At 42.4% G+C, this 57,671-nt stretch carries 55 protein-coding genes (1 of these 55 running past the window's edge); 31 read left to right on the forward strand and 24 right to left on the reverse strand.

Annotated elements, in window-relative coordinates; genetic code table 11:
* Positions 1-8 precede the first annotated feature (8 nt).
* Positions 9-1,628, forward strand: coding sequence for an APC family permease (locus tag NSQ11_RS01420; RefSeq protein WP_072367554.1), 1,620 nt, complete (start codon positions 9-11; stop codon positions 1,626-1,628).
* Between the two features lie 34 nt (positions 1,629-1,662).
* Here NSQ11_RS01420 and NSQ11_RS01425 read toward each other — a convergent pair whose 3' ends face one another.
* Positions 1,663-1,863, reverse strand: coding sequence for a hypothetical protein (locus tag NSQ11_RS01425; RefSeq protein ID WP_035390601.1), 201 nt, complete (start codon positions 1,861-1,863; stop codon positions 1,663-1,665).
* Between the two features lie 185 nt (positions 1,864-2,048).
* Here NSQ11_RS01425 and NSQ11_RS01430 point away from each other — a divergent pair, with 185 nt between their 5' ends.
* From NSQ11_RS01430 to NSQ11_RS01440, 3 genes are all read left to right on the forward strand, one after another.
* Positions 2,049-2,885 (forward strand): PRD domain-containing protein, encoded by an 837-nt coding sequence (locus NSQ11_RS01430; protein ID WP_008343858.1) that lies wholly within the window; start codon positions 2,049-2,051, stop codon positions 2,883-2,885.
* Positions 2,886-3,121: 236 nt separating this feature from the next.
* Positions 3,122-4,981, forward strand: coding sequence for a beta-glucoside-specific PTS transporter subunit IIABC (locus NSQ11_RS01435; protein ID WP_008343857.1), 1,860 nt, complete (start codon positions 3,122-3,124; stop codon positions 4,979-4,981).
* A gap of 19 nt (positions 4,982-5,000) precedes the next feature.
* Positions 5,001-6,422 carry a glycoside hydrolase family 1 protein gene (locus tag NSQ11_RS01440; protein ID WP_008343856.1) on the forward strand — a complete coding sequence of 474 codons (1,422 nt, stop codon included), beginning with the start codon at positions 5,001-5,003 and terminating at the stop codon, positions 6,420-6,422.
* 21 nt (positions 6,423-6,443) lie between these two features.
* Here NSQ11_RS01440 and NSQ11_RS01445 read toward each other — a convergent pair whose 3' ends face one another.
* A complete protein-coding gene (locus tag NSQ11_RS01445) occupies positions 6,444-6,761 on the reverse strand; it encodes a hypothetical protein (RefSeq protein WP_098681017.1) in 318 nt (105 codons plus the stop codon).
* Between the two features lie 293 nt (positions 6,762-7,054).
* Here NSQ11_RS01445 and arr point away from each other — a divergent pair, with 293 nt between their 5' ends.
* Positions 7,055-7,471: an NAD(+)--rifampin ADP-ribosyltransferase gene (arr, locus tag NSQ11_RS01450; protein ID WP_017366526.1), complete on the forward strand. Its 417-nt coding sequence runs from the start codon at positions 7,055-7,057 to the stop codon at positions 7,469-7,471.
* 61 nt (positions 7,472-7,532) lie between these two features.
* Here the strand turns inward: arr and NSQ11_RS01455 are convergent, their stop codons facing one another.
* Genes NSQ11_RS01455 through NSQ11_RS01480 form a run of 6 tightly spaced genes read right to left on the reverse strand, consistent with a single transcriptional unit; the run spans position 7,533 to position 15,022 of the window.
* Complete coding sequence (locus tag NSQ11_RS01455) at positions 7,533-9,452, reverse strand: BglG family transcription antiterminator (RefSeq protein ID WP_144740549.1); 1,920 nt, start codon at positions 9,450-9,452, stop codon at positions 7,533-7,535.
* Positions 9,449-10,333 carry an ROK family protein gene (locus tag NSQ11_RS01460; protein WP_074041735.1) on the reverse strand — a complete coding sequence of 295 codons (885 nt, stop codon included), beginning with the start codon at positions 10,331-10,333 and terminating at the stop codon, positions 9,449-9,451. Before NSQ11_RS01460 ends, NSQ11_RS01455 begins: the two co-directional genes overlap by 4 nt.
* 57 nt (positions 10,334-10,390) lie before the next feature.
* A complete protein-coding gene (mngB, locus tag NSQ11_RS01465) occupies positions 10,391-13,054 on the reverse strand; it encodes a mannosylglycerate hydrolase (RefSeq protein WP_342501214.1) in 2,664 nt (887 codons plus the stop codon).
* A 28-nt stretch (positions 13,055-13,082) separates the two neighbouring features.
* Positions 13,083-14,201: a PTS fructose transporter subunit IIC gene (locus tag NSQ11_RS01470; protein WP_017358746.1), complete on the reverse strand. Its 1,119-nt coding sequence runs from the start codon at positions 14,199-14,201 to the stop codon at positions 13,083-13,085.
* Between the two features lie 36 nt (positions 14,202-14,237).
* Complete coding sequence (locus NSQ11_RS01475; protein ID WP_007498438.1) at positions 14,238-14,567, reverse strand: fructose PTS transporter subunit IIB; 330 nt, start codon at positions 14,565-14,567, stop codon at positions 14,238-14,240.
* Positions 14,564-15,022, reverse strand: a complete 459-nt coding sequence (locus NSQ11_RS01480; RefSeq protein ID WP_342501215.1) for a PTS sugar transporter subunit IIA — start codon at positions 15,020-15,022, stop codon at positions 14,564-14,566. Before NSQ11_RS01480 ends, NSQ11_RS01475 begins: the two co-directional genes overlap by 4 nt.
* A 242-nt stretch (positions 15,023-15,264) precedes the next feature.
* On the opposite strand from NSQ11_RS01480, the gene NSQ11_RS01485 reads away from it, so the two are divergent.
* A complete protein-coding gene (locus NSQ11_RS01485) occupies positions 15,265-17,931 on the forward strand; it encodes a S8 family serine peptidase (protein WP_342501216.1) in 2,667 nt (888 codons plus the stop codon).
* A gap of 109 nt (positions 17,932-18,040) precedes the next feature.
* Positions 18,041-18,523: a hypothetical protein gene (locus tag NSQ11_RS01490; protein WP_007498435.1), complete on the forward strand. Its 483-nt coding sequence runs from the start codon at positions 18,041-18,043 to the stop codon at positions 18,521-18,523.
* 346 nt (positions 18,524-18,869) lie between these two features.
* Here the strand turns inward: NSQ11_RS01490 and NSQ11_RS01495 are convergent, their stop codons facing one another.
* The 3 genes from NSQ11_RS01495 to mmuM form a co-directional block, all read right to left on the reverse strand.
* Complete coding sequence (locus tag NSQ11_RS01495) at positions 18,870-19,490, reverse strand: hypothetical protein (protein WP_268390049.1); 621 nt, start codon at positions 19,488-19,490, stop codon at positions 18,870-18,872.
* 112 nt (positions 19,491-19,602) lie between these two features.
* The gene (gene mmuP, locus NSQ11_RS01500) at positions 19,603-21,006 is read right to left on the reverse strand and encodes an S-methylmethionine permease (RefSeq protein ID WP_008342173.1); all 1,404 of its coding nucleotides are present in this window, start codon (positions 21,004-21,006) and stop codon (positions 19,603-19,605) included.
* 46 nt (positions 21,007-21,052) lie between these two features.
* On the reverse strand, positions 21,053-21,991 hold the full coding sequence (gene mmuM / locus NSQ11_RS01505; protein WP_052320716.1) for a homocysteine S-methyltransferase: 939 nt from the start codon (positions 21,989-21,991) through the stop codon (positions 21,053-21,055).
* A 336-nt stretch (positions 21,992-22,327) separates the two neighbouring features.
* Here mmuM and NSQ11_RS01510 point away from each other — a divergent pair, with 336 nt between their 5' ends.
* From NSQ11_RS01510 to NSQ11_RS01525, 4 genes are all read left to right on the forward strand, one after another.
* Positions 22,328-23,158, forward strand: coding sequence for a YitT family protein (locus tag NSQ11_RS01510; RefSeq protein ID WP_025206673.1), 831 nt, complete (start codon positions 22,328-22,330; stop codon positions 23,156-23,158).
* Between the two features lie 107 nt (positions 23,159-23,265).
* Positions 23,266-23,583, forward strand: coding sequence for a PadR family transcriptional regulator (locus tag NSQ11_RS01515; protein ID WP_017360399.1), 318 nt, complete (start codon positions 23,266-23,268; stop codon positions 23,581-23,583).
* Complete coding sequence (locus NSQ11_RS01520; RefSeq protein ID WP_017360400.1) at positions 23,576-24,163, forward strand: DUF1700 domain-containing protein; 588 nt, start codon at positions 23,576-23,578, stop codon at positions 24,161-24,163. Before NSQ11_RS01515 ends, NSQ11_RS01520 begins: the two co-directional genes overlap by 8 nt.
* On the forward strand, positions 24,160-24,330 hold the full coding sequence (locus NSQ11_RS01525) for a hypothetical protein (RefSeq protein WP_017360401.1): 171 nt from the start codon (positions 24,160-24,162) through the stop codon (positions 24,328-24,330). The genes NSQ11_RS01520 and NSQ11_RS01525 overlap by 4 nt, the downstream gene beginning before the upstream one ends.
* Positions 24,331-24,539: 209 nt before the next feature.
* Here NSQ11_RS01525 and NSQ11_RS01530 read toward each other — a convergent pair whose 3' ends face one another.
* Entirely contained in the window at positions 24,540-25,757 is a 1,218-nt protein-coding gene (locus NSQ11_RS01530) for a multidrug effflux MFS transporter (RefSeq protein WP_017358619.1), read from the reverse strand.
* Between the two features lie 211 nt (positions 25,758-25,968).
* On the opposite strand from NSQ11_RS01530, the gene NSQ11_RS01535 reads away from it, so the two are divergent.
* The gene (locus NSQ11_RS01535) at positions 25,969-26,505 is read left to right on the forward strand and encodes a GNAT family N-acetyltransferase (protein ID WP_008342165.1); all 537 of its coding nucleotides are present in this window, start codon (positions 25,969-25,971) and stop codon (positions 26,503-26,505) included.
* Positions 26,506-26,562: 57 nt separating this feature from the next.
* Here NSQ11_RS01535 and NSQ11_RS01540 read toward each other — a convergent pair whose 3' ends face one another.
* Positions 26,563-26,769: a hypothetical protein gene (locus NSQ11_RS01540; protein ID WP_008342164.1), complete on the reverse strand. Its 207-nt coding sequence runs from the start codon at positions 26,767-26,769 to the stop codon at positions 26,563-26,565.
* Positions 26,770-26,883: 114 nt separating this feature from the next.
* On the opposite strand from NSQ11_RS01540, the gene NSQ11_RS01545 reads away from it, so the two are divergent.
* The gene (locus NSQ11_RS01545) at positions 26,884-27,420 is read left to right on the forward strand and encodes a DUF402 domain-containing protein (RefSeq protein WP_017358618.1); all 537 of its coding nucleotides are present in this window, start codon (positions 26,884-26,886) and stop codon (positions 27,418-27,420) included.
* A 37-nt stretch (positions 27,421-27,457) separates the two neighbouring features.
* Here the strand turns inward: NSQ11_RS01545 and NSQ11_RS01550 are convergent, their stop codons facing one another.
* Positions 27,458-29,071, reverse strand: coding sequence for a S8 family serine peptidase (locus tag NSQ11_RS01550; RefSeq protein WP_225310496.1), 1,614 nt, complete (start codon positions 29,069-29,071; stop codon positions 27,458-27,460).
* A 188-nt stretch (positions 29,072-29,259) separates the two neighbouring features.
* Here NSQ11_RS01550 and NSQ11_RS01555 point away from each other — a divergent pair, with 188 nt between their 5' ends.
* The 4 genes from NSQ11_RS01555 (at position 29,260) to NSQ11_RS01570 (ending at position 33,749) form a co-directional block, all read left to right on the forward strand.
* Positions 29,260-30,744, forward strand: a complete 1,485-nt coding sequence (locus tag NSQ11_RS01555) for an amidase (protein WP_099496278.1) — start codon at positions 29,260-29,262, stop codon at positions 30,742-30,744.
* Between the two features lie 43 nt (positions 30,745-30,787).
* Positions 30,788-31,351: a TetR/AcrR family transcriptional regulator gene (locus tag NSQ11_RS01560; RefSeq protein WP_039963234.1), complete on the forward strand. Its 564-nt coding sequence runs from the start codon at positions 30,788-30,790 to the stop codon at positions 31,349-31,351.
* 80 nt (positions 31,352-31,431) lie between these two features.
* On the forward strand, positions 31,432-32,454 hold the full coding sequence (locus NSQ11_RS01565; RefSeq protein ID WP_052320696.1) for a quercetin 2,3-dioxygenase: 1,023 nt from the start codon (positions 31,432-31,434) through the stop codon (positions 32,452-32,454).
* A 161-nt stretch (positions 32,455-32,615) separates the two neighbouring features.
* Entirely contained in the window at positions 32,616-33,749 is a 1,134-nt protein-coding gene (locus NSQ11_RS01570; RefSeq protein ID WP_035390568.1) for a zinc-dependent alcohol dehydrogenase, read from the forward strand.
* Positions 33,750-33,770: 21 nt separating this feature from the next.
* Here the strand turns inward: NSQ11_RS01570 and NSQ11_RS01575 are convergent, their stop codons facing one another.
* Positions 33,771-34,208, reverse strand: coding sequence for a MarR family transcriptional regulator (locus tag NSQ11_RS01575; RefSeq protein WP_007498406.1), 438 nt, complete (start codon positions 34,206-34,208; stop codon positions 33,771-33,773).
* A 262-nt stretch (positions 34,209-34,470) separates the two neighbouring features.
* Here NSQ11_RS01575 and NSQ11_RS01580 point away from each other — a divergent pair, with 262 nt between their 5' ends.
* The 4 genes from NSQ11_RS01580 (at position 34,471) to NSQ11_RS01595 (ending at position 38,869) form a co-directional block, all read left to right on the forward strand.
* Positions 34,471-35,979, forward strand: a complete 1,509-nt coding sequence (locus NSQ11_RS01580; protein ID WP_342501217.1) for an AMP-binding protein — start codon at positions 34,471-34,473, stop codon at positions 35,977-35,979.
* 67 nt (positions 35,980-36,046) lie between these two features.
* A complete protein-coding gene (locus NSQ11_RS01585; protein ID WP_017358611.1) occupies positions 36,047-37,429 on the forward strand; it encodes an amino acid permease in 1,383 nt (460 codons plus the stop codon).
* 100 nt (positions 37,430-37,529) lie between these two features.
* The gene (locus tag NSQ11_RS01590) at positions 37,530-37,895 is read left to right on the forward strand and encodes a VOC family protein (protein ID WP_008342155.1); all 366 of its coding nucleotides are present in this window, start codon (positions 37,530-37,532) and stop codon (positions 37,893-37,895) included.
* A gap of 113 nt (positions 37,896-38,008) precedes the next feature.
* Positions 38,009-38,869 (forward strand): alpha/beta hydrolase, encoded by an 861-nt coding sequence (locus NSQ11_RS01595; RefSeq protein ID WP_335357976.1) that lies wholly within the window; start codon positions 38,009-38,011, stop codon positions 38,867-38,869.
* A gap of 39 nt (positions 38,870-38,908) precedes the next feature.
* Here NSQ11_RS01595 and NSQ11_RS01600 read toward each other — a convergent pair whose 3' ends face one another.
* Complete coding sequence (locus tag NSQ11_RS01600; protein WP_046342539.1) at positions 38,909-40,336, reverse strand: alanine/glycine:cation symporter family protein; 1,428 nt, start codon at positions 40,334-40,336, stop codon at positions 38,909-38,911.
* 33 nt (positions 40,337-40,369) lie between these two features.
* Entirely contained in the window at positions 40,370-41,350 is a 981-nt protein-coding gene (locus NSQ11_RS01605; protein WP_008342152.1) for a glutaminase, read from the reverse strand.
* A gap of 517 nt (positions 41,351-41,867) precedes the next feature.
* On the opposite strand from NSQ11_RS01605, the gene NSQ11_RS01610 reads away from it, so the two are divergent.
* From NSQ11_RS01610 to NSQ11_RS01620, 3 genes are all read left to right on the forward strand, one after another.
* The gene (locus NSQ11_RS01610; RefSeq protein WP_272511965.1) at positions 41,868-43,154 is read left to right on the forward strand and encodes a sensor histidine kinase; all 1,287 of its coding nucleotides are present in this window, start codon (positions 41,868-41,870) and stop codon (positions 43,152-43,154) included.
* A gap of 4 nt (positions 43,155-43,158) precedes the next feature.
* Positions 43,159-44,097 carry a response regulator gene (locus NSQ11_RS01615; RefSeq protein ID WP_017358606.1) on the forward strand — a complete coding sequence of 313 codons (939 nt, stop codon included), beginning with the start codon at positions 43,159-43,161 and terminating at the stop codon, positions 44,095-44,097.
* 193 nt (positions 44,098-44,290) lie between these two features.
* Positions 44,291-45,382: an SEC-C metal-binding domain-containing protein gene (locus NSQ11_RS01620; protein WP_017358605.1), complete on the forward strand. Its 1,092-nt coding sequence runs from the start codon at positions 44,291-44,293 to the stop codon at positions 45,380-45,382.
* Positions 45,383-45,430: 48 nt separating this feature from the next.
* Here NSQ11_RS01620 and NSQ11_RS01625 read toward each other — a convergent pair whose 3' ends face one another.
* The 4 genes from NSQ11_RS01625 to NSQ11_RS01640 form a co-directional block, all read right to left on the reverse strand.
* Complete coding sequence (locus NSQ11_RS01625; RefSeq protein ID WP_008342147.1) at positions 45,431-46,471, reverse strand: DUF4352 domain-containing protein; 1,041 nt, start codon at positions 46,469-46,471, stop codon at positions 45,431-45,433.
* A 313-nt stretch (positions 46,472-46,784) separates the two neighbouring features.
* A complete protein-coding gene (locus tag NSQ11_RS01630; RefSeq protein WP_052320695.1) occupies positions 46,785-47,441 on the reverse strand; it encodes a response regulator transcription factor in 657 nt (218 codons plus the stop codon).
* Complete coding sequence (locus NSQ11_RS01635) at positions 47,438-48,649, reverse strand: sensor histidine kinase (protein WP_052320694.1); 1,212 nt, start codon at positions 48,647-48,649, stop codon at positions 47,438-47,440. The genes NSQ11_RS01630 and NSQ11_RS01635 overlap by 4 nt, the downstream gene beginning before the upstream one ends.
* A 22-nt stretch (positions 48,650-48,671) precedes the next feature.
* The gene (locus NSQ11_RS01640) at positions 48,672-49,199 is read right to left on the reverse strand and encodes a DUF1453 domain-containing protein (protein ID WP_224562902.1); all 528 of its coding nucleotides are present in this window, start codon (positions 49,197-49,199) and stop codon (positions 48,672-48,674) included.
* Between the two features lie 93 nt (positions 49,200-49,292).
* On the opposite strand from NSQ11_RS01640, the gene NSQ11_RS01645 reads away from it, so the two are divergent.
* Positions 49,293-50,222: an aldo/keto reductase gene (locus NSQ11_RS01645; protein WP_052320692.1), complete on the forward strand. Its 930-nt coding sequence runs from the start codon at positions 49,293-49,295 to the stop codon at positions 50,220-50,222.
* Between the two features lie 35 nt (positions 50,223-50,257).
* On the opposite strand, the gene NSQ11_RS01650 is transcribed toward NSQ11_RS01645, so the two are convergent.
* Both NSQ11_RS01650 and NSQ11_RS01655 read right to left on the reverse strand, forming a co-directional pair.
* Positions 50,258-51,223, reverse strand: a complete 966-nt coding sequence (locus NSQ11_RS01650) for a GHKL domain-containing protein (RefSeq protein WP_052320691.1) — start codon at positions 51,221-51,223, stop codon at positions 50,258-50,260.
* A gap of 11 nt (positions 51,224-51,234) precedes the next feature.
* Positions 51,235-51,936 (reverse strand): LytTR family DNA-binding domain-containing protein, encoded by a 702-nt coding sequence (locus NSQ11_RS01655; RefSeq protein WP_007498366.1) that lies wholly within the window; start codon positions 51,934-51,936, stop codon positions 51,235-51,237.
* A gap of 160 nt (positions 51,937-52,096) precedes the next feature.
* Between NSQ11_RS01655 and NSQ11_RS01660 the strand changes: the two genes are divergently transcribed.
* The 4 genes from NSQ11_RS01660 (at position 52,097) to NSQ11_RS01675 (ending at position 54,778) form a co-directional block, all read left to right on the forward strand.
* Positions 52,097-52,837 carry an ATP-binding cassette domain-containing protein gene (locus NSQ11_RS01660; RefSeq protein ID WP_007498365.1) on the forward strand — a complete coding sequence of 247 codons (741 nt, stop codon included), beginning with the start codon at positions 52,097-52,099 and terminating at the stop codon, positions 52,835-52,837.
* The gene (locus NSQ11_RS01665) at positions 52,837-54,018 is read left to right on the forward strand and encodes an ABC transporter permease (RefSeq protein WP_050826896.1); all 1,182 of its coding nucleotides are present in this window, start codon (positions 52,837-52,839) and stop codon (positions 54,016-54,018) included. The genes NSQ11_RS01660 and NSQ11_RS01665 overlap by 1 nt, the downstream gene beginning before the upstream one ends.
* A 172-nt stretch (positions 54,019-54,190) precedes the next feature.
* Entirely contained in the window at positions 54,191-54,502 is a 312-nt protein-coding gene (locus NSQ11_RS01670) for a hypothetical protein (RefSeq protein ID WP_017366552.1), read from the forward strand.
* Positions 54,503-54,544: 42 nt separating this feature from the next.
* On the forward strand, positions 54,545-54,778 hold the full coding sequence (locus NSQ11_RS01675) for a hypothetical protein (RefSeq protein WP_227820658.1): 234 nt from the start codon (positions 54,545-54,547) through the stop codon (positions 54,776-54,778).
* Positions 54,779-54,807: 29 nt separating this feature from the next.
* Here the strand turns inward: NSQ11_RS01675 and NSQ11_RS01680 are convergent, their stop codons facing one another.
* The gene (locus tag NSQ11_RS01680; RefSeq protein ID WP_007498351.1) at positions 54,808-55,869 is read right to left on the reverse strand and encodes a DUF4352 domain-containing protein; all 1,062 of its coding nucleotides are present in this window, start codon (positions 55,867-55,869) and stop codon (positions 54,808-54,810) included.
* A 539-nt stretch (positions 55,870-56,408) separates the two neighbouring features.
* Between NSQ11_RS01680 and NSQ11_RS01685 the strand changes: the two genes are divergently transcribed.
* Positions 56,409-56,837: a cell wall hydrolase gene (locus NSQ11_RS01685; protein WP_008342138.1), complete on the forward strand. Its 429-nt coding sequence runs from the start codon at positions 56,409-56,411 to the stop codon at positions 56,835-56,837.
* Between the two features lie 112 nt (positions 56,838-56,949).
* Positions 56,950-57,671 carry the 5' portion of a glucose 1-dehydrogenase gene (locus tag NSQ11_RS01690; RefSeq protein WP_017366553.1) on the forward strand. 61 nt of this gene lie beyond the right edge of the window, so only the first 722 of its 783 coding nucleotides appear in the window; the start codon lies at positions 56,950-56,952; its stop codon lies off the right edge, out of view.

The raw sequence follows: 57,671 nt of genomic DNA on the forward strand, positions 1-57,671 counted from the left end.
TTATGAACATGAATCATTTGCATCGTAGGATGGGAACTTTCGCTTTAATGATGGTAGGTCTTGGCTCAATCATTGGTTCAGGATGGCTATTTGGTGCGTGGCGGGCTGCTCAAATCGCCGGCCCTGCTGCTATTTTGTCATGGTTGATCGGGATGGTTGTTATTTTATTTATCGCATTGTCTTATAGTGAACTCGGGTCGATGTTTCCAGAGGCAGGCGGAATGGTCAAATATACGCAATATTCACATGGCTCTTTTATTGGATTTATCGCCGCTTGGGCAAACTGGATCGCCATTGTCTCAGTGATTCCTGTTGAGGCAGTTGCCTCCGTTCAATACATGAGCTCATGGCCTTGGGAGTGGGCAAAGTGGACAAGCCATTTGGTCACAAAAGGGGTTTTGACGACTGAGGGGCTCATGGTGGCAAGTGTGCTGCTGGTGATTTATTTTCTGCTCAATTATTGGACAGTTGGGTTGTTTTCAAAGGCGAATACATTCATTACGATTTTTAAAATCGTCATTCCAGGATTAACAATTGGTGCGCTCTTATTCGTAGGTTTTCATAGTGAGAATTTTACTTCTGGAACAAGTATTGCGCCGAACGGCTGGGCGAGTGTGCTCACAGCTGTGGCAACATCGGGGATTGTGTTTGCTTTTAATGGCTTCCAAAGCCCGATTAACATGGCAGGAGAAGCGAAAAATCCAGGGCGTTCGATTCCAATTGCCATTGTTGGATCGATTTTGATTGCAACGGTCATTTATGTGCTGCTGCAAATCGCTTTTATTGGCGCTGTCGATCCATCAATGATTGTGAATGGCTGGGGGCATTTGAATTTCAACTCGCCATTTGCTGACCTTGCCATTGCGCTAGGAATCAACTGGCTTGTCCTTATTTTATATGCAGATGCGTTCGTTTCTCCTTCTGGCACAGGGATTACGTATACGGCGACGACGTCTCGTATGATTTATGGGATGGAAAAAAACAAGTACATGCCGAGTGTACTTGGTCGTCTGCACCCAATTTATGGTGTGCCTCGTCCAGCGATGTTTTTTAACTTAGGCGTATCGTTTATCTTTCTGTTTTTGTTTAGAGGATGGGGGGTTCTCGCTGAAATTATCTCTGTGGCGACCCTGATTTCCTATTTGACAGGACCTGTGACAGTGATGACGCTGAGAAAGACGGGCGCAGATTTATATCGTCCATTGCGAATTAAAGGACTCAGCATCATTGCCCCGCTTGGTTTTGTCTTTGCATCCTTGACACTGTACTGGGCGAGATGGCCGCTGACGGGTCAGGTGCTGTTCATTATTCTCATCGGTCTGCCAATCTATTTTTACTATCAAGCAAAAGCGAAGTGGAAGGGCTTTGGCCGTCACTTTAAAGCAGGTGCTTGGATGGTTGTGTATTTGCTTGTGATGATGACGATTTCCTGTCTCGGTAGTGATAAATTTGGCGGGTATAACGTCATTCATTATGGCTGGGATATGGCGCTCATTGCAGTTGTGGCGTTGTTATTTTATATGTGGGCACTCAAAAGTGGTTTTGAAACAGAGTTTTTAGAAGATGCGAAAAAAATTAATGATGAACTGCGTGCTTCTCAGAAAGAAGCCGCCTCATCTAAGGAATAACGGAAGGGCTGCCTGAATACTGAGGGCAGCCTTTTTATTTGGATAGATGATGCATGACATGTTGCTTTAGCCAAGTGGTAACGCCGTGTAGAACGGTGGCTGTCACAAGACAGATAAGCGCATATCTCCATAGCTGATCTAAGCCTTGTCCACTAAGCCAAAAAACAATACCTAGAATAAAGAGAGTCAGAATGAACATGAATAAAAAAGATGCTGACCAGAAAAAAGCCTTCACCGAAGGTCACCTCCTCGGGGTATTGTATGCAGGCCGAGGGAGGATCAGACCAGCAAGAAAGAAGTGAAAATATCGTGAAATCTATTTCAAAAGTCAGATAAAAACGCCAAGTGATTTGACAGTTGTGTTAAGATGAGAGCATATTTTGAGTGTAGATGGCTGGTTATAGACGGAGGTGTTTGGAGATGCAGATTCAAAAGGTTCTAAACAATAATGTCATTAGTGTGATAGATGAACAAGGAAAAGAAATCGTCGTCATGGGCAGAGGCATCGCTTTTCAAAGACGTCCCGGAGACCCGGTGGACGAGGCGTTAATTGATAAAGTGTTCCGCCTAGAGGATCATTCCGTACATGAACGGATGAAAATGCTGCTTCAAGAGGTTCCGTATGATGTCGTCAAGGTGACCGAGGAAATGATCCAATACGCACATACAAAGCTGAACCGAAGATTAAACGAAAGTCTGCATGTATCGCTGGCAGACCATATTCATTACGCCATCGAACGATTAAAGAAAAACCACTTGATTGAGAATTCGCTGATTTGGGAGATTAAACGTTTATACAAAGATGAGTTTCTCGTGGCGAAGGAATGCCTTGAGATGATTGAAGATCGTCTTCATATTGAACTGCCTGAAGATGAAGCGGGCTTTATTGCCATGCATATTATTAATGCAGAGCTCAATGAAGACATGAATACAACGGTCAATATCACGAAAGAAGTGAATGCCATACTGACCATTGTGAAATATCATCTGAACATGGAATTTGATGAAGACTCGCTCAACTTTTATCGTTTTCTCACACATTTACGTTTTTTCGTACAGCGTCTCATCAACGAAACGTTACTCGTCAGTGAAGATCAAGATTTATATCAGCTGATTAAAGTGAAATATCCGAAGGCGTACGAATGCGCAAAGAAAATCGCGGAATATGTGTATCAAACGTATCATCGCGACCTGACATCAGAGGAGATGCTCTATCTATCAATTCATTTGAATCGACTCATCAAACGAGAAAAATAAAGATAGAATTTTAAAAGAAAGCGTTGACATCACAAAAAGTGAGTGGTACTATTTGCTCATAAACATAAAAGAATACGGTTTCACAATGATCGTCTTAGAGGATTGTGACTGTTCGGCAGGCAAAACCTAAACGTTCACTGAAAAAGCGCAATAGCAAGTTGCGACTATTTTTGGTGCCCGTTTAGGTTTTTATTTTGCCTAAAAACGTATTTTTTTGAAAAAAAGGGGGTTTTTGTATGAGTCATCGTCAATTAGCAGAAGACATTATCAAACATATCGGTACAGAGAAAAATGTTCATTCATTGGTTCACTGTGCCACAAGACTTCGCTTCACACTAAATGACAGATCAAAAGCAGATAAAGCAGCCATTGAAAAATTAAATGGTGTGGTGACTGTCATGGAAAGCGGCGGCCAGTTTCAGGTGGTCATTGGCAACACCGTACCAGAGGTATATCGAGAGATTGGGGAGTTTACGAATCTATTAGAGGATTCCACTTCTTCATCTGCTAGATCAAGTGAAGAAAGTACAAGTCTTTTTGGAAAATTCGTCGACATTGTTTCTGGAATTTTCACACCGCTTCTAGGTGTCATGGCGGGTGCCGGTATTTTAAAAGGACTTCTAGGCATCTGTATCAATGCAAAATGGTTATCTCCTGAAGATACGTCGTATCAAATTTTATTTGCCGCATCAGACAGCTTGTTCTACTTCCTGCCGCTGCTGCTCGCATTCACTTCTGCTAGGAAGTTTAAAGCGAATCCATTTGTCGCTGTGACGATTGCAGGTGCACTGATCTACCCGACTATTCAAGAGCTCACAAAAGGCGGCGGAGATGTGTCGTTCTTCGGCATTCCGGTTGTCTTAATGTCTTATACATCAACGGTTATCCCGATTATTTTGGCAGTGTTTGTGATGGGATATATCGAACGTTTCTTTAACAAAGTCATTCATGAAAGTGTGAAAAACTTTATTACACCACTGATTTTACTGGTCACGGTCGTTCCACTGACACTGATCGTATTTGGACCATTTGGTGTGTATGCAGGGAATGGAATTGCAGCCGTCCTGCTGAAAGTATTCTCCTTTAGCCCTACACTTGCCGGTGCTTTAATTGCGATGGCATGGCAGGTTCTTGTCATCTTCGGTATCCATTGGGGGCTTGTGCCAGTCATTTTAAATAATATTGCGGTCCATGGAAAAGATCATATCAAGCCGGCGACTGCGCCAGCTGTATTTTCACAAGCCGGTGCTTCCATCGGTGTTATGCTGAAAACAAAGAACAAAAAGCTGAAATCATTAGCTGGATCGACAGCGGTTTCTGCTGTATTTGGAATTACAGAACCTGCTGTATACGGCGTCACACTTCGTTTGAAAAAACCATTTATTGCAGCGGTGATCTCTGCCGGTGTCGGTGGTGCCATTATCGGTTATTCACAAAGTATTGCGATTGCATCAGGTCTTCCGAGTTTACTGACACTTCCGATCTTCTATGGTCAAGGGTTTACAGGATTCTTAATCGGAATTTCCGTTTCATTTGTCCTTTCAATCGTCTTAACCTATTTGATTGGATTCAAAGATCCTGTGGATGAAGAAGATGCTCCTGCAGCTAGTTCTGCACCAGCATCTGAAAATGAACATGGTGTCAAAGCAGCTCATGTGAAAAGTCCTTTATCTGGCGAAGTCATCAAGCTAGAAGAGGTGCAAGATAAAGCCTTCTCATCTGGCGCATTAGGTAAGGGCGCAGCCATTATTCCATCAGAAGGCAAGCTGTTTGCACCAGTAACTGGAGTCGTGACAACGGTATTCCCAACAGGACATGCATACGGTCTCACCTCTGAAAGCGGAGCAGAAGTACTCATTCATATTGGACTGGATACTGTACAACTTGGGGGCCGTCATTTTACGCCGAAGGTTGAGCAGGGCCAAACGATTACAGAAGGTGAACTGCTTGCGGAGTTTGATATTGAGGCCATTCAAGCAGCAGGTCTTTCTGTCACAACACCTGTGATTATTACCAATTCCGGTGAATTTAGCGATATCATTGAGACAGAAGAAAAACAAGTGACACCAGGACAATCATTTTTACACTTAGTTTAAGAAAAGGGAGGACATAATCATGAGATATTCAACACTAGCACCATTTCCAAAAGACTTTTTCTGGGGCGGATCGACTTCCGCCTATCAAGTAGAAGGTGCGTGGAACGAGGATGGCAAGGGACCTTCAGTCATTGATATGAGAGAAAGCTATCCTGAAGGAACAACTGATTTTAAGGTAGCCAGCGATCACTATCATCGATATAAAGAGGACGTGAAGATGTTTGCAGAAATGGGCTTGAAGGCTTATCGTTTCTCTATTGCATGGACACGTATCATTCCAGATGGAGATGGGGAGATCAATCAAAAGGGAATTGACTTCTACCATTCTCTCATTGATGAATTACGCCGCTATGACATTGAACCAATTGTGACGATGTATCACTTTGATTTACCTCATGCGCTTCAAGTGAAAGGCGGCTGGTCAAATCGTTCGACAGTCGATGCGTTTGAACGTTATGCGGAGGTTTTGTTCCAGGAGTATGGCGAGAAGGTAAAATATTGGCTGACCATTAATGAACAAAACATGATGATCTTACATGGATCAGCATTAGGTACACTGGATCCAAATTTAGAAAATCCGAAAAAAGAACTATATCAGCAGAACCACCATATGCTTGTGGCACAGGCGAAAGCCATGACGCTTTGTCATCGTTTGCTGCCTGAGGCGAAAATCGGACCAGCGCCAAACATCGCCCTTATTTACCCGGCATCTCCAAAACCTGAGGATGTCATTGCTGCGGCTAATTACAATGCAATCCGCAACTGGCTATATCTTGATATGGCGGTATTCGGTCGTTATAACAACCTTGCATGGGCATACATGAAGGAAAAAGACATTCTTCCTGTGATTGAAGAGGGAGATATGGATATTTTGAAAAGTGCAAAACCAGACTTCATTGCCTTTAACTACTACACATCTCAAACGGTTGAAGCGAGTAAAGGAGATGGCAATGATGAATTTGCCCGTGGCGGAGATCAGCATTTAAAATCCGGTGAAGATGGCGTCTACAAAGGCGGCAACAACCCGTTTTTAAGTAAAAATGCATTTGGCTGGGAGATTGACCCTACCGGTTTCCGATCAACGATGCGTGAGATTTACGATCGCTATCAGTTGCCTCTTATTATTACGGAAAACGGGTTAGGCGCTTTTGACAAGTTAGAAGCGGATGGATCGATTCAGGATGATTATCGAATTGATTATTTAGAAAAACATATTGAACAAATCAAATGGGCGATCACTGACGGTGTAGAGGTATTCGGGTACTGCCCGTGGTCAGCCATCGACTTAATCAGTACACACCAAGGCTGCTCAAAACGCTACGGTTTTATCTACGTCAATCGTGATGAATTTGACCTGAAAGACCTGAAGAGAATTCGGAAAAAGAGCTCTTATTGGTATGAAACATTGATCGAGCAAAATGGAGAGAACATCGGGAAGTAACAATATCACACTAAAAAACCCCTAATTTTTAGGGGTTTTTTTCTCTTCATGACTTGTAACTATATCAACTGGATGTATCAGGTTTTCATCATCATTATCCTCATCAGTGTAAGGCATAATAAGTGAATCCAACTCTTCTTTATCATCAACTAAAGCAACGTAAGTTGTATAATCCTCTAAATCTGATGGAAACAATTCAGCTTGACCAACATTACTTTTCAATGCTTGGTCAATAGCATTCTTTAATTCTATTAAACCCTCACGATTACCAATAATATAAGAATCCATATGCCAACTTTTTTGAGCATATATATGACAAATCTTATCTCTATCTTTCATTCTCTCATTACACCCTTCCTGAAGAATTTAATTGATTATGTGCTAACACGCCAACCACATAAAACGTCAAACGTCTCTTTGGCTTTTATGCGTCTAACAGCTTTTTATCTCTTTCAAGAAGACTGCTTTGTATGTATGCTTGCTGTTTTTTCAACTTGCTGGATTTTACAAATCACACCTTACTCTCTACTATCATTATACCCCGAATTTAATCTCATTTATAGACTGTTTTCCGCCCGCATCAGCCCGTATACTGTTATACGCAAGTCAAAAACGATAAGGGATGTGGCTGTATGAATGACAAGAAAGATGTTTTAGATCCTGGGCCATTTTTTCATGGGACGAAAGCAGAATTGAAGATTGGGGACCTGCTTGAACCGTTGCATTTGTCCAATTATCAGGATAAACAATCGAACCACATCTATTTTACTGGAACATTAAACGCAGCCAAATGGGGAGCTGAATTAGCCCGGTCTGATTCCAAAGAGAGAATTTATGTTGTGGAACCGACAGGCGAGTTTGAAGATGATCCGAATTTGACGGATCAAAGGTTTCCAGGGAACCCGACCCGTTCTTACCGGTCGACATCTCCCTTGAAAATAGTCGCAGAATTAGGTGCGTGGGAAAGACATTCCGATGAAGAAATCAATCATATGCTGACGTCGTTAAAAAAGTTAAGGGAAGAAGGAAAAAATGTCATATACGATTGATTCGTATGTGAGGAATAGATGAATAAAAGGCCGCCCGATTTCACTTGGGCGGCCTTTAGTGCTATTGAAACAGGACATGCATCAGCTCATCAAATGTCCTTGCATGTTTCAAGGAGTGAAGGCGGTCAGGACTGTCTAATAAATCGACAGCTTGTTCAAAAAATTGATTCATGCAAGCAGCGTCATCTTTCTGAATGGCTAACAAGAAAATAAGAGATACTTGATCGCCCTGCCAATCAATTGGCTGTTTCAATCGTGCAATTGCCACGCAGGAGGTGCCTTCATTTGTGATGAGCGGGTGAGGCATTGCAATCCCCTTACCAAGGTAGGTCGATGACATTTGCTCCCGCTCCAGCACGGAGGAACGAAAAGAAGATGAAACAAGCTGATGCGCCTCCAGCCGGCTGCAAAGCGTATCTAATACCTCTTCTTTGCTTGAAAGGTTCACATCCAACAAGGTCAATCGTTCTTGGAAAAAAGCCATCAGCTCCTGCGAAGGGGAACCATGTCCGTTTAACAGGTGAATGACCTCACTCACACGCTGGACATCATGGTGTTCAAAAAAAGCATTCACTTGAATGATTGGTTTCCCCTTTGGTGCGAGAGGTACGGTTGTAATAATCACATCACATGGCAAAGTCGTGCTAAAAGCGTAATCCTGATAAGAATAAAGCTCAACAATCTCAAGCTCATGTTGAAAGGCCGCCTTCAATTTAATTTCAAGCAGCCGTGCCGTTCCTAGTCCAGACCCGCATACAATAATGGCCCTCTTTTTTTGCGAGGTGTCAAGATGACTTCTTTCAAATGAAGCAGCAATATGTAAGGCAACATATGCCGCCTCATCTTCATTTGGCGTCCGCACCAGCTGTAAGACATTGAGTCCGCTGACAGCCAAATCAAACGGATAAGGATAAGAAGTTTTGATCTCATGCAAAAGCGGATTTTGTAAAGACACGCCGTATTGAATTCGATTTAATAATGGCTTCATATGCAGCATCAAATCTTGACGCAGGATATCGTCATCTACAAAACGATGACCGCTTGTTTTTTCAATGTGCTGGAGAAATTGTGTCACCGCCTGACGCACTTCTTCTGTCGTTTGGTGCTCATCGATTTCTTTCCACGTTTGATTCGCTAAGAGATGCATCACCAAGTAATCTGTTTCATCCTCTGATAAGGTGACGTGAAACGTGTCACTTATTTGATGAGTGATCTTTTGAGCGATTCTTGTTAACACTGGCGGTCTTTGTGTGTGAGTGGTACTGGCGGGTATCCGCTGTTTTTTTTGCGTTTGCTGAATGGCAATCGCTAAGTGAATCACTAAATTCTTTAGGGCAATATCTTTAATGAGCAGTGATTCTTGATATAGATTTGTCAGCACAATGGATCGAATGGTTTCAAGTGAAATGTCAGGGAAATGAAGCTGTTCCCGCTCAGTTATATGAGATAGGGCGGGTTCTTCTTCAAGCAGTAAGTCTGCGTAGCACGTCCTTTTTTGCAATTCGTCTCCGTCTACTTTTAAGCCAAATCCAGGCTTTGAGACAAGGGTCATACCGTAACGGGCTAACAGCTCCCGTCCTTTTTTTAAATCACTGCTGACCGTCATACGGCTGATGAACAATTCTTCTGCTAATTGATCAATTTTTAAGTAGTCTGATTGAAGCAATAGTTTTCTCATCATAAATCGTATGCGCTCTTCTGGCATGACGGGTACGAGAGAGCGGGCAGGAAGCTTTTGCTGATGAAGCCAAAGCAGGAAAGCGTCTTGGTCACTTGTTAAGAGCGTATACCCTTTCCCGCGGATGGTCTTGATCATAGCTCCAGCTTGTGTTAACAGCTCGTTTGCTTCTTTGATTAAATTGCGGATGGAGCGGTCAGATAAGCGAAAAGAGGCAGTGAGCTCCTCAAGCTTCACGAACCCTTTCGTTTCAAATAGCCGCTGAATGAGCTGGTAGGTTCGAGTATCTGCCGTCATCATCATTGCGCCGCTCCTTGTTCCTTTAAGGCATCAGCTCCAAGGGCGATGGCTCCCATTAAACCAGATAATCCGTCAAAGGAAGGCTTTGTGACGATTTCATTTAATGGCTTTGGTAATTGTAAGTAACCATGAAGCCGCTTGTCTGTTTCTTCAAGGATGAGCGGTAGCAAGGCCGGCTGTTTCATGACACCTCCACCAAAAATAATGCGTTCTGGTGAAAGGGTGAGTAATAAATTTGCGGTCATTTGCCCGAGATAATAAGCTTGAAGTGACCAGGCAGGGTGCTCCTCTGGCAGCATTTGTGCCAATGTATGATAGCGGCCTTCTATGGCAGGTCCAGATGCTAGTCCCTCTAAACAATCATGGTGGATAGGGCAGCAGCCCCCATAGGTGTCATGAGGGTGGCGCTGAACGGTGATATGTCCCATTTCTGGATGAAGCAGTCCGTGAATGAGGCGGTTTTCAATATAGGCACCGCCGCCGATTCCCGTCCCAACCGTGATGTAGACCAAGGAATTTGGTCTGTCTGTGTCAGTTGAAAAACGAGCTTCACCGAGCGCCGCACAGTTCACATCCGTATCAAGCTTCATAGGGAGACCGAGTGCTTGTTTTAAGGTTGAGAGTAATGGAAATTGGCGCCAAGCTGTTTTGGGTGTTTCGAGAATCGTTCCATAGCTGGGGCTGTGCTCTTTTACATCGACAGGCCCGAATGCGCCTATGCCAATCGCATCGACTGGATGCTCTGTAAAGTATTCGATCACTTGCCGGCATGTTTCTTCTGGATTCCCTGTTGCAAAGGAAGTCATATGTTCAATCGTTCCGTCTGTTGTTCCGTAGCCGCAGACAAATTTTGTACCGCCTGCTTCGATGCCTCCAATTCGCATGATCAATGCCCTCCATTAAAGAGAGGCGGAATCCAAATGGATCCCGCCCCTACATGTTCATTTTTTCTTTACAATGTAGGTTTGTACCTGACAAGGTGTGAGCGGTTCAATGTGTAATGATCCATGTTGTGCTTTCAGTATATGTCCTTCAGGTGTTTCGCCTAAATTCGCTGTTTCTCCATGTTGTAGAGATGAACTATTGATTGAAGCGGCTGTTTGACGTGTTAAATATGGATTGAAGAGACGAATGACAATGCCTGTTCCATGCTCTTCTTTTTTCAAAGCGCTTAGAACGGCCCCGTCTGTTTCAATGTCAAGCAGGCTATAAGTAGATTGTAAGTCTTCTTTTTCATCTCGGAAAGAGAAAATTAAACGACCGTTTAAAAAGTCTGCCCGCTCGTAGCACTGAACCGGGGTGGTGTAACGTTTAGCAAGCTGAGCCAAGTGTCCTTCACTCACCGCTTCTTGGCTATAGTGCATGCCAAAGGAGAATGATAGCGATCCTTGAAGCTGGGCGTCAGGTGTTTCGACGATTTTTTCTCCAGAAGCCCGGCCGGGACGGTAAAGAAGGTTTTCTTTCCCCATTTTTCCGAAACAGCGGAAGAGTGTGTAAGCAATGGTTGTGTAGCCCGCGCCTGTGATTTGGTATTCTCTGACGCAGTCCGTTAAAAGAGAGACACCATATGCTTCATCGCGAAGTGCAACAAATGATTGCATGGGTTCAATGGTAATCGGTTTTTCTTCCCAATGTTCATTGTTCCACCATTCTAGCTCTTGCGTCAGCTCCGTTGGACGTTCGATGGTGCCAAACTGTTGATCGCTGAGTGATACGTTTGATGCAATACCTGTATCAAAGAGTACCCGCAGACGGTGGTCTAGCGCATGGTTGTCAACATTTACATGAAAACGGATGACCGCTTCATCTTTATTTAAAGCCACCTTCGCTGTGATCTGGAGGGAAGTCGTCACCTTTTGCTCCGAACGTTCCTCTAAATCATATGGGACAGTCAATTGAAGCTTGATGGTGAGCTCTTCCTGTAAACTGCTTTTAGATACGGTGATGTCTGCTGATGAGATATCTTTAGACGATACATAAAGATCCTCACGCGGTGGTGAATAGTTATAAGAATCCCCATCATCTCCGTTGTCTTCAAAGATCATTTGCTCAGAGAACGTTCGTCCAGTCTGTTTATCCGTAATTTCTAATGACCCATTGTCATTTGCTGCAATGCGGTAAAACGTATTTTCAATGACACGACCTTCTGTTTTTTCCAAAATGGATTCACTAGATTCATCGAACACCATGCTGACTTGTGTATAACCAACGGATGGCAAATCGACTGCTTCAATGAGTAAAACAGCTTTCCAGACTTGCTTTGGCATGTACACCTCTTTGCTTGGGTTAAGTGAAATCTGCTGTGCTAAGACATAATCTGTCACATCGGTTTTACTTTTGACTGTGTAGTGAAGAGTTCGTCCATCAGCGTCTTTTAGTGTAAATGGACGTTCTGTGATAAAGGTTTCGACTTCAATGACTTCAGAGCGCTTTGAAGGCAGTGTATTAAATAAAGTGAACGTGATTTCTTGCTCCGTTTGCAGCCGGATGGCGATGAGACGCATGTGTAAGTCCACAAGATTCTCAGCAATTTCCTTTGCCTGCTTGTAGCGGAAGAAGACATCTTGATTCGTCGTATCACTGTTACAGCCGCCAATGCTATCATGCGCTGCATTTTCAAACATGAGGTACCAAATATCACGCACCGTGTCATGCGGATAGTCATGTCCGAGTGAATAGCTGATTGTAAGGATCGGCTCCATCACATTGACAAGATAGTTTTCAATTTGATTGTTTAAGATTTTCAAATCTGCTCTTGTTGAAAAAATGGACTTATGAATTCGCATATGCTTGGCATGAATGAGCTCTCCTTCTAATGTCTCAAAAGAAGTTCGCTCTTTTTTCACTGCTGCAATGTAGTCTTCTAAACTGCTGATTTGATAGTTATGCTCATCTATTTCATTGGCTTTTTCTAATAAGTCAGGCAGGTTTTTACGAATAGGCGCTTGGTCAAAGCCATTTGGGAAATAGACATTCTTTGTCGTAGCTTTTGCTTGCAGCGCCCCGATTTTTTCAGAAAGAAAGGCTTGCAGGTCTTCATCCTTCTCAGGAATATTTCCTCCGTAGTAGTAGCCAAATGGCAGATTCACTGCAAACACTTCACTGCCATCCGCCCCGCGCCAATTAAATTCTGTGTGATTCGTCATATGATCAGAAACGCCGCGCCAAAAGGCTGTATCGACAATTCCAAAGCCTTGATAAATTTGAGGCATTTGTGCAGATTGACCGAAGGAATCAGGGACATAACCGACCTTCATGACATGTCCAAACTGCTGACAGCGCTCAATCCCATATTGCAGATTCCGTACAATCGATTCCCCAGAAATCACGAGCTGATCCGTTTGTGTATACCACGGACCGATGATGAGGCGTTTTGCTGTGACGAGCTGTTTGATTCGATTTTCATCCTCGGGGCGCCATTTTAAGTAATCATCTAGCAAGGATGCTTGCGCATCGAGCATGAAGTAATGGAATCGTTCATCTGTTTCGAGGGTGTCCAATATGTCCATTACGCTTTTCATTAAGTAGATACGGGAGCGGGAGGTGGTAAAATACCATTCCCGGTCCCAGTGAGTATGTGGAATCACATGTACATTGACAGTCATTGTGTAACGACACCTTTCTTTGTTCAAATTATCCTTCTAGCACAAGGTCAAAATCATCTTCTTCTTTCTGCTTCTGATCATGTTCTGGCTTTTGGGGTTCTTTTTTCTCAGAGAAGTTCACAAGTAGGTTGGCACCAATTCCAATAACAAGTGCGCCAGTTAGCGCGCCGATTAAATATGCCCACCAGTTTCCTACTGAGAAGAATCCGTAGAGTCCGCCAATTGGCGGCATGATGTCATGGACACCTAATAAGGCAGCAACCCCGCTTCCAGCAGCACAAGCGACGACATTCAGCGGAATCAATTTCAAAGGATTGACGAGTGTAAAGGGAATGGCTCCTTCTGTAATCCCGATAATCCCCATCACAAGACCGCCTCGTCCGGCTTCTCTAAACGTAGGAGAGAAGTTGCGTTTTCGAATCAATGTCGCAAGCCCGTATCCAAGCGGAGGAATGACAATCGCGATATTGACGAGAATGGCAGGAAGATAGACACCTGATAGGAAGAGCGCGTTACCAGCCATCCAAGCTGATTTATTCACTGGGCCGCCAAGATCAAAGCCAATCATGGCACCTAGAATGAGAGCAAGTGCGAGTGTACTTGTTCCATCTGCAACCATGCCTTTGATCCATTCAATTAATGCGGTGTTCAAAGCCCCTAATGGACCGCCCAGCAGAACGGACATGAGAAGTCCGGTTAAGCCAACAGTAATGAGCGGTAAGATGAGCAGAGGGACGAGTCCAGCTGCAGAGCCTTGAATTTGAATTTTTCTTTTCACAAAGAGAGCGACATACCCGGCAAAGAAACCTGCAATGACGGCGCCGATAAAACCAGCATTTGTTGAGCTGGCAAGAGCTCCGCCGATAAAGCCGGCCGCAAGACCTGATTTATCCGCAATCGAATAGGCAATAAAGCCAGCGAGCAGTACGTTCATTAAGCCAATGCCTGTCCAGCCAACCTGTTCCATCAAATAGGCACCATGTAAAATCCCGCCTGCATCTTTATAGGCGTTTAAATCTGACACACCAAAACCTAACCCGACTAGTTTGGCTAAACCAACGATAAGTGAAGCTCCGATGATCACCGGAAGAATATAAGAAATACCGGTCATGAGGTGGCCTTCAATGACTTTTAATTTTGCTTTCATTCTGCTTTGCTCCTTTCTATATGGCATTGCTCTTGTTTATTGGGATTCAGATTTTTTCTTTTCAACCAGCGCAACGGCTTTTGTGATGATTTGCTCGGCATTTTTTAGGGCGCGTCCGATTTCGACACGAACAGTAGGAATACCTGAGAAGCGTTCAGCGTCGTTAATGTGCTGATTGGAGGCGATAATGCAAAGGTCTGCCTGCTTGGCTTCCTCTGCTGTAATGCCATTCACTTGTCCCATAATTCCTTGTTGTTCGATTTTAATCTCGTGTCCAAGCTGTTTACCCGCATTCTCTAATGCTTTTGCTGCCATTGGTGTATGAGCTAACCCTGCTGGGCATGAAGTGACACCGACAATTTTCATTGTGTAATCCCCTCTTTCAATTGTTGTTCAATGACTTCGTAATAATAGTCTGCTGTTCGACCGGGTTGAATCTTTTCGATGAAAGCAGGCTCCATTAAACTTGTGGCAATGCCAGACAGTAATTTGAGGTGTGTGACATTGGCCTCTTCTAGTGGAACGAGCAGTGTAAATAAATAGCTTGTTGGCAAATCGTCGAAGCTTCCCCAATCAATGGGTTGTTCAAGTTCTAAAAAGAGAAGTGAAGCCGTTTGAACAGCAGAGCTTTTTGTATGAGGAATCGCAAAACCTTGCTGAAGTCCTGTTGAGACTTCGTCTTCGCGTTTCAACAAATCTGTTAATAACCCTGACTGATCGTTTGTAATGTGAAGGTCTTCAGCTTTCTCGGAAATGTATTGTAAAATCTCATTCTTTGATCGACCGTTTACTTGTGTAAAAACATGATCTTTTTGGAACAAGCTGATCCCTTCTCTCTTGTTTGTTAAGCGCTTACAATTTGATTGTAATGTACTTTTCGATATGGTTAAATAGCATCATTTTCCGTTTGAAATGGCAAAAAGTTTATGAAGCGAACAGACTAGTCATCTGAATATCTCAAATCCTAGCTTAAAACGAGTTTAATTATGTCAAAAATAGATTCTACTAAAAAGGATTCTGTGATATTCTTCCAAGGTATTGTAAAAGATAAGGGGGTCTTTTCATGTTTAAAAAGCAGGTCAAATCCTGTGTGGTTGTACTCATGGCCATCATTCTATGTATGGCTGCATTACCTGGGTACGAAGCATCAGCAGTTAGTAAAGGCACAAGTGTCAATGAAGCCATTGGGTTAAAAAATGGTGAAGTTATCTCAGGTACATTACAGAATGAAAAAGAAGAGTCATGGTACCAAATCACGCCATCTGCAGAAGATGTGGCAAAACATACACATATGCAAATTTCTGTCAAAAGCAAACAAGTGTTATCTGTATCGGTCTACCCAAGTAAGGATAGAGCGATAAAGGATGACACTTATTCGAGATATCGTGTGGACACAGCAAGTGGAGAGACAGAAATCAACTTCCCGCATGCATGGTCAGGTCCTTACTATGTCAAAGTGCTGTATTTAGGTTCAGAGGAAGACAGTCGTGATGAGGAAGAGGATGCAGCATATACAATCGGGTATAAAGGTGCGAATCTTCCGCCATCTGAACCGATTTTTCCTGAAGAAGAAGAACCAACGATCATCATTATTGAGAAAAAGCATGGACGTGAAATTCTACAATCCATTCGTACGATCGAAGACAAACGATTCAATGAAACAGCCGATGGTCAGAAGCTTACACGTCTGCTACAAAAAACAAAGCCGTTTCTCAAATCTAAACTCATCAACAATCAAAAAAAGCAGCAAACGGTGTACAATCATTTGCTGACATTAAAATCATTGCTAAATGACGTAGAGAAAAATGGTGCATTCAGCGGTCATATCGTCACAGAGAAAGAGCAACAGGCAATCCGTTCCCTTTTTGATATGCTCAAAGAGGCGAGTCCAGCCTATTTAAAAAAGGAATTAGAAACAGTGGAGCAAAAAGTAGGAATCGATCAGCTTGAAGGAAAATCGATCGGTTATGTCCTCGAGAAACAAAAGCTTGTTCCAGAAGAAAAGGTCAACACAAACAAAATCATCTTTAAATTAAAGGATGGACAAACACTTCAATCCGCAAAAAAGAAGATGAAAAACTACGGAATTCAAGAAAATCGTGTGACATCTCAATCAGTAAATCCTTTATTTAAAGGAATGTATGTTTATGATGTACCGGCAGGGAAAGAATCAGCTGGCAAAACGCTTAAAGCAGGCAAAGCTGTGATCAAAAGCACGGCGAGAAAGCTTTCTAGTATGCCGAATGTTGAATTTGCAGAGCCTGTACAAACGTATCGTGCCCTCAGCAATGATGCGCAGTATGGTTATCAGTGGCCGCTGAAAAACAGTGCGCAGAACAGTGGGAAAAAAGGTGCTGATGTGAAGTTTGAACAAATGAATACATTGATTGGCACAAGCAAAATGAAGCAAACGTTAATCGCTGTTGTGGATACAGGTGTCGACAGCCGTTTGTCCGATTTAAGCGGGACGGTTCGCACAGACTTAGGTGCCAATCTCATTGGCCGTAATAAAGATGCAATTGATGACAATGGCCATGGTACCCATGTGGCAGGTATCATTGCAGCAAAAGCCGATAATCATTACTCCATGGCAGGGCTGAATCAACATACAGGTATCATCCCGGTCAAAGTACTGGATGCGTATGGAAATGGAGATACAGAGCATATTGCTCTTGGTATTAAACATGCAGTGGACAAAGGTGCAAAGGTCATCAACATGAGCCTTGGCGGCTACTACAGCAAGGTCATTGAATATGCGATGAACTATGCTGCACAAAAAAATGTATTAGTGGTAGTGGCGAGCGGAAACGATGGCATTCCAGAAATGGGTTATCCTGCGACTTCCAAGTACGCCATGGCAGTTGGTGCAAGCAATCGCATGGATATTGCCGCTGAATTCTCAAGCTATGGGAAAGGATTAAGCGTGTCTGCACCAGGGTCTGATATCCCAAGCTTAATGCCTGATGGGAATGTTTCATACCTAAGCGGGACATCAATGGCTACACCGTATGTTGCAGCAGCAGCAGGATTACTGCTTTCTAAAAATCCAACCCTGAAACCAAATCAAGTGAGAAATATTTTACAAAATACAGCGGATGATATTTCATTTAAAGCTGTTGATGGAACAGATGACGTTTTCTATGATGAAAATGACGAGCCTGTTGTCGATCCGAAAATTCCGGGTATCGATTGGATGACAGGACATGGCAGACTCAATGCTTTTGCCGCGTTAAGTGCTGTTGAATTAAACGCATCAGTTAACAAAGTAGAAGATCAGCATCAAAAGGTGACAGGAAAGGCGAAAGCCGGCGCTGCCATTTCTGTGTATAGAGGCAAAACCCTGCTTGGAAAAGGCACGGCAAGCAAAAAGGGAACCTTTAGTGTGAAGATCAAGCATCAAAACAAAAATAAAGTGCTTCACATCAAGATATCAAAAGGAAAGGCTGCGACTTCGCTCAAAACGGTCGTGAAAAAGGGCAAAGCACCAGCTAAGCCAAAGGTGAATCGAGTAACAGTGAAAAGTAAAACGGTCAAAGGAACTGCGGGTGCAGGCTTGACAATCAAGGTGAAGAACAAATCAAAGAAAGTCATTCAAACGGTCAAAACCAATAGCAAAGGCGCATTTACGGCTAAAATCAAGCCGCAAAAAGCCAAAACTGTCTTGTATGTGACGGCTTCAGATGTGAGAAAAAGAGAAAGTAAAGCAGTGAAAGTTGTTGTGAAAAAATAGTCTTGTAGCTTCCCTTTTTTGAATAAAAAGGGAAGTTTTTTGTTTTTACTGGAAAAATGACAATAACTGTCGATAGTAATATAGTAGGAAAAAAAAGGAGGATTTATCGATGAAAAAAATCATGTTTGCTTTCTTTCTATCATTGCTTCTCGTTTTCCCAAGCTTTGCACATGCAGAGGAAACAGGAGCAGTACCAGCATCCGTACAAGTAACAGGCGTCACAGCAGCAGACGGTGGTATGGTCAATTACGGTTCTGGTAGTAAATATCGTGTAGGTTCATATTATCCAGCTACTTTTAAAGGAACATTAAAGGACACAAGTGGTCAACTCATGGCGAATCAGCCAATTCAGCTTTATTTTGAAGCAGCAATCAAATCATATGCTCAAACAGCGACAGGTACAACAGACGAGAATGGACAATTTTCACTAACGATTCAAGTTCCTGCAGGTGCAGGCTACCGTACATACAATAATGCAGGCTGGTCTACACATTACTACGATATCGTTCCAGTGACTTTCACTTCAAACGACATCACGCTATCTTCAAATGTGACAAGTGTGTACCATTTGGCATATACATCACGTTACTAATCTGCTAGAAGAGGCGACTTGGCGCAAGCCCTGTCGTTTTCATAGAAAAAAAGGATGTCAGCTAGTGACATCCTTTTCTTTTTGTTAGCAAACCTGCTGGGCGGCAACCGAAAGAGTCGATAAACAAACACTCATGAGCCGTTTCTCCCAGATTCGATCGAGCATTGAGCTTTACATCTTGAGCTTTGATGGATAAGAACTTTGAATACTTGAGCTTTCAGCTTTGAACGTTCAGCTTTGAGCTTTTATCATGGATCATCCTAAGATGATCATCAGATGAGGAGGGAATGACCTTTCCCTCGGAGGTGTTTAGTCCTATCGATTTTCGGCTCACTAACAAAATCGACTAGTCGATCTGTATTTTGGTCAAGGTATTGCTTTCTGACAAGGAGAAATCCACTTCCATTTGGAAATCTTCAATCTCTTTCGAAAGCTGTTCAATCTTCACTCGGAGACGAAGAGGGTCAATGATCGCCGCCTCATTTTCAGCTAGGAATGACTTGACGATCTCTTGGTTGGCAGCGGCTTGTGTTTTTCCGTCTTTCCCAAATAGTGTTTCTAAATGTTGATCCAGTCTCTTTTTCACATCTTCATTGATTTGTTCTGACCGGTCAACCAGCTCTGTGTAGACCTTTTTTAATTTTCGTAAAAAACGAATATCGTAATCTATGGATGTCTTGCGTTCAATAGCTTCTGCTACGGTCATGCTAACACCCGCCACCTCAATCGTTGTCGTAGCATTCGACACAACGATGGCTGATTTAATGGCATTTCGGCGTTTGATTAATGCTTGAATCGATTGGTCATCTGCTTTTGCCTTTTTTTCTACTTCTTCTTGATTTTGAAATCCGTTCTGTATATGTTTCCCGATGATCAAACCACCGAGTACGGCTTCATCAATCGTTCGGTTGATTCTTTTATCTAACATTTTCAGTTCACTTAATGCTCTTGTAATGGTCATTTCCATATTAAAAACAGCTCCCTTGATTCATCCTGAAAATCATAGATTCCTATCATATACCAAAATGTCTTTGTTTTGCTAGTGATATCCTTTTTTGGGACAAACAAAAACCCTGGTGCTATACACCAGGGTTTTCTCGTTTTTTTTGAATCCATGTTGTCACGTAATAGGCAGCATAGCAGAGTGCGATAAAAGGGATACCGCAGATAAGAGCAATACGCTGATTTGGATCAAAAGCAATGCCGATCACAGATGCAAGGCATAGGAGGAAGGCAGCAATTGGAACCACCGGATAGAGCGGGGTTCGGAAAGATAAATCATGAAGCTGTCCGCCATCCTGTAAGAATTTTTTGCGAAACATGAACTGTGAAGCTGCAATTCCCATCCATACAACAACAACGGCGAGTCCAGAGATTGAAACAAGAACCAGATACACCGTTTCAGGTGCGATGACACTCGATAGCAAAGAGAGAATGCCCCCAATCATACTCAAAATGAGTGCATTCAAAGGAATTCCCTTTGACGTCAATTTTGCCAGCTTTTTAGGTAATGTTCGTTCTTCAGAAAGGGACCATAGCATGCGAGATGAGGCATATAGCCCTGAGTTTGCAGCAGATAAAATCGCTGTCAGAATGACAAAATTCATGAAATCTGCCGCATAAGGAATACCGATGCGGTCAAATACCACAACGAAAGGACTTTTGATCACCCCGGCTTCTTCTACTGGAATTAAGCCGGCTAAGACCACGATCGTTCCGACGAAAAACAGGACAAGACGTAGCACAGTCGTGCGAATCGCGCGGGGAATGGTCTCATCTGGATTGACACTTTCCCCCGCAGCAATCCCAATCAGCTCAGTACCCGAAAAAGCAAAATTAACAGCCAGCATGGTCATTAATATCGGTAAAAAGCCGTTTGGGAAGAGACCCCCATCTCCAGTGAAGTTAGAGAAGAACGGAGCGGCCTCACCGCCTTTTAGTGGAATCAATCCAAACATCGCCGCTCCGCCAAGAATAATAAAGAGAATAATAGCCATGACTTTAATGCTAGAAAACCAAAATTCCGATTCTGCAAAAAACTTAACTGTAAAAGCATTGAGTAAAAAGATGAGAAGCGCAAAAACACCGCTCCACATCCAAACCGATGTGTCCGGGAACCAGCGCTGCATTAAAAGACCTGCCGCTGTAAATTCTGAACCAAGTGCCACGGTCCATGTCAACCAATAAAGCCAAGCCACTGTATAGCCAGTGCCGGGCCCAATGTATTTTGTTGCATATGTGTGAAAAGCGCCTGTAACCGGCATTGCGACAGACAGTTCACCTAAACAGAGCATCACGAGGTACACAATTAATGCCCCAACCAGATAAGCCAAAATCGTTCCCGCAGGTCCGGCCTGATTGATCGTATATCCTGAGCTTAAAAAGAGTCCTGTGCCAATCACGCCACCTAAAGAAAGCATGAACAGGTGACGGCTTGTCATTTTTCGTTGATATTGTTGTGACTGATCTTTTGCTTGTTCCATGTCTTCCCGCCCTTTTGCTTAGAAGTATGTGTGTTGAGTCATGATGCTACGATGTTGCCTGTTTTAAGATATCGGTAATATCCTCTGGTGTCGTCCGGCAGCAGCCGCCGATGATTTGTGCGCCGTCTTTATACCATTGCTGCGCACATTCACCAAATGTATGGTGAGACGTATCGCCGCTCCAAACCTTTTCTTCAGGGTCATATAATTCCCCTGAGTTCGGATACACGACAATCGGTTTGCTTGTCCCTTTTTTCATCTCCTGAATGAGAGAAGACATATATTGCGGCGGTGTACAGTTTACGCCAACAGCAGCGATCTGCTCATATGGTTCGAGTGCTTGTACACAGTCTCTCAGCAGATCCCCTTCACTAATATGCTTACCATCCTTTGCGCTAAACGTGATCCACGCATACACACCGCTGAACTCATCCTGCAGCAGTTTAGCGATAGCGATTGCTTCAATGAGACAAGGGATGGTTTCACAAGCGAGAATATCTGCACCAGCCTCTACCAATGCTTGAATTCTTGGTCTGTGAAAATCAATGAGCGCCTGCTCTGTGAGTCCGTAATTTCCCTTATATTCTGAACCGTCAGACAAATAAGCGCCGAAGGGCCCCACAGATCCAGCGACAAATGGTTTTGCCCGCTCTTTATGTTGTGTCTCATCCTGCCAAAACTGCTCGCATGCTTCTTTTGCTAACGTGACAGATCGTTTCATTAATTCGATGGCTTCTTCTTTTGTATAGCCTTTTTCAGCAAAGCCATCAATTGTCGTTTGGTAGCTGGCTGTTGTTGCACAGTCAGCACCTGCTTGGAAGTAGTCCAAGTGTACTTGCTGAATCAATTCTGGCTGTTCAATGAGGATTTTGGCTGACCATAAACTGTCGTTTAAATCACAGCCCTTTCGTTCAAGCTCTGTTGCAAGTGCACCATCTAAAATCAAAGGTGTGTGAGCCTGTAAACGGCTTTGAATAGGATTCATATAAATCAAACAGCCTCCTTTGTCGATCGGAAATAATGGATATGATATGAGGCAGTAGTTTAAATGACTAAAGTGTTTTTGTCAAGGAGAGGAATAAGCATCACATGACGGGAAAACCCTGATAACATGCGGGTTTGAGTGCATAAACATACAGTTGAAATAATAGAAAACCAAGTCATTGACAGCCTCTAAAAAGAGATATATATTATGGAAAGGTTCATTTCAGAAAGCTTCATCAAAAGGCGCCGTCTTTTGATTTTTATTTTGTCCAACGACTGTCTTCTTTCGTGCAGAAAGAGGGTTTTTTATATGCTTAAAAAAGGAGGAAAGAAGAAATTGAAAAAATGTGTAAAAGATATTGCAATGATTCTCGTTGGTTCTTTTTTATTTGCTGCAGCTGTGAACATGTTTGTCATTCCACTTGAGTTTGGTGAAGGTGGCGTAACGGGGCTGTCCATCATTTTCTACTATATGTTTGAGATTGCGCCATGGCTGACAAACCTTGTGTTGAATGCGATTTTATTACTTGTGGGGTATAAATACTTGGACAAGAAGACCACGATCTACACAGTGGTAGCTGTCGCAAGTAACTCTCTATTTTTACATTTGACCACTACATGGGTGGTGAATGTCCATGAATTGATCATTGGTTCTATTTTCGCAGGGATCATCATTGGTATTGGCATTGGTCTTGTTTTAAGAGCGGGCGGTACAACAGCGGGATCTGCCATTCTTGGCCGAATTGCGAATAAGTATCTAGACTGGAACGTGAGCTACGCCATCTTGTTCTTTGATCTGATCGTTGTTTTTGCTTCTTACTTTATTATTGGTGCGGAAAAATTAATGTTTACGATTGTGATGCTGTATGTGGCGACTAAGGTGATGGATTTCGTCATAGAAGGGCTTAACACGAAAAAAGCAGTGACGATTATTTCTTCATGCAAAGATGATATTGCCGAAGAAATCAATCATACCTTGGATCGAGGCGTGACCATTTTAAACGGTCGCGGTCATTATTCGAAGGAATCGAAGGAAATTCTCTATGCGGTCATTCAAAAACAGGAGCTAATGCGTTTAAAGAAAATCATTAAGAAAATTGATCGAGACGCATTCGTTGTTGTCCATGACGTGCGTGATGTGTTTGGAGAAGGATTTGTGAATATATAAAAGTGAAAGGCCCTGTGGGGGTCTTTTTTTTATGCTTTTACAAAATAAATACCTCTTGTCACATCATACTATGTATTGTATAGTATAAATAGTTAGGAGTTGTAAACATGAATGCACAACTAAAAAAAGGATTACTGGAATTCTGTGTACTGGCGGTATTAAAGAAAAGCGATTCCTATGGTTATCAAATGATTAAAGATATGTCCCATTGTATTGAGATTTCAGAATCGACATTATATCCGATATTAAAGCGGTTAGAGCAAAACAATTATGTGGAGACCTATTCACAGGAACATAACAGTCGATTAAGAAAATACTACCGGATGACAAAGAACGGACGGGAGCATATCGCGCAATTTTTAGCGGAATGGGATCAAGTGATGGCGATTTACGACTTTATTTCTGGAGGACAGAGCAATGAATAAAAAAGAATTTTTAGCCAGCTTGGAGAAGCATCTGCATCGTCTAGGCGAAAAAGAAAGTGATCGGTTCATCGAGTATTACGATGAAATGATCGAGGATTATCAGGAAGATGGCTACAGTGAACAGGAGGCAGTTCATCAAGTCGGTCAGCCTGCCATCATCGCTGAAGGGATTATGAAGGAACAAGGAATCAAAACAGTTCAGGTGCCGACGTTTGGAGAAAAAGCCACAAGACTCTCCATCCTCATTTTGGGCTTTCCTTTATGGGGCAGTATTCTAGCAGCAGTCTTCCTGCTAATTCTTTCTGTGTATATGGTGATTTGGTGCGTTCCACTCGTGACAGGTACAATGACGCTAGTTGGTTTGCTCGGTGGTTTTTGGAGTATCATTGGTTCTCCATTTATTTTTCAGGATGGTTTGCATGTGGTGGTGACGCAGATCGGAGTTGGGATTCTTCTATTAGGTGTCGGATTATTAAGCGGCATAGCCACGGCGTATTTAACAAAGCTATTTGTGCAAGGGACTGTTCAAACCACTAAGGCATTCATGGGAATGTTTAAAAAGAAGGTCGTGAGAGTATGAACGTGAATGATTTAAAAAAGCAATGCATCAAATGGGGGATCATCTTCACCGTTGCCGGAGGAATTGTCATGGCAATTGGTTTTGGACTTTCAGGCTTTGACCTAGATGCATATCAAAATAATGACCAGTACAATGTGTTCCGCACGATCAATTGGAGCAAGCCATAAATGAAAGACCCGCTTATGCGGGTCTCAGCGTGTAGACAAACCCTCGCATTCGGTGTCAGTCCTGCGCTTCGGTGCTCACGAATGTCAAATTCGCTCCGCGCCGATGCTCGTCCTTCCTAGGGCTGCAAAGGTTTTCTATCACGCTGAAAAGAAGACAAAGAGCCAAAATAAAGTTCATTTTAGCCCTTTGTCAACAATCTGCTACCCGCTTATGCGGGTCTTTTTTTCGCTCTGGCAACAAAGAAAAAATAACAGCAGAGTGCGCCAAGGTCACAGAGCATAATAATCAGCCCCATGGGAAAGGCAGTCTGGCTTCCAGCTAAGCCGACAAGGGGTGTCATGCATGCGCCAAGAAGCATTTGTGCCACACCGATGAGGGCAGCGGCACTTCCAGCATGCGCACCGTGATGCTGCATCGCAAGAGAAGGAGCAGACGTGCCGACAATCCCAACGCTAGAGACCACAAAAAAGAGCGGAATGAGGATGCCATAAAGCCCTGCATCAATAGAGATCATCACACACAAGGTGACGCCTCCTAAAGCAGCTGTCAGCAGCCCAATGCGAAGGACTTTCTCCTCACCAATTTTCGCAGCAACGCGGGCAAATACTTGTCCGGCTGTGATGATGCCAAGACTATTCACCGCAAAGGCAGCACTGAAGCCCTGCGGAGAAAGGTTGAAAATCTCCTGCAGTACAAACGGTGATCCAGAGATATACGCAAACATGGCGGCGAAGACAAGCCCTTGTGAGAGAGCATATCCGACAAAGAGTCGATCGCTCGCTAGAATTTTCATCGCACCTAGGATCTGTTTGAAGCCTCCAGTCTGTCTGCGTTCCACAGGTAAGCTTTCTTTCAATGAAAACATCGATCTTAGGAGCATGAGTGCCCCGAGGATTCCTAGCAGAACAAACACACCCTGCCACGTCGTGAACCGTAACATTTGTCCGCCCACGATCGGTGCCGCAGCTGGAGCCACTCCGTTGACTAACATGAGCAAAGCAAAGAATTTCGTCATTTCTGAGCCTTCATAATGATCTCGTACGATGGCTCGTGCAATGACAATGCCTGCTGATCCAGCAAGTCCTTGAATCAGCCTTAAAAGAATGAATGTCCAAATTGATGTGACCACTATGCATAAAAGAGAGGCCGCAATAAAAATGATTAATCCAATCATGAGCGGCTTTCTTCTGCCGACTGTATCACTGATTGGACCTGCAATCAGCTGTCCAAGCGCAAGTCCAATCAAACAAGCCATGAGACTTAACTGAGACAGCGCCGTGCTTGCTTCAAAGTCACGGGCGATATTAGGTAAAGCAGGTAAATACATATCCATTGCCAGCGGTGCAAGGGCTGTTAAAGAGCCAAGAAGCGCGGCAAGGAGGAATCGATTTTTTTTCGATTCTTGGGGATAAGATAAAGAATTCATATGATGCCACTCCTTGTATACGTCCTCAAATCAGCATAATGAATCAAGCTTTCCATTTCAATCAAAATTTTCAAAGAAAATTTCGTGCAAAATAATTGATCTTTAAAAGAAGACTCTTTACATTGAATGAGTAGAGAAAAGAATCAGATCATAGGCATGCAGTGATTGCATGATACGTATATCCATTCATAGACAAACAGGAGGTGCTGGCATGGAGCAGCAAGAGTTGATCATTCGTCAAGCAGTGAGTGAAGATCATGAGGCGATCACACATGTGCTGATCAAATCATACGCACAGTATGAGCCTCAATTTACAGAGGAAGGCTGGCAAAATTATTCTGCAGCCTTGCGAGCGGCTGTAGATAACCCAAACATGGAGTTGATGCTTGTGGCCGAGCTTGAGGGCAAGGTCGTGGGGACCCTTCAAATGTTCCGATCATCAGAACAGGCATATGACAAGCCGGAGATGGGCATTACTTCAGCGATTGTCCGGTTTTTAGGGGTAGATCCTGATGTGAGAGGAAAAGGTATTGCAGAGTCATTGTTGCGTAAAAGTATAGAACTGACGCAATCGTGGGGCGAGAACGTCCTGTACCTTCATACGTCGGATAAAATGCAGGCCGCCATTCGTTTATATGAAAGAATGGGCTTTGAACGGGCACTTGATAAAGAATTTGTGAATCAAAATGGGACGCATGTGAAGAGCTATCAGTATGTGATCAAAAAAGAACAGCCGGCTGGCTCATAACACGCTGCATAAGAAGAGGAAGAGCATGTCCTGCATGGACGGGGCTCTTCCTCTTTCTCATGATACCCATACGTTCAGTGCCATATATGAAAAGCACCATGAGATTAATCCGAACATGACAAAGAATTTCAACACATGTTCATAAGGGGTCAGCTTTCGATCTCTTTTCGTTTTCACCAGCCGCCAGTAAAGGGCATAGCCACAAAAAACCAAGATGATTTGTCCGAGTTCTGCTACGGTTTCGATGATTGTGATTCCGTTCATTTGTTTTCACCTCACCATATGTCTTCCATAGGCAGCAGCAGTGAACCTTTATTTCTTCAAAAGAAAGCAGTGTATACTAGAATAAGAAGTAGATGCAGAAGGGGTTGTGACCGATTGTTTCCGCTATATGCAAATTCTTGGGATGACGTCATTGAGAGAAAAATCAAATACGATGATCAGGTTGTGGAACATACGTGTCAGCTGTTAGACGCACAGGAGCAGCAAGTCGTGTTGTTTCATAAAATTCAAGAACCATTTACAATGGTTGCTGGTGATGGCACTGTCACGATTCCAAAAGGGAGTTATACGACCGCCTATTATTGGACGGATCGGCCTTACAATGTCTATTTTTGGCGGGATGATCAAGGCAATGAACTTGGCTCTTATGTGAATATCGTCAGACATACATGGTTTGAAGAACGGACGGTTGTTTTTGAAGATTTATTGATTGATCTACTCGTTCTTCCGAATGGTGATTTCTTTGTTTTGGATGAAGATGAACTGCCGGAGAGTTTAGCTTCCTTTGAACACGGCTCGGTTCATCGAGCACTCCGTGATGTCATCCATTCGTTAGCGCACATCCTCGATCAAGTGAGGCTGGATGCGAAAGGGAAATATCATCACACCCTGTTTCAGAAGATGTTGAAATAGAAAAAACGATTCCTTGCTGAAAGGAATCGTTTTTTTATCAAACCTTGATCCGGTTGATTCGTTTTTGTAAATCAGTTTTTGTTTTAGATGCTTTTAGTTGTTTGACCGCACTTTGAGCGGTTGCTTTTGTTTTCTTTGTTCGTTTGGCTTCGGCTTTTTTGACTTTTTGTTTGGCATCTGTCACTTTCTTTTGATAGGCGACTTGTTTTTTGACTTTGTCGAGCCGGTTTTGCAGGCTTGTTTTTTCTTTGCCTTTGGATAGCTTTTTAATGGCCGTTTGGGCACTTTTAATCGAGCCTTGGGTTTTACTTTTTTCAGCTGATTTGACCTTCGCTCGTGCGTCACGAATATCAATGGCTGTTTGGACTTTTTTGACTCGGTCAGTGAGTGCGGTTTTTTGCTTGCTGGCAGTGAGTCTGCCAATTTTCGTTTTGGCTTGATCAACATCTGTCTGTTTTTTAGATGTTTCGGCTGTCTTGACTGCGCTTGTCGCAGCCTTTAAAAAGGTTGACTGCGGCACATATTGCACGCGGCCATAGCCGAATTGTGGATCTTTTCCTTTTGCGCCAAGATCCACTGTATAGCTGCGCAATAAAGTGCGGAGCTGAACATTTGTTTTCTTAGGATGTAGCTGTTTTAACAGCGCCAGCATCCCTGTGACATGTGGTGCCGCTTGTGATGTACCCGTTGCATACCAATATTCATTTTTCAAATAGGTACTGATGACGTTCTCGCCGGGAGCGGAAAATTCAATTCCTTTCCCCGTATTAGAGATGGAGGCGAGTTTGTCTTTGTCAGTCGTTGCGGAAACAGCAATGACGCTATTGTATGCGGCAGGATAACTAATCCCATTCTTCTTTCCATCATTTCCACTTGCAGCAACGACCAGCAGTCCTTTTTTGTATGCTTCATCAACTGCTGAACGTAAAATCGGAATGTTATCTTCAAAAGCTAGACTAAGGTTGATGATATCCATCTTATTGCTAATCGCCCAATCAATGCCTCGGAGCAGACTGTATAAGTCGCCTTCTCCTTTTTTATCTAATACTTTTACAGCATACAGCTTCACACCAGAAGCGACGCCGACCGTACCGTAATCATTATTGAGCGCCCCAATTGTACCGGCGACATGTGTTCCATGTCCTTCATCATCTTTGTAAGAAGACGTGTAATCGACGAATGATTTACCACCGGCTACCTTTAAATCTTCATGTGGGAAAATACCAGTATCCAGAACGGCTACTTTCACATTTTTCCCTGTCACGCCTTCTTTGATTGCTTGCTTTACATTGAGCTTCTGCAAGTTATAAGATTTTTGTACCAAAGCATCCTGACCAGTAGCAGCAGCCGTTTTCTTCACGGTAGAAGCAGCGAGTTTGACCCTAACGTTTTTTGAAACATAAGCGATGTTTGGGTCTTTTTTAAGTGAGGTGACAGCTTGCTCATCTGCTGTCACTGCTACAGCTGGAAGATGTATGTATTGAGCGTTCACTTTTTCACTTTCTTGAATAGCCGTTTGTTTTCCTTTTTGATTTTTATAGACGATGATGACATCTGTTTCTTTTGGTGGTGCAGCTGCCTGCGAATGGAAGGGCAAAGCAGTTGTCAAAGCAAGAAGAAACGCGATGACCACGACGATTTTCTTTTTCAAGGCAATGGCTCCTTGCATATGAGGTGACCTCCGTCTTTTTTTCTTTATTATATCGGAGAAATAAGATAGATGGTTAGAAGAATCATAGTCTAGAAAGAAAGTTTTTTTCACACGTATCCCGAAATTGAATTTCATAGAATTCTAGTAGACAATAGAGAGATCATAATATGAGAAAGAAGGACATGCCGATGAATGTAAAAGAGTATATGACGTATGATGCGACGGGACTGGCGTCACTTGTGCAGAAAAAGCAGGTCACGCCCGAAGAGCTTGTACAAGCTGCATTTACTAGATTGGAAGAAGTGAATCCAGTACTAAATGCGGTGATTCATACTAGACGAGATCAAGTGTTCAAAGACATGAAGTCACTAGATGCGGATCAGCCGTTTGCTGGTGTTCCGTTTGTGTTGAAAAATATATCGCAGGGGCTGGAGCATGAACCTTTGACAGCGGGTGCTTTGCTGTTAAAGGATGTAAAGGCGCAAACAGATTCCCACTTTGTCCGTCGATTGAAGCAGGCTGGGCTCCTCATGATCGGTCATACGAACACACCTGAATTCGGATTGAGAAATGTGACAGAACCCTTTTTATATGGTCCGACGAGAAACCCTTGGAATGCTGACTATTCTCCGGGCGGTTCAAGCGGCGGGACGGCAGCAGCTGTGGCAAGCGGTATCGTACCTGCGGGTGGAGCGAGTGATGGCGGAGGGTCTATTCGGATTCCGGCATCCTTTACTGGTTTATTTGGACTCAAGCCAACAAGGGGGAGAACACCGGTCGGCCCGGGTGCAGGAAGGCAGTGGCAAGGAGCTTCCATTGACTTTACGCTCACAAAAACAGTTCGAGACAGTGCAGCCCTGCTTGATTTGCTTCAAGTCATTCAGCCAGAGGCTGCGTTCCAAACGCCATTATATGACGGCAGCTATCAGGAGGATTTAGTGAAACGAACCTTTTCTATGCGAATTGCTTACAGTGTAGACTCTCCAGTAGGCACGAAGGTGAGTGAGGAAGCAAAGCAGGCAGTCTTGAACACTGTGAAATGGCTGAGTGAACAAGGGCATCAAATTGAGGAAGCGAAGCCGGACATTGATGGTGTCCATCTAATGCAGCAATATTATGTCATGAACAGCGGTGAAATGTCTGCCTTATTTACCTCTCTGGCTCGTTCATTCGGGCGTCCGGTGAAGCCTGAGGAGACAGATATTGTGGCATGGGTACTGGCGGAAGCAGGAAAAAATGTGACGGCTGCTGCTTATACAGAAAGTCTTGATGCATGGGATATGGCCGCTGCAAAAATGGCCGCATTTCATCAAACCTACGATCTATATGTGACCCCAGCTACTGCCTATTCGGCTCCAAAGGTTGGCGAGCTGATGCATAACGATCAAGAAATGTCTGCATTGTTACGTGTGTCATCCCTTTCAATGCAAGCACAGCAGGATCTAATTTATGAAATGTTCCTCAAGAGTTTGACCTACACACCATTTACACAGCTGGCTAACCTAACCGGCCAGCCATCTATGAGTGTGCCAGTTCATCTCACAGAAGCAGGCATGCCTTTAGGCGTTCAGGTGACAGCACCGAAAGGAAAAGAGGACTGGCTGCTCAGACTGGCGTCAGAAATAGAATCATCCTCATTATGGAAAGGAACGCATCCATTACTGAATCAATAACAATGGCATCGACGTTGGTCTATGGAGGAAAGGAGTGTCACACGTGAGTACGAAGGACAAAATCATTCAAACGGCCGCACTTCTTTTACGTAAACAGGGATATCATGCGACAGGGTTGAATCAAATCATTAGAGAGAGCGGCACGCCGAAAGGATCTCTTTATTATTATTTTCCAAATGGAAAAGAAGAGCTAGCCATAGCAGCCGTTGAATATATTAGTCAAAGGGTCATCGATCAAATTGAAGCAAGCTTTGCCTATTCTGATGACCCATATGTCGCCGTCGATCATTTTATGACAAATATCATTCGGGGTTTTATGGAGCAAGAAAGTGAAAGAGGGATACCGATTGTCTTACTGGCGGCAGAGTCAAAACCTGAACATACAAAACTTCATGCTGCATGCAAACAAGAAATGATCCGCTGGCAAGAGCTTGTCAAAGAAAAGCTGATGAATAGCGGATATGATGAAATAAAAGCGGATGAGCGGGCATCTCTCCTTCATTCAATGGTCATCGGCGGATTATCAATGACTACTGCATTAAAGCAAACGACACCTTTAGAGCACGTAAAATGTTACCTTAGACACTTATTTATGCGAGAAGAGTAAAATCTCTCGCATATTGCCTATCTATTATATCAATTGGTCTATATAATAAAGATAGTCAATTAGTCATGAGGAGTGATGGGATGTCGGAGCAACCACAATCGATCAAGCAATCCGAAGATACCTCTTTTTATACCGTGTCCGGTTCGGGGGAGCTGTATGGTTTGGAAAATCAGCTTGTACATGTGCTGGCAGAAGCAAATCAAACAAATCAACTGTTTGAGCTTGTCTTAATCACAGGTGGGAAAGGTGCTTACTTTCCGCTGCATTGTCATGAGACGCTATTTGAAACCATCTTTGTGCTGGAAGGGAAGCTGGAAGTGATACTGGACGGTAAAAAGTATATGGTGACGGCCTGTGATTATATTCATATTCCGCCCAAAACAATTCATGGCTATAGAATGCATAGTCACAAAACAAGGTTTATTTCTTATGCACTGGGCGGGCAAATGACAGATGTCTATCAGCAAATCGGAAAGAGGCTGTTGCAGAATGAATGGCCGATGACTGATCACCCATTTGATGCAGACAGCTTTCATCAGGCTGAAAAAGAAAGCGATATCATGTTGATGCACGGCATTAGAGAGCTATCCAATACAACCAAGCCAGCTGTTTTGTTTCATAGTCAGCTCCCACGCGCAGTGCAGCCATATGTGCTGGAGGCTGGTGAAGGAAAGCAATACATGGTCGAAGGTCAGCTTCATGAGCTGATTGCGACAACAGAAACAACAGGAGGCGGATTCAGTTATTTTGTGATTGAAGGGACAAAGGGAAAAGGCTTACGTCCGCATTATCATGAAGTGCATACAGAAGCACTTTATTGTGTTGAAGGCAGAATGAATCTTCAGTTAAACGGAGAAAATATTTGCTTGATGCCCGGGGATTTTGCTTATATTCCTCCGAATACCGTTCACTCGTATGAATTCGTATCTCATTCAAATAAAATGTTGGTTTTGCTACTGCCTGGGTATATTGAGCAAGTGTTTGAACAATTTGAAGAAGCACAAAGTCCAGGTATGTGCCCTTATTTTATACAGGAAGGGAACAGGATGGAGGGTGGAGAGACCTCTGCTCAGTATGATTTGGTGTTTGTCGAAGAGAAATAGCTGTGTAACGCGTTACACATATTGAAGTAAACAACCTGCTGAATCAATCGGCGGGTTATTTTGTTTTCCCTTGTGGAACAGCATCCCTATTCATATGTATGAACCATCCATTCAAGGTGAAGCTATAGACATGATGACCTTAGCTAAAGGAGGAAATGCAGATGAGAGCTGTCACCTATCAAGGGAAAAGCCGCATTGCGGTGAAGGAAGTAGCTGCACCATCTATTCAAGATCGTGAAGATGTCATCGTTCGAATTACATCTACAGCTATTTGTGGGTCAGATTTACATTTATATCAAGGGAATTTCCCGCTTCCTATCGGCTATGTGATTGGGCATGAACCGATGGGGGTGGTAGAGGAAGTCGGGCCGGATGTCACTGCGGTGAAAAAGGGAGATCGTGTCGTCATTCCATTTACCGTGGCGTGTGGTCAATGCCAGTATTGCCATCATCATCTAGAAAGTCAATGCGATCACTCAAACCCCCATTATGATTCAGGCGGACTTTTTGGATACAGTGAGAAATATGGGAATTACCCCGGAGGACAGGCTGAATATTTACGTGTGCCCTTTGGAAACTATACACCATTTAAGGTGCCGGATGATTGTGAGCTAGAGGATGAACAATTGCTGTTTTTATCAGATGTTCTGCCAACTGCTTATTGGAGTGTAGAACACGCAGGTGTAAAAAAGGGGGATACAGTCATTGTGCTGGGGTGTGGACCTGTTGGGTTAATGGCACAGCAATTTGCTTGGCAAAAGGGAGCAGAGCGGGTCATTGCTGTTGATTACATTGACTACCGTCTACATCATGCAAAACGAATGAGCGGCGTAGAAGTATTTGATTTTACAGAAGACCCTGACATGGGAGAAACCCTAAAGGAGCTCACAAAAGGCGGGGCGGATGTTGTCATTGATTGTGTGGGGATGGATGGGAAAAAGTCACCGCTTGAAAAGATTGAACAGAAGCTCAAGCTGCAAGGCGGAACGATAGGGCCCATTCAAATTGCCACAAAAGCTGTGAGGAAATGCGGGACTGTTCAGCTGACGGGTGTGTATGGAGGTCTTTACAATATGTTCCCATTAGGTGCTTTTTTCGCAAGAAACGTCACGCTGAAAATGGGACAGGCACCGGCGAGAGGGTACATGTCAAAGCTTTATCAAAAAGTGACAACCGGGGAAATTGATCCTAGAGCGATCATCACACATCAATTACCGCTAGATGATGCAGCTCATGCGTATCACATATTCAATGAAAAACAAGATGATTGTATAAAAGTCATCTTAAAGCCATAAAAAGAAGGCTTAGGATATTTCCTAAGCCTTTAATGTGCGCTCGTCCATCATTTTTTCGATTAATTCAAAAAATGTTTTTTTATCTTCTTCTGATAGGTGATTGAACAGTTGATTGACAAGCAGCTGACGATTGTCGATCATTTGTCTGGCGATTTGTTCACCTGATTCAGAGAGTGTAATCCATACCGTACGGCGGTCATTGTTATTTCTAGAGCGGATAATCAGCCCTTCATCTTCTAAGTGATTGAGAGCGGTTGTTGTTGCGGAGGGAGATAATGAAACTTCCTGCAGAATATTTTTCACAGTACATGATTGATGGCGGTAGATGATGCGTAAAATAAACCCTTTTACATTCGTGACGTTTTTCGGGATATTCTCTTCATCTATTCGTTTCGTCGCCTTTAAATACTTTGTCAGTGCATGGTCTAACAAACTTGCCTCTAGCTCGAAATGTTGCATTCTCCATACCTCTTTTCCTATTGCATTCGCATTTTCCGATCAATTACTAGGTCTATCTTATCATAATAAGCATCATCATTTAAACCAAAATGGAAGACGGCTATAAAATTACCTATATTATCAATTAATAAAAGGAACAATTCCAAAATGAAATGATTTTACTTTCACCTCTTTTTATTTTAGAATGTGAATGAGATAAAATCTGCCAATCCAATTCACTGGAAATTGGCTATTGGACATCAAACGTTTGGAGATGAAGATATTGAATACTTTACAGGCATTACTAAACGACAGAATGGAACGCTCTTCACAAATTGAAGCGGTAACTGGCGGAGGTGTGTCTTATACATTTGAAGAATATGCAAAACGCATTGATCAGCTGGCGCATTACTTACATCGTAAAGGAATTCGAAAAGGTGACCGGGTGTGCTTTATTTGTCAAAACCATCATCACTTTTCTACGATTATGCTGGCAGCCATTAAAGCAGGTGCAGTCGCCGTACCGCTTAGCTGGCAGCTTACCTCTTTTGAGCTAGAAGGTATCTTGAAAAAAGCAGAGCCAAAGGCTTTATTTTTTGACCGTGAATTCCGTGACATCATTGCGGCAGTGAATGTGTCTTTAGAAGATTGTCTCATGGTGGAATCTGGTGTCAATGCGAAAACAACACAGCTGTTTGAAGGCATATTGGCGTCTAATGATGGAAGTGATCTTGCTGAGCAGGTATCAGAGGAAGATTTGGCCATGATTTTATTCACCTCAGGTACAACAGGTAATCCAAAAGGCTGTATGGTCGGACATGGACGAATCTATCAATTTTTAACAAGACGTGGGAATCGAGGATTTGATCTGAAAGGAAAACGATACTTGGCAAGTCATCCGCTATATCATATGAGTTCAATTAATCACCTGATTGCAGCTGCAATTGAAGGGTATACGTTAGTCTTCTTACATGATGCAACGCCGAAACGCATTTTAGAAACGATTGAGAAAGAAAGAATTACGTTTATGATGGCTTTCCCATCAGCTTATACGTACATGCTAGAAGAAATGAAGCGCGGTTCGTACGATCTCTCATCTTTTGAAATTGCGATTTCTGGTGGTACGAAGGTACCGGTACGCTTAATTAAAGATTACAAAGAAGTAGGCATTCAGATGATGCATGGCTATGGAAGTACGGAAGCGTGGGTTGTGAGTGCGTGGCATCCAGCGATGGGCGAGGATAAGATGGGCTCTGCTGGTAAAGTGGATCCGGATGTAGAAGTCAAAATCGTGCATCCTGAGACAGAGGAGGCGCTCCCAGCTGGAGAAATTGGCGAGGTCGTCATGAGAAGCCCATTTTATTTCTTAGGCTACTATCATCAACCTGAAGCGACAGAGAAAGTGCTCAAAGATGGCTGGTTCCATATGGGGGATGCAGGCTATCTGGATGAAGACGGTTTTCTTTACATCACAGGGAGATACAAAGATGTGATTCTATACGGTGGGGATAATATTTATCCTGACCAAGTGGAAGAGGTCATTGATCAAATTCCAGGTGTAATTGAATCTGCTGTCATTGGGGTACCAGATGACTTATATGGCGAAGTACCAACTGCGTATATCGTAAAAGACGAATCTGTCGATTTCTGCGAAGAAGATGTGTTGAATTACTGCAAGGAACGTTTAGCAGATTACAAAGTGCCATCCATTCATTTCACGCAGGATCTGCCAAAAAATAAACTTGGTAAAATCATGAAGAAAGATTTACGTGAATTGGTTGTGAATGCGTAGGACCTATTCTGCTATAATGAAATTTGAATGATTTTTTTGTTTTTCTAACGTTTTGGAGGGAAAGGGTTTGCGACATATACTTCGTAAGAAACACATTCACGATTTGTTAGAACAGAGCAGACAGCAAAAGGTAAAGAAAACACTGGGCGGGCTCGATCTCACGCTCCTTGGCATAGGGGCTGTGATTGGGACGGGGGTCATGGTGTTAACCGGAATTACAGCAGCTAAGGATGCAGGACCGGCTGTTATTTTCTCCTTTGCGATCGCAGCGATTGTGTGCAGTTTAGCAGCACTTTGTTATGCAGAAATGGCTTCTGCGCTGCCTGTGTTCGGCAGTGCGTACATTTATTCATATACCACAATGGGTGAGCTCGTAGGTCATCTCATGGGATGGACGTTATTATCTGTTTATATGCTGACTGCTTCAGCTGTAGCGAGTGGCTGGTCGAGTTATTTTAACAGCTTGCTGGAGGGGTTTGGAATCTCAATTCCACATCAATTTTTAGCTGGTCCAGAACAAGGCGGATATATGAATTTGCCAGCAATTATCATTGCTTTACTCATTGCGTGGATCCTATCTAGAGGAACGAAAGAAAGTAAAAAATTCAATAATATCATGGTGTTTGTGAAACTTGGCATTATTGTTCTTTTCATTGTAGTAGGTGGTTTTTATGTAGAGCCAGCCAATTGGCAGCCGTTCATGCCGTTTGGTACGGAAGGGATTATTGCTGGTGCCGCTGCTGTGTTTTTTGCCTTTTTAGGATTCGATGCCATTTCAGCTTCTGCAGAAGAGGTGAAAAATCCACAGCGGAACCTGCCAATTGGTATTATTGGTTCATTGCTCATTTGTACGATCATTTATATTGTCGTTTGTTTGGTCATGACAGGCATGGTGCACTATACGAAGTTGAATGTGACAGAGGCAATGTCTTATGTATTGCAAAGTGTCCATCAACATAGCGTGGCTGGTATTATTTCTGTCGGTGCTGTGATTGGATTGATGGCTGTGATTTTCGCCAATAATTATGCGGCAACTCGAATTGCTTTTGCGATGGGGCGGGACGGGCTCTTGCCTAAAGTGTTTTCAAAAACAAACAAAAGTGATACACCTGTTGCCAGTATATGGGTGATTGGCGGGATGACAGCTGTTATTTCAGGGTTTATTGATTTGAAGGATCTGTCCAACCTAGCCAATATCGGTGCATTATTAACGTTTGCGATGGTGAGCTTATCCGTACTCATTTTGAGAAAGACACATAAACAGCTGGAAAGGGGATTCCGGGTTCCGTTTGTACCGGTTTTGCCAATTATCTCGATGGGCTGTTGTGTGTTCCTGATGCTCAATTTACCAGGCCGGACATGGCTGTACTTCGGGGTTTGGCTGATGATCGGTGTCGTCATGTACGCAGCATATTCTAACAAACATAGTGAATTAGCGAAATCTGCTTGAGAAAAAGGTGCAAATCCGTTGACGATTTGTGCCTTTTTTCATACGATTTGGGATAAGCTATATAAGAGATAATGAACGGAACAAGAGGAGGATGAGGGAAATGATCAGCGTTAGTCCTTATATTGTCGTAGAAGACGTCAAAGAATCTCTTCAATATTATCAAGGAATTTTTGGCGGAGATATTCGTATCTTAAATGAACATCAAGACCGTGTATTGCATGCTGAGCTACACCTTGGAGAATCACTGCTCCACTTTTCAGATACATTTGGTCGCACACCAAAACCGGAGAATCTTCGATTGATCATGCAGTTTGACAATGAGGAAGAGTTAAAGGCTGTATACGAGGCGCTTGAAGCTGACGGAGATGTCCTTGTAGAATTACAGGATACGTTTTTTGGCGCACTTCATGGACAAGTACAAGATCGGAAGAATGGTCTGATATGGGTGCTGAATTATATGAAATAAATAAAGACCTTCACCCTTGTGAAGGTTTTTTTGTGAGTGTTTTTATTTTCTGAAAAATGGAAAATATGCTATGTTGGAAGAATGATAAGACATGGGGAAAGGGTGGAAAAGGAATGGATCAAATTGAGTTTCAATATATTCAAACAAACGGCATAAAGCTCCATACAGCAATGGCTGGTCCTGAAGATGGCCCACTGCTGGTTCTGCTGCATGGATTTCCTGAGTTTTGGTATGGTTGGAAAAATCAAATCCGCCCCCTGGCTGAGGCAGGGTATCGTGTCGTTGTTCCTGATCAAAGGGGATACCATCTGAGTGACAAACCAGAAGGAGTCGAATCATACGTCTTAGACAAATTAAGAGATGATATCGTGGGATTAATTAAGGCGCTGAGCCCAAATCAAAAGGCTATTGTCAGCGGACATGATTGGGGCGGAGCTGTTGCTTGGCATCTTGCTTCAACCCGTTCTCAATATGTAGAAAAATTAATCATCGTCAACATGCCGCATCCTCGTGTGATGATGAAGGTCCTTCCGTTTTATCCGCCGCAGTGGAAGAAGAGCTCTTATATCGCATTCTTTCAGCTTCCAAATGTACCAGAGGCAGCCCTTCAAGAAAATCACTTTCAAAGACTGGATGAAGCCATTGGACTATCTGCTAGACCTCATTTGTTTACAAAAGAAGATGTCTCAAGCTATAAGCTGGCATGGACGCAGCCGGGAGCCATTACGTCCATGTTGAATTGGTATCGAGGTATTAAAAAAGGCGGCTTTGAAAAACCGATTTCCAAACGAATTCTCGTGCCTGTCCGCATGATCTGGGGAATGGAGGACAAGTTTCTAAGCAGAAAGCTCGCAAAAGAAACGATCAAAATTTGCCCAAATGGACAGCTGATTTTTGTCGATGATGCCACTCATTGGATCAATCATGAAAAGCCAGATGTCGTGAATAAGCTCATACTCGAATTTTTAACATAAAGAAATAAGCTCTGATCATATGACCAGAGCTTATTTGTTTTATCCGATTTGATTCTTTTTCAAGGAAACAGGTTCGTCGTCCCAGCATTCAATCTGTTCATTGTTCGGAACGGCGTTTTTATAGAAAACAGGATCTTTGCCTTCTTTTTTCTGTCGCATGTAATCCTTCAGTGCTGCAAAGGCGACTTTAGACAGCATGGTAATGGCAATGAGGTTGACGATGACCATGAGACCCATGAATAAGTCGGCCAGACCCCAAACGAGAGGAACAGTGGCAATGGCTCCGAATAGAACCATGCCAATGACAGCCACACGATAGATGTTGAGCCAAATTTTATTCGCTCCCAAGAATTCAATGTTCGTTTCACCATAGTAATAGTTACCGATTAACGTACTAAAAGCGAATAAGAAAATCATGATCGCTAGGAATCCAGAAGCCCAAGGCCCAATGTGCTGACTTAATGAAGCCTGAGTTAGCTCAATTCCTTGCAGATTGGTTGTTTTATACGCATCAGAGAACAGGACAAGAAAGGCTGTGCTTGTACATATAATTAACGTATCTGTTAACACACCAAATGCTTGGATTAACCCTTGTTTGACTGGGTGGCTCGTGACAGCAGTTGCTGCTGCGTTAGGGGCGCTACCCATACCGGCTTCGTTTGAGAAGAGACCGCGTTTAATCCCTTGTAACAATGCTCCACCTAGTGTACCGCCGGCAAACTGTTCAAATCCGAAAGCGTGCTTCACAATCGTACTGATGACACCTGGCAGTTCAGTAATATTTGTGACAATCACAAAGAAAGCAATCCCGATGTAAGCAACGGCAAGAACCACGACAATATATTCAGATGCTTTTGCAATCGCTTTGATCCCTTTGAAAATAATCGCTGCAAAAATAACAGCCATAACGATTCCGACAGTTAAGCGATCTAGACCAAAAGAGTTTTGAAAAGCGACGGTGATTGTATTTGATTGCACGGCGTTAAAGACAATCCCAAAAGAGATCGTGATCAGGATGGCAAATAAAATTCCCATCCAGCGCTTGTTTAACCCTTTTTCCATATAATAAGCAGGTCCACCGCGGAATCCTGTTTTATCTTTTACTTTATACACCTGAGCTAGTGTACTTTCAACAAAGCTCGAAGCAGAACCGATAATCGCTACGATCCACATCCAGAAGATTGCGCCAGGTCCACCGATCGCAATAGCGATAGCAATCCCTGTGATATTCCCTGTTCCTACACGTGCTGCCATACTGATGGCAAATGCTTGGAACGGTGAGATTCCCTCTTTTTCTTTTCTTCCTTCTTTTAGAACACGCAGCATTTCTTTCAGCATTCTGACTTGCAAGAAGCGTGATCTATATGTGAAGTAGACCCCTACTCCAAGTAACAGAGCAATGACAAGATAAGTCCAAATAAAATCATTTGTAGTTGTTAAATAAGATAGCAAAGCTTTTTCGTTCATAACATCACCTCTTCGATTTCATCACTGTTCTTTTTAAAAAATACTGAGATCCCACTCTTTCGCGAGTTTCTTCAGCATCATGACACCGGTAATACTATTTCCACAATCGTCAATGGCAGGACCATAAATGCCGATACCGCAGCCTGTCTGAAATGGGAATTCTCTTCTTGCGCTTGGCGGAACGCAAGCCATGATTCCTCCAGACACACCACTTTTAGCTGGAACGCCTACGAAAGCAGCAAAATTACCAGACGCATTGTACATGCCGCATGTCAGCATCAATGCCTTTGTTAGTCTTGCGATATCTTTTGGAATGACTTGGACTTGTTTAAAGGGATGGTAGCCATCACTTGAAATAATCAGTCCAATCAAGGCGATGTCCTCTGTTGTGACCTCAATGGAACATTGCTTTAAATACACTTCTAACGTGTCCTCGACATCTGATTCTAAGTAATTGGTTTCTTTTAAATAATAAGCAAGTGCCCGGTTGCGGTGTGCCGTTGCCCATTCTGATTGATAAACCTCTTCATTAACAGAAGGACGCTTACCTATTAAGTTTTCGATTAAATCGAAAATATATGCTAGCTTTTCTGTAGAAGTCTTTCCAGGAAGGATGGAGGATACGGTAATAGCTCCAGCATTAATCATTGGATTAAAGGGCTTCCCTGGTTTATGCATCTCAAGGCGGTAGATGGAATTAAATGCATCACCAGTTGGCTCTACATCTACCCGATCCAAGACGTACGGAACGCCTCTTCCTAAACAGGCAGCTATAAAGCTGATGACTTTTGAGATACTTTGCAGGGTAAAGGGAACGTCCCAATCACCATAACGTACAGATGATCCATCTGGGCCTATCACGCTGATACCAAGTTGAGAGGAATTTACTTTTCCGAGTGCTGGAATGTAGCCAGCGTTCTGCCCGTTTTTGTAATACGGACGTATTTCTTCTGCCCATTGATCAACAGAAGACTGGCATGCGTGTTGTGTATTATTAGAAATTGCTGTTTTCATACGATTCCTCCAATCAAAAATCAAAAAGTACCCTATTGAATTGGCGGATGACAAAAAATGCGATCAAATAGGCACGAAAACATGTTACACATCTTCAAAGAACTTGTCATGCGCTGCTTGTACCACTCCTTTACACCTAAATATATGTTCAAATGAAGGCTTTGGCGGCGAAACAACAAAAAGGGTTTTTAGTGAAAATTCAGAAAACGCTTACATATAGTTTCACTAAAATTGTTCATTCAATTTATCTTGGAAACTACACAATCTGACGAAAATCTACAGAAAAACTTACAAATAAAAATCAGTCTACATGCAATTGTCTAAACAATTCCCATTATTGTAGACAATCTCCAAATCGTAGGATAGCTGAAAGGTCACCATGCCTCCTCGGAGAATAGTCATAAAAAATGATTTTGAAGAGAGAAGAAGCCGTGAAAATAATTTTTTTGCTCATTGTGAAGCAAAGAGTCTCCTTGTATACTGTGGCTATGTAAACAGGGGAAGGGATGTCAGTCATTTGAGTTTAAACCAGCTTGTCAAAAAAGACGCATTTATTTTGATTTTTATGATCGTCATTGTGCCGCTTGCGGGAGAGCTGAAGTTTTATCCTGTGAATGAAACATTTCGTATTAGTTTTGGGGCACCTGCGTTTTTCTTTTGCTTATTACTTTTAAGAAAATCAAGACCATTGCTGCCAGGGTTTTTAACAGGCGCAGCCATTGTCCTATTTCGGGTAGGTTTAGATCTTATTCAGCAAAAAGCTGATCTGGCTCTGTCATTTTATCAGCAGTTTCCAAGCTTCTTTTTTTACTTTACTTATGCTTTTCTTTTCTTTGTTGTCCGTACAGGACGTTTTAAGCAGCGTTCCATTTTTATTGGGCTGATCGGACTGATGATTGAACTGCTTGCTGATTTTGTTGAGCTGTTTGTACAATTTTTAGTGTTTGATACAACCATGACTTTCTCAAAGCTGAGTGATATGATCCTCATTGCATTTGCTCACAGCTTCGTGGTCATCAGCTTTTTTAATATGATGAGGCTGTATGAGGCACAATCAAGAGAGAAACAAATCATGAAGCAAAATGAGCATATGATGATGGTCATTTCAAATTTATATGAGGAAACAGTTCATTTAAAGAAAACGTTAAATCATACAGAGCACATAACGCAAGAATCCTATCGGCTCTATCGTCTGCTGAATGAACATGAGGCGGGAAGGAAAGTGAGTCAGGAGCTGCTCAAGCTTGCAGGGGAAATACATGAAGTCAAAAAGGACAATCAGCGTATTTACGCTGGGCTTTCAAAGCTAATTTCCAAGGAGAATATGCAAGATTATATGAGGGCAGAGGATCTTGTTCAAATCGTGATTCGCATTCAAGAGAAATATGCGCTATCTCTCGGGAAGAACATTTCCTTTACATCTGATATAAAAGGCATTCACTTGCATGAGTATCATGTGTTCATTTTCTTATCGCTGATTAATAATTTAATGGCAAATGCAGTTGAAGCAATTAAGCATGATGGAGCCATCTCACTCGTATTAAAAGGCAGTCATGATAAAATAGAGGTTCGGGTCGAGGATGATGGACCGGGTATTCCTGAGAAATTGAGAGAGATTGTATTTGATCCTGGATATACCTCAAAATTTGATGCATATGGAACACCGTCAACTGGGATTGGCTTATCCTATGTGAGAGAGCTGGTTCAAGAGCTGGACGGTCAAATCCAGATTGAGCAAAAAGAAACGAAAGGAACAGCTTTTCAGCTTGTCCTTCCGATAAAAAATTTAATACAGAGAGGGTGAGTGTATGCGATTTTTTATTGCAGATGATGATCGTGCAATACGCTCGATTTTAGGTCAGATCATTGAGGATGAGGATCTAGGAGAGGTCGTGGATGAAGCTGATGACGGCATAGGATTAGAAGCGCATTCATTGAACCTGAAAAAAGTAGACATCCTTCTGATTGATCTTTTAATGCCAGCTAGAGACGGCATTCAAACCATACGTCATATTCACCCTGAATTCAAAGGAAAGGTCATCATGATATCTCAAGTAGAAGCAAAAGAGATGATGGCAGAAGCCTATGAACTTGGAATTGAATATTATATTCATAAACCCGTCAATCGAATTGAGATTGTCAGTGTCATTCGAAAGGTCATGGAGCGGATCAAGCTGGAAAAATCAATTTACGATATTCAAGCTTCTCTTCGGCATGTGCTGCCATTAGAGCCAGTGATTTCTCATGAGACAGGTACTGGATCAAAGCGAAGAACGATGAAAGAGGCAGGGGAATTCCTCCTATCTGAATTAGGAATTGTCGGAGAGAGTGGCTCTAAGGATTTACTAGAGATATTGATCTACTTACATGAAACACAGACAGCCAATTCTCATGAGGTGAATTTTCCGCCATTAAAGCAGCTATTTATCAAAACGGCGGAACGAAAGCTTGGTCGTGGTGCGTCGGATGTGGAAGTGATGCGGGAAGTGAAAGCAGCAGAGCAGCGAATTAGACGAGCCATCCATCATTCCTTAAATCATTTCGCATCACTAGGGCTCACAGATTTTTCAAACCCTAAATTTGAGCACTATGCGTCGAAGTTTTTTGATTTCACTGATGTCAGCCAAAGGATGAAAGAAATGCAGAAGACTTCTTCATCCGCAGGGTCAACAGGCAGAGTCAATACGAAAAAGTTCGTGCAAATCTTTTATTTTGAAGCAAAGCAGCTATTCGAAGGGATGAGCTGAGGGAAATCTATTGGAATGATTGGAGAAAATAAACAGAGACAGAGTGCTTTTGACTATGAGCCGCCTTGCTCTTTTAGACGTCTTTGTTATTTATCTGATCATTCTGATTTTTCTTTTTTCTTGAAAATAAAACTCTCCTGTGCAATCGTTTGTTAAAATAGTGAGGTTAGACTAGAATGTCGGAGGTTTTATTTTGGGAAAAATTAAACGAAATGCGCTCTGCCCATGCGGAAGCGGAAAAAAATATAAACATTGCTGTGGTCAAAAGTCAGGCGGAGAACAAACGTCTGAGCTTGTGTTTAAGGAAGCTGTACAAGTTCAAAAGGATTTAATGAATTATGCGTTCTCTAAGCATCAGAGAGCGATCAATCAATTCATTAATGAGTTTTCTTTCCTAGCAGATATGGATAAAGAAACGCAACAAATCTCAGTCTTTCATTTGAGTGTATGGGGCATTTTCTTCCGCCCATTAACAGATAAGAAAGAGACCATCTTCCAAGAATTCCTGACAAAAAAAGCAGAAGATATTACCCGTCCTAAAACAAGACAAGTGGTTGAATCTTGGACAGACATGGAGCCATCTTTGCTTTTATTAAATGAAAAAACGGACGAGTCTCTTTACTTTGAGAATATGGTGACAGCTGAGAAGGTTGAAGTTGATGTGAAGCCGGATCAAACAGTGCTCCCTGAGAAAGGTAGTCTTGTTCTAGGTTTCCCTGTTCAGTTTGAAGAAAAGGCAGAGTTTTTCATTCAATATACGATGTTTGCGAAAGAGTTTACTGATACGCTTCTTCTTCAGGTTCGCCAGCTCGTTGAAGCACATGAGGCAAACGGAGGAGCACGCAGCACATTTATGAGAGAAGCCTTCCCTGAAGTGCTGAAGTGTATGTTTGCGAAGCAAGAAGTTGAAGAAACAGAAGCGCCTGCTCAAACAGAAGGAAGTACAGTAGGACTATCAGCAGATCGGATGAACTGGGCTAGTGACGTTCAGTTGGAAACAGCCAAGCTGATTGAAGACGGGATGAAAGAGCACGGTGACCAAAGCCTGACAGATGGCGCTTTAACAGTTTGGAAAGCTTACTGTGATCAGAAAGCACCTGTGATCCGTAAAGCGGCGTCATTTGCTGCGGGAATCGAATATTATATTCATTCACTTGCAAGCGATGCCCCGCTTTCTCAAGCACAAGTTGCTAAAAAGTATGGTATTAGTGCGTCCACTGTATCGAGCCGATTTAAAGACATTGAAAAAGCGGTCAAAGAAGAGCAAGAGACGACTGTATCATAGCATGAAAAAAGACGCGGCACCTTTCAAGGAGCCAGCGTCTTTTTTTCATCATCTTGTTTTAATAAAACCACTCATGTATTGCTCTGTATTATAATCATTGAGGTCAATTTTCCACTGGCCATCTCCGTTACGTTTCATTTTCACTTCATACTCAGCAGGGCTTGAGACTGGAGGAAGCTTTTCAAACTCAGATGCGTACATATTCAAGCTTTTCTTATACAATTCTTCTTTCGAACGGATTTTGCCGTTGTAAAACTCATCTCTTTGTTTGTCTAGTTTGTCTTTTAAGTTAGAAGCATCAATACCGGTTACTTGAGCGACAACCTTCGCTTCGTCATCTGAGATGGTTTTCACACTTGTTTCCACTTTCGCTTTATCCTTCATTGTATTTTGCATGCGTTTGTACATGGATAAAATATCGCGGTCACTGACTTCGTTTCCATATATGCCTGCACTTCTCTTGAAGTCTTTCACAAACATTTCGTGATATTTATTAACGACATCTGATTGATTGTCACCTGTTAATTCTGAGAATTGATCATTCTTTTTGTCAAAAACAATGAGATCTGTATAAGCAGATAGCGCTTTTGCTGGGTTATCTAGCTTTTTCGCTGTATCCAGTATCTTTTCGCCATCTAGTTCAATTTCGATCGAATCGCTGTTTTTCTTGATGCTATCTTGGTACACGAACTGATATTTTTTGCCTTTATCTACTAGGAAATAAAGAGCTCCTGATAGTGATTTTCCTTTGTTCAATGACCCAAGATCAAGGCGGTCTTTACTGCCGTAGAATTTTAAATCAGAGACTTTGGCATCGTCCTGATAAAGGGTGAAATCAGAGTTATATAGTGAAAGGGCTTTGTCACCTTTGTTGGTGATCGTCAGGTTAACTTTTAACACCAATTCATTGTCTCGCAAGGTAGTTGTTGAGTCTTCTGGTAACGTGTATTCGTAGCTATTCACTTTTACCTCTGCTGTTTTTGTTGATTTTTGGTCAGCCTTTGTTGATTTTGCTGAGCTCTGGCAGGCTGCAGAGATGATCATCACGAATGAAATCATGAGGAGTGCACTTATTTTTTTAAGATTCACAGTTGATGCTCCTTTGCTTTTCTTTCGTCATTTTCTTCCCGCTATCTGACTGAGAAAAAAGAAACAGATAGAATGGTATATTCGGGTGTTAAAGGGGAAAATATCCTAATGACGATTTGCACTATTCATTCTATCGAATTTCATTCGTGATGAGGAATAGGTTTTAGTCCCTATCTTTGATAGATTTTTACACAAATACCTATAAAAAACGGAATTCAATAAGTAGAATATACTAGTTAATAAGAATTAATTTATCTATTTATCATGGGTTTTAAATGTTTTTTGTATAAAATTCTTGAAGTGGAGGTATTTTTTATTTCACAAGGCGATGACGAATAGCGAAGACGACAGCTTGTGTCCGATCTTGTGCATTTAATTTCTGCAAAATGCGATGAACATGTGTTTTTACCGTACTTACACTAATAAATAACTGATCAGCAATGTCTTCATTCTTTAAGCCATAAGCCATTTGCTGCAGGACGTCACGTTCCCGTTCTGTAAAAGATTCTTGAAGAAAATGAGTGTGGTGCCGATCATTTGCCTGATGAAGGGCTTGGGCCATCATATGCTCGGAGGCTGCCGTTTTAAACACAGATTCGCCAGCAAAAGCCGTTCGAATGGCATCAATTAAGTCCTCCGGCGATGTGTCCTTTAGTAAATAACCGACTGCTCCTGCACGGATTCCGTCAAAGACATATTCTTCTGTATCAAAGGTCGTCAGAATGACAACTTTGATATCAGGCTGCTGACTTAAAATGTGCTCTGTTGCTGTGATACCATCCATTATAGGCATTTGGACATCCATCAGCAGGACATCCGGTTTGCTGCTAGCACAAAGGTCCACTGCTTCCTGACCGTCTGCCGCTTCCCATATAACCTCAATATCCTCTTGAGCACTTGCAATATAACGAAATCCTTGGCGAATCAGCGGTTGATCATCAATTATGCCAATTGAAATAGGGTTTTTCATAATAGGGTATCCTCCTTGATTGGGATTTGAACAAGTATAGAGAAGCCATGTGGATCACGAATGGAGGTCTTGAGAGTTCCCCCTGCTGCCTCACAGCGGGCTTTCATACCTGACAGGCCAAACCCGTATGATATGCTGCCGCCGTTTACATATCCATCATCTTCAATGTGCATGATGAGCTCTTTATCATCATTACATAATGTAATACTCATCGTGGTCGCTTGCGCATGCCGAATTGTATTGGTGATCGCTTCTTGCAAAACACGATAGAACAGTTCAGATATAGCGAGCGGCCATTTTTTATATGTGAGCTGATCGGTATAAAAGTGAAGCTCAAGCTCTCCAGTCATTTCTCCTTGTTTCACTAAGCTGCGGAGTCCTGCAAGACCAAGTCCTGCATCATCTGACGCCATATGATGAACAACGGAACGGACCTCGGTGAGACAGTTTTTAGAAATGGAGATCAGTTCATCAAATGTTTGAGCCATCTGTTCAGGTTTTTCTTGTTTTAAGCGGTAGGGCAGAGATTGAAGCTGCACAATCATAGACGTTAATTGGTGGCCGATGCTGTCATGCAAATCCCGTGCAATTCTGCTTCGCTCTTCCAGCACAGCAAATTGCAATGACTGAACCGTCGCTTCTTCCAGTTCGATATGAGCCTGTTTCAATTTCTCATGTGCGTCTGACAATTCACGGTGAACTAGCTGAAGTTCTCCGAAGTGTTCTTCCTTTAATTCTTGTTCCCGCCGCCGCATTCTAGAGATCAAGACAATGGTATACACAAGCAGCTGGAATATTGGAAGGGTGATGATCATGCTCCAAGAAAGCCCATTCACGTAGTAACTTACACCACTGGTGAGAAAGATCAGTCCGAATAAATAGGGATGATGTGCCTCTGAAAAACGAAAAGCAATAAAACCAATCATAAAAAAGGTGAGCCCGATACTGTCTTGCAGATGTCCTGTGACGACCCAAAGGAGATGTGTCAGTATCCACATCAAGAAGAGCATGGAAAATTGCTTTTTAGGTGCCAGCTTGTTTTTTGGAAAAAGACAAAGAAGAAACACCAAATAGGCGAAGGTGCGAAACACCAATTCGCCTATAGAAAGTGGCTCGTACATTTGAATATACATATACGTCAACACAAGACCTAACACTACTTTTCGTCTCATTTGACCTAAAAGCTCGAGTGGCTTCTGAAGATTCATGTGTAAAACTCCTGTCTGTCAGTTAAATGGCTGCAGATGCTTTGAGGGCCATATATTTTTTAAAAAGGATGAACCGCAATCCAATCATGCTTCCGACTGGCAGTAATGTCAGGCCATTTGCGAAGATCATCAGCGAATGAACGCCGTCTTGAACAAATGAGCCAACTGCCATACGTATCAGGATAACCCCAATGAAAAAAAGGGTTCCATAGAGAGAGCTTGCGGCAGTAATACGCCCTGACTGACGATCAAATGTTACTTTATATAGTGTACCTCTCCATAGCCCGATTGCAAAACCTACAAGTACAAAGACTGCCATTACGAGCAGGCCCGTAGCAGTGATTTGCACATGCTGCATGAATGAATAAGAAAGAACAGCTAATAAAATCATCGGACCTATCAGAAGTTTGATTGGACGAACTTCTTTTTCCTTGCCTGACCTTAAAAGTAGAATGACGATGATGATCACAATTTGAATGGTCATGTGAAGAACCTCTTTTCGTTTAAGTGTATCTTCATCATACGAATCTTTTTCTTTCAAATCGTCCACCTCCAGATTGATTTTAAGAAAGCAGAATACTTGAATGTTGAAAATGATTCATGGGAAAATAAGGATGATTAAGCAGATAAGGGAGATGAGCTTTTGAAAAAAGTAACGCTTGGACGAACTGATTTACAGGTGAATCCGATAGGGCTTGGAACAAATGCAGTAGGCGGGCATAATTTATTCCCGAATCTGAGTGAAGATGCAGGGCGGGAGCTAGTAGAAACTGCTCTTGATCATGGTGTCAATTTCTTAGATTCTGCTTTTATTTATGGGCTGGGCCGTTCAGAAGAATTGATTGGCGAGATCATTGCCAAAAGAGGCGGCAGAAAAGAACTGGTTCTTGCGACAAAAGGGGCTCATAAAGAGGTAAACGGGCAAATTGAACTGGATAATAGCCGTGAATTCTTAAGACAGCAGGTCGAAGACAGCCTGAAGAGGCTCCAAACCGATTATATTGATTTGTACTATATGCATTTCCCAGACGGCCGCACGCCGTTGGATGAAGTGGCAGGTACTTTAAAGGAATTGAAGGATGAGGGGAAAATCCGGGCAATTGGGGCATCAAACCTTGATTTTGAACAGCTTCAAACCTTTAATCGAGATGGATACTTAGACGTGCTTCAATCAGAGTATTCTCTGCTAAAACGTCAGGCAGAACAAGACCTTCTCCCATACTGCGTGGAGCATGGGATTTCCTTTATCCCTTATTTTCCATTGGCGTCAGGCCTGTTGACCGGGAAGTTTACAAAGGATGCGACATTTGATGATATTCGAGCAAAGGACCCGCTTTTCCAAGGCGATGCTTTCCTTCAAAACCTCGAAAAAGTAGACAAGCTGAAGGCCATTGCGCAATCAAAACATGCCGAAACAGCTCATGTAGCGCTGGCGTGGCTATTGGCGCAGGAGGGCATTGATGCCATAATTCCTGGTGCAAAACGAGCCGAGCAAGTCTTACAAAACTTGAAAACAAACGATGTTCAGTTAACAAAAGAAGAAATCAACGAAATCGATCAGATCTTTTCATAATATAAAAAATAAGGTGCCAAGCAGCACCTTATTTTTTATGCCATTGTGAGAGGAATCTTGATCACGAGCCTCAGGTTTGGAGAACGATACGTAAAATCAAGCGTGCCGTCTGCCTTTTCAACAAGCTGATGAATGATATAAGTACCCATACCTTGATGATCACCGCCTTTTGTCGAGCGGCCAAACGTTTTGAACAGATGATCTAATACGTGTTTTTCCATTCCCTTCGTACTGTTTTCACAATGAATCAAAAAGAGCCCGCTCCGTATGGAAGTCATGACCGAGATGCTTCCTTCGTTCCCAGCTTGCTTCGCTTCAATGGCGGCATCTAATGCGTTATCAAGCAGGTTGCCAGTAAAACTCACCTGATCCGCTTTAGAAAAAGGAAGAGAAGAAAAGGGTGCTTGAAGATCTAGTGAAAGGGCAATCTCCTCTTTTTCAGCCCGCTGGAAAAAGGAATGAAGGGTGGAGGCCAAATAAGCATTTTCCCCTTTGATCCAAGGGAAATGTTTCACGTATTGCTGAATCAAATCTTTGATCTCATGCTCGTCATTCGATGCGGAAAAGGCATTTAAATGTCTAGCTGTTTCATGGTGTTTACTTCGCAGCTCAAGCAGCAAGTCATTGGTTCTCGACTCAGCATGAATCAGCTCTTGAAGCCGTCCATTTAATCGTTGCTCCGTTTGCATCATCTTGATGGAAAGGAGATCGGCTGTCAAAATGATGATGACAGTTAAAAGATGGCTTAGTCCATTTCCGTGCGTGAGAAAAAGTGAAATGCCTGAGCAGGTAATGAGCACAAAAGCGCCTAATATCATGTAACCACTCATAACTAGCCAAAACCTTTTGTAAATGAAAAAGGTGTAAAGGCACAAGATGCAAAAGGTCAGAAGCCACACCATGCTTGATGACAAAGGCAGAACAGCGTTAGCAGCAGCATGAACTGCAAGACCCAGCCAGATGAGCGTATATATGCGAAATCCAAGATAGAAAGCGTTCACGTTCGTTCTCCTTAAAAGTAGTATTTCTTAAAATATTCTAATTGCTGCTTCGTCATCATGGCTTTTTTATCAGTCCCTTCAAAAGACACGATAAATGAATTTTTGGCATACGCCGAAAAGTTCTTGATGTAATGAATATTGATGATAAACGAGCGGTGGGAGCGGATAAAGTCTTTCTCAGCTAAATCACCTTTTAACTCGTTGAGAGTTTGGTATGTTTGAATATCTCCTGTTGTTGTGACAATGGTCGTCGACCTGCCAGTACGTTCAACAAAGATGACATCCTTTTTTTGCAGTACATGGATATCTGATTGCTGCTTGATGAGAAGCCGTCCGTGAATGCTTTTCTCCTGCTTGGTGGACATGTAGCGCTCTAAGGATTTGGCGATTCGATCAGCTTGATAAGGCTTCATAATATAATCATGGACATTCAAATCAAAGGCATGGACAGCATACCCACTGTTTCCTGTCACAAATACAACATCTACATTCAGTGCATGAGAGTGAATAAGGTCTGCTAATTCATAGCCTGACATGCCAGGCATCTCAATGTCTGCAAACAATAGATCAATGTCGCCCTGTTTGACCTTCTCATATGCATCCTCCGCTGACTGCGTCACAAAAACGATGTCAACGGCATCCATTCTGCCGACAATGGCATGCAGCTTTTCTAAATCCACTCGGTAATCATCGACAAGACCTACTTTTATCATAAAAATCACCTATGACTCTTCTTATTATTTGTCTATTTTACCATTTGTTTTTTAAAATGGATCATTTCAAGACAGAAAAAGGACGTTTCGCGACATTTTTATGTCAGACAGGCGGTATTTTTTCTATCATAGACGTAGATAGTCGAAAGGGGCGAATCAAATGATTACTCTCAGCGATTGTAGTTGCTGGTTTACAGATAAGAAAAAAGTCGTAAAGGCGATGAAACATATGACGTTCTCCGTGAAGGAAGGAGAAGTTGTCGGCATCTTAGGAGAAAATGGTGCGGGGAAAACCACATTATTACGCGCCGTTGCGACATTATTGGAGCCTACTCATGGAACAGTCAATGTTGCAGGCTTTGATACAGTCAAAGAAGCAACTGAAGTGAAGAAGCGAATTGGGGTCTTATTTGGCGGCGAGACGGGACTTTATGACCGTTTGACGGCTCGTGAAAACCTTGAATACTTTGGGAAATTATATGGCTTAGATCAGCATGAAATCAAAGCAAGAATTGAGGATTTAGCAAAGCGCTTCGGGATGAGGCAGTACATGGATCGCAAGGTAAAAGGATTTTCAAGAGGGATGAAACAAAAGGTGGCGATTGCCAGAACATTGATTCATGACCCTGACATTATTTTGTTTGACGAACCGACAACAGGTTTAGATATCACATCGAGTAATATTTTCAGAGAGTTTATTCATCAGTTGAAACAGCAAAATAAAACGATTCTATTTTCAAGCCACATCATGGAAGAAGTCAGCCTGCTTTGTGACAGTGTCATGATGATTCATCAAGGGGAGCTCGTGTACAAAGGAACGCTTCCAGAATTATATGCACAGGAACAAAGTGAAGACTTGAATTACATCTTTATGTCGAAGCTCGCAAGGGGGAATGCATAATGTGGAAAACCGTCTTTTTAAAAGAAATGACAGATTCGCTCAGAGACAGGAAAACGTTGCTCTTAACAGTGTTGATCCCTCTTTTGACAATGCTCGGACTCGTGTTTTTCTACGAAAGCATGATCGCTGATCCAGGCGATAAAACGTATACAGTCGCAATCAATGAAAAGCTTCCGTCCGATATGAATGACATGATCAAAGAAGTGAAAAACCTGAAACTTGAAACATTTGATGACCCGCAGCAAGCCGTTAAAGACGGTGAGGCAAATGCTTATCTAGAAATGCCAAAAGATGCAGGCGATATGCTTCAGCATCAAACATCGTTTGCCATTAAAGTCCATGGGTATCCAACAGATGATGATTCCGTGATTGCGGTTCAAATGCTGCAATCATTGCTTGAACAGTATCAAAACCAAGTCGTAGAAAAGCGTTTGGCACAGGATCAGATCAAATCGTCAGTGATTCATCCATTTGAGGTGCAATCGGTTGATGTGCAAGAAGGAGAGGACGGGGACGGAGAAAACGGTGTGACCACCATGCTGCTGTCGATTCTCCTTCCAATGATTTTAGTGACGTCCGTGATCTCAGGTGCTTTGCCAGCTGCTCTTGATATCGTAGCAGGTGAAAAGGATAGAAAGTCAATTGAAGCTTTATTCCTGACACCGGCCAGCAGACTTCAGCTTTTGATTGGAAAATGGCTAGCTGTTTCTATGTTTGGTATATTAAGTGGCATTGTGGCGATTGGTATGCTGCTGCTCTCTACATTGCTCTTTACAGAAAAGCTGAAACAAGCGCTGAACTTCGGAGATCAAGTGTGGAGCATCATCGGTGTTATGTTTGCGGCATTAATTATTTTCTCATTCATGGTATCCATGATTGAACTGCTGCTCAGTGTCGTTTCAAGCTCAGTGAAAGAAGCACAATCGTACATGTCCATGATCATTACACTAGGTGTGATTCCGATGTTTTTCACCATGAGAGCAGGCGCTATGCAGCTAGATACGTATTACTTTGCGATCCCATTCCTTAATATTCACGCACTATGCAAGCAATTGATGTTTGGCATCGTTGACCCAATGTCGATTGGCCTGACGCTCGGCTCCTCGGCGCTGACAGTGATGATCTTGTTTGTCATCGTGAGAAGTTTGTTTATGAAAGAGAAATGGATGCTTGCGAAATAGAAAGAACATTTCATTGATAGAAATGAAGAACTTGTAGATTTTTTCTACAAGTTTTTTGTTTTGTATGTTTAAGTGAGTGATAAAAAAGGGATCACAATGTGAATGAGGTGATAGAATAAAAATGCTCAGTCGTGTAAAATTGACTTCATTTCACTTAAAAGGGGTTTTGTATATGAGTGATCAATTAGAAGATGATGATGTTTTGGGGTTATGTAATATATATGCTCAGCAAACACATCATTTTGAAGCTTTCATTTTAGGGAATAAAAAAGGACTGATAGAATTGAGAAATGCAATTGATAGAGCTTTAGAAACAGGTAGTTCTGTTGCACATTTATTCCCATCTGACTATGAAGGCGATGAGCAAAGTTTCGAGAAATTAATCACTCCTTATGTAGAGGAATACATACAAGAAGATGATGCAGTTGATCCGATTGACATCATAAAAGGATATGATGCTGAAAAGGGGAATTCATCTTCATAGTATGTTGTATCCTTTTGTCAGTATAGGCCTTGTAATAAGGAGGTGCGAAAATTGCCCGCAGCTTTCAGTTATGGAATCACCTGTTTCATCGCTTTTCTACTAATCATTTTCGTTCTCACCCATAAAAAACTAGAAAAAAAACTAGATCTCACAATTTTGATCGTAGTAGCCACCACATTATTGATGGTGAATGTCTTGTGGGTGTGGGTCACCATTTTCTTCCTTACTTGCTTGTATGTCGGAATCAAATATAGACATCAATCGAAAAAAGACTAAAGAAAACCCCCGGGAACCGGGGGTTTTCTTTAGTTCTTGATGAACTTTTCAACCAATGAGCTTGTTTTGTAGTCGTTCAAATCAAGTTTCCATTGGTCGATATCGTTTTTCTTCATGTTCACTTCTACTGTTTCTTCAGAAGATGATGGTCCTAATTTTTTAAATTCATCTGGATAGATAGAAAGTAGATATTTCTGAGCATCATCATAAGATGCTGTACGGTTTTTGCTGTAGAATTCAGTTGCTTTTTCTTTTAAACGATCGACAAGCGGGCTTGCATCAATTGGTGTAAGTGTCACAGTCACGACAGCTTTATCACCGCTGATTGATTTTGTTTTCGTTGATACTTTTGATTTTTCAGCTAATGTTTCTTTTACAGCTTTTAGAAGCTTATCAAGGTTTTCGTCTTTTGCTGAGCTAGATGAAATACCAGAAGAAGAAATGTAGCCTTGTTTGAATGATTTATCAAATTCGTTTACGACAGTTGATTTGTTATCACCTGTTAGTTTTTCGAAATCGTCATTTTTCTTACCAAAAATCATGACATCAATATAAGAAGAAAGGGCTTTTGCAGACGCTTGAAGTGTATCTGCCTTTTTCATCAAGTCTTTTCCTTTAATATCGAATTCTAGTGTTTTGTCATCTTTTTTCGATCCAGAACCAGGCTCTGTGTAAACCAATTGATAGTCTTTTTCTTTATCAACCACAAAGAAAAGACCACCTTTTGATACTTTACCTGCATTTAGAGAGCTTGAAGATAATACTTCGTTGTAGTCATCAGGAGAGATGGTAGACACCTGAGCGTCATCTTGGTAAAGCGTAAAGTTGCTTTTATCCACATTCAATGGTTCTTTGCTGATGTTTTTTACTGATACATTCACTTTTAGGACATATTGATCATCCTGAACAGATGTATCGTATTGAGGTGGTAAAGTGTACTCAGCACTTTCTACTTTTACTTCAGCTGCATCAAGGGATTTTTTTGTATCGCTTTCTTTCGCAGCAGTTTTGTCTTTTCCACCACTACAAGCAGCAGCGACAACAGTTACACACAAAATCAGAAGAAACAGGGATAATTTCTTTTTAAACATGAGATGTTTTCCTCCTCGGGTTTTATGGTGAATTTCATTGGAAAGCTTTAGTTCATATCGTTCTTTTTGCACAAAAAGAAAAACACTGTATGTTTTTTACTGTAGAATGAAGCGAAAGTACTGTCAATACCTCAGTGCGTTCGAAAGGTTCATCCACTTCAAGTAGTAAAAATGACACTATGTTGAGAGGAGAAATGTGTATTTTATTGTTTGAAATCTCCTGTAAAAACTCAACATTTTATATTTTAAGGTTTTGAGTCGGATTATTGAATAGGTTCAAATGACTGTTTTTGAAGAAGATGTAGCAAATAGAAGGATTTTTATGACTTGTAAATGAGTCGTTAGTAATGAATATTTTTTCCTGTGATGTGTATGATCACTAGGTTTGTGTGTTGTTGACATAGAGACACTTGTCCAACGAAATGTTGAGGTATTTAGACAGGCTCTCGACACGGAATGTGTCTTTTCCCTTCAAAATGGCAGTCATCTACACAGAAACCCTACATAAAATAAAAGAGAAATGAATGGGAGGTGGATGTATGGCAGTGGTAAGAGCGACAAGCTCTGATATTGATTTAATGGCCAGACTGCTGAGAGCCGAAGCGGAAGGTGAAGGGAAACAAGGGATGCTGCTTGTAGGAAATGTAGGCATCAATCGTTTGCGTGCCAACTGTTCTGACTTTAAAGGGCTGCGTACGATTCCACAAATGATTTATCAGGAGCATGCGTTTGAGGCAGTCACGCATGGCTATTTTTATCAGCGAGCACGAGAAAGTGAAAAGACACTTGCACGGAGGAACATTAATGGTGAACGATTTTGGCCTGCGAAATTCAGCCTTTGGTATTTCAAACCGCCTGGAAATTGTCCATCCACTTGGTACAATCAGCCGTTTGTGGCAAGGTATAAGTCACATTGCTTTTACCAGCCCACAGCTGAAACATGTGAGAATGTTTATAACACCTTTTAGCTTGATGAACAGCACAATCCTTTGTATTCAAGAGGATTGTGTTTTTCTTTTTTTCAAAATGGGTAACCATTGTGTATCAACAAGATGAAGCACGTGATTGGAGGAAATGAAGATGTATCAAGATTTAAAAGGGAAAACAGCCATTGTGACAGGTTCTTCTAAAGGCATAGGACAAGCCATTGCCTTGAGATTTGGACAAGAACAAATGAACGTGGTTGTGAATTATAAAGGCGATGAAGAGGGGGCTGAAGAAACAGTACAAGCCATTCAACAGCATGGAGGTAGGGCGGTGAAAGTACACGCAGATGTCTCCAAAGAGGAAGGAATTCAGGCGTTAATGGATGCCGCGCTGGAGAATTTTAACGCACTAGACGTGTTCGTCAATAATTCAGGCTTTAACGGTGAAGAAGCAATGCCGCATGAAATGACGTTGGAACAATGGCAAAAGGTCATTGATGTGAATATCACAGGCTCATTTTTAGGAGCAAAGGCAGCGATTGCCTATATGATGGAGCATGATGTGAAAGGGTCAATCTTGAATATATCCAGTGTCCATCAAGAGATCCCGCGTCCGTTCAATGTTCATTACTCTACTTCTAAAGGAGGAATGAATATGATGACGAAGACGCTGGCTCTTGATTATGCCGAAGCGGGTATTCGGGTCAATGCGATTGCACCAGGTACAATGGCAACGGAATCAAATGACGACCTTCAAGATGAACAGAAAAAACAAAAGCAACTTGAGAAAATTCCAATGAGAACGTTTGGCGATCCGAAAGAGATTGGGTCCGCCGCTGCATTTCTCGTATCGAAAGAAGCGGCCTATATTACAGG

Origin of the sequence: Bacillus sp. FSL W7-1582 (assembly GCF_038593325.1) — a bacterium.
Classification (GTDB): Bacteria; Bacillota; Bacilli; order Bacillales; family Bacillaceae; genus Bacillus; species Bacillus altitudinis.

Bases quoted from the DNA above. Each gene is read 5' to 3' on its own strand.
- NSQ11_RS01420 (WP_072367554.1), top strand. From the start codon at position 9: ATGAATCATTTGCATCGTAGGATGGGAACTTTCGCTTTAATGATGGTA.
- NSQ11_RS01430 (WP_008343858.1), top strand. From the start codon at position 2,049: ATGCAGATTCAAAAGGTTCTAAACAATAATGTCATTAGTGTGATAGAT.
- NSQ11_RS01435 (WP_008343857.1), top strand. From the start codon at position 3,122: ATGAGTCATCGTCAATTAGCAGAAGACATTATCAAACATATCGGTACA.
- NSQ11_RS01440 (WP_008343856.1), top strand. From the start codon at position 5,001: ATGAGATATTCAACACTAGCACCATTTCCAAAAGACTTTTTCTGGGGC.
- NSQ11_RS01445 (WP_098681017.1), bottom strand. From the start codon at position 6,761: ATGAAAGATAGAGATAAGATTTGTCATATATATGCTCAAAAAAGTTGG.
- arr (WP_017366526.1), top strand. From the start codon at position 7,055: ATGAATGACAAGAAAGATGTTTTAGATCCTGGGCCATTTTTTCATGGG.
- NSQ11_RS01455 (WP_144740549.1), bottom strand. From the start codon at position 9,452: ATGATGATGACGGCAGATACTCGAACCTACCAGCTCATTCAGCGGCTA.
- NSQ11_RS01460 (WP_074041735.1), bottom strand. From the start codon at position 10,333: ATGCGAATTGGAGGCATCGAAGCAGGCGGTACAAAATTTGTCTGCGGC.
- mngB (WP_342501214.1), bottom strand. From the start codon at position 13,054: ATGACTGTCAATGTACATGTGATTCCACATACTCACTGGGACCGGGAA.
- NSQ11_RS01470 (WP_017358746.1), bottom strand. From the start codon at position 14,201: ATGAAAGCAAAATTAAAAGTCATTGAAGGCCACCTCATGACCGGTATT.
- NSQ11_RS01475 (WP_007498438.1), bottom strand. From the start codon at position 14,567: ATGAAAATTGTCGGTGTCACTTCATGCCCAGCAGGGTTAGCTCATACA.
- NSQ11_RS01485 (WP_342501216.1), top strand. From the start codon at position 15,265: ATGTTTAAAAAGCAGGTCAAATCCTGTGTGGTTGTACTCATGGCCATC.
- NSQ11_RS01490 (WP_007498435.1), top strand. From the start codon at position 18,041: ATGAAAAAAATCATGTTTGCTTTCTTTCTATCATTGCTTCTCGTTTTC.
- NSQ11_RS01495 (WP_268390049.1), bottom strand. From the start codon at position 19,490: ATGGAAATGACCATTACAAGAGCATTAAGTGAACTGAAAATGTTAGAT.
- mmuP (WP_008342173.1), bottom strand. From the start codon at position 21,006: ATGGAACAAGCAAAAGATCAGTCACAACAATATCAACGAAAAATGACA.
- mmuM (WP_052320716.1), bottom strand. From the start codon at position 21,991: ATGAATCCTATTCAAAGCCGTTTACAGGCTCACACACCTTTGATTTTA.
- NSQ11_RS01515 (WP_017360399.1), top strand. From the start codon at position 23,266: ATGAATGCACAACTAAAAAAAGGATTACTGGAATTCTGTGTACTGGCG.
- NSQ11_RS01520 (WP_017360400.1), top strand. From the start codon at position 23,576: ATGAATAAAAAAGAATTTTTAGCCAGCTTGGAGAAGCATCTGCATCGT.
- NSQ11_RS01525 (WP_017360401.1), top strand. From the start codon at position 24,160: ATGAACGTGAATGATTTAAAAAAGCAATGCATCAAATGGGGGATCATC.
- NSQ11_RS01530 (WP_017358619.1), bottom strand. From the start codon at position 25,757: ATGAATTCTTTATCTTATCCCCAAGAATCGAAAAAAAATCGATTCCTC.
- NSQ11_RS01535 (WP_008342165.1), top strand. From the start codon at position 25,969: ATGGAGCAGCAAGAGTTGATCATTCGTCAAGCAGTGAGTGAAGATCAT.
- NSQ11_RS01540 (WP_008342164.1), bottom strand. From the start codon at position 26,769: ATGAACGGAATCACAATCATCGAAACCGTAGCAGAACTCGGACAAATC.
- NSQ11_RS01555 (WP_099496278.1), top strand. From the start codon at position 29,260: ATGAATGTAAAAGAGTATATGACGTATGATGCGACGGGACTGGCGTCA.
- NSQ11_RS01565 (WP_052320696.1), top strand. From the start codon at position 31,432: ATGTCGGAGCAACCACAATCGATCAAGCAATCCGAAGATACCTCTTTT.
- NSQ11_RS01570 (WP_035390568.1), top strand. From the start codon at position 32,616: ATGAGAGCTGTCACCTATCAAGGGAAAAGCCGCATTGCGGTGAAGGAA.
- NSQ11_RS01575 (WP_007498406.1), bottom strand. From the start codon at position 34,208: ATGCAACATTTCGAGCTAGAGGCAAGTTTGTTAGACCATGCACTGACA.
- NSQ11_RS01590 (WP_008342155.1), top strand. From the start codon at position 37,530: ATGATCAGCGTTAGTCCTTATATTGTCGTAGAAGACGTCAAAGAATCT.
- NSQ11_RS01595 (WP_335357976.1), top strand. From the start codon at position 38,009: ATGGATCAAATTGAGTTTCAATATATTCAAACAAACGGCATAAAGCTC.
- NSQ11_RS01600 (WP_046342539.1), bottom strand. From the start codon at position 40,336: ATGAACGAAAAAGCTTTGCTATCTTATTTAACAACTACAAATGATTTT.
- NSQ11_RS01605 (WP_008342152.1), bottom strand. From the start codon at position 41,350: ATGAAAACAGCAATTTCTAATAATACACAACACGCATGCCAGTCTTCT.
- NSQ11_RS01615 (WP_017358606.1), top strand. From the start codon at position 43,159: ATGCGATTTTTTATTGCAGATGATGATCGTGCAATACGCTCGATTTTA.
- NSQ11_RS01630 (WP_052320695.1), bottom strand. From the start codon at position 47,441: ATGAAAAACCCTATTTCAATTGGCATAATTGATGATCAACCGCTGATT.
- NSQ11_RS01635 (WP_052320694.1), bottom strand. From the start codon at position 48,649: ATGAATCTTCAGAAGCCACTCGAGCTTTTAGGTCAAATGAGACGAAAA.
- NSQ11_RS01655 (WP_007498366.1), bottom strand. From the start codon at position 51,936: ATGATAAAAGTAGGTCTTGTCGATGATTACCGAGTGGATTTAGAAAAG.
- NSQ11_RS01660 (WP_007498365.1), top strand. From the start codon at position 52,097: ATGATTACTCTCAGCGATTGTAGTTGCTGGTTTACAGATAAGAAAAAA.
- NSQ11_RS01665 (WP_050826896.1), top strand. From the start codon at position 52,837: ATGTGGAAAACCGTCTTTTTAAAAGAAATGACAGATTCGCTCAGAGAC.
- NSQ11_RS01670 (WP_017366552.1), top strand. From the start codon at position 54,191: ATGAGTGATCAATTAGAAGATGATGATGTTTTGGGGTTATGTAATATA.
- NSQ11_RS01680 (WP_007498351.1), bottom strand. From the start codon at position 55,869: ATGTTTAAAAAGAAATTATCCCTGTTTCTTCTGATTTTGTGTGTAACT.
- NSQ11_RS01685 (WP_008342138.1), top strand. From the start codon at position 56,409: ATGGCAGTGGTAAGAGCGACAAGCTCTGATATTGATTTAATGGCCAGA.